This is a genomic window from Peribacillus huizhouensis (genome assembly GCF_014138605.1).
In the GTDB taxonomy this organism is placed as follows: domain Bacteria; phylum Bacillota; class Bacilli; order Bacillales; family DSM-1321; genus Peribacillus; species Peribacillus huizhouensis.
The window spans coordinates 101,899-159,569 of record NZ_JACJHX010000002.1; the positions used below are offsets into that span (position 1 = coordinate 101,899).

Annotated in this window: 54 protein-coding genes and 2 pseudogenes (1 of these 56 running past the window's edge); 14 read left to right on the forward strand and 42 right to left on the reverse strand. The window is 39.2% G+C overall.

Annotated elements, in window-relative coordinates; translation table 11 throughout:
- Positions 1 to 360: 360 nt before the first annotated feature.
- The 3 genes from HNP81_RS03750 to gpr all read right to left on the reverse strand — a co-directional run bounded on the left by HNP81_RS03750 (position 361) and on the right by gpr (position 3,296).
- Positions 361 to 693, reverse strand: coding sequence for a YqxA family protein (locus HNP81_RS03750; protein ID WP_182501603.1), 333 nt, complete (start codon positions 691 to 693; stop codon positions 361 to 363).
- An 18-nt stretch (positions 694 to 711) separates the two neighbouring features.
- Positions 712 to 1,905: a stage II sporulation protein P gene (spoIIP, locus tag HNP81_RS03755; protein ID WP_182501604.1), complete on the reverse strand. Its 1,194-nt coding sequence runs from the start codon at positions 1,903 to 1,905 to the stop codon at positions 712 to 714.
- A gap of 272 nt (positions 1,906 to 2,177) precedes the next feature.
- The gene (gene gpr / locus HNP81_RS03760; protein ID WP_182501605.1) at positions 2,178 to 3,296 is read right to left on the reverse strand and encodes a GPR endopeptidase; all 1,119 of its coding nucleotides are present in this window, start codon (positions 3,294 to 3,296) and stop codon (positions 2,178 to 2,180) included.
- A 316-nt stretch (positions 3,297 to 3,612) separates the two neighbouring features.
- Here gpr and rpsT point away from each other — a divergent pair, with 316 nt between their 5' ends.
- Complete coding sequence (rpsT, locus tag HNP81_RS03765) at positions 3,613 to 3,879, forward strand: 30S ribosomal protein S20 (RefSeq protein WP_028391869.1); 267 nt, start codon at positions 3,613 to 3,615, stop codon at positions 3,877 to 3,879.
- A 164-nt stretch (positions 3,880 to 4,043) separates the two neighbouring features.
- On the opposite strand, the gene holA is transcribed toward rpsT, so the two are convergent.
- Positions 4,044 to 5,057 (reverse strand): DNA polymerase III subunit delta, encoded by a 1,014-nt coding sequence (gene holA, locus HNP81_RS03770; RefSeq protein ID WP_182501606.1) that lies wholly within the window; start codon positions 5,055 to 5,057, stop codon positions 4,044 to 4,046.
- Between the two features lie 457 nt (positions 5,058 to 5,514).
- On the opposite strand from holA, the gene HNP81_RS03775 reads away from it, so the two are divergent.
- Complete coding sequence (locus tag HNP81_RS03775) at positions 5,515 to 5,649, forward strand: YqzM family protein (RefSeq protein WP_028391871.1); 135 nt, start codon at positions 5,515 to 5,517, stop codon at positions 5,647 to 5,649.
- A 223-nt stretch (positions 5,650 to 5,872) separates the two neighbouring features.
- On the opposite strand, the gene HNP81_RS03780 is transcribed toward HNP81_RS03775, so the two are convergent.
- The 3 genes from HNP81_RS03780 to HNP81_RS03790 form a co-directional block, all read right to left on the reverse strand.
- Positions 5,873 to 8,179: a DNA internalization-related competence protein ComEC/Rec2 gene (locus HNP81_RS03780; RefSeq protein ID WP_182501607.1), complete on the reverse strand. Its 2,307-nt coding sequence runs from the start codon at positions 8,177 to 8,179 to the stop codon at positions 5,873 to 5,875.
- A 278-nt stretch (positions 8,180 to 8,457) separates the two neighbouring features.
- A complete protein-coding gene (locus HNP81_RS03785) occupies positions 8,458 to 9,033 on the reverse strand; it encodes a ComE operon protein 2 (protein WP_028391873.1) in 576 nt (191 codons plus the stop codon).
- Positions 9,034 to 9,203: 170 nt separating this feature from the next.
- Positions 9,204 to 9,815, reverse strand: a complete 612-nt coding sequence (locus HNP81_RS03790; RefSeq protein ID WP_182501608.1) for a helix-hairpin-helix domain-containing protein — start codon at positions 9,813 to 9,815, stop codon at positions 9,204 to 9,206.
- A gap of 93 nt (positions 9,816 to 9,908) precedes the next feature.
- Between HNP81_RS03790 and comER the strand changes: the two genes are divergently transcribed.
- A complete protein-coding gene (gene comER, locus HNP81_RS03795; protein WP_182501609.1) occupies positions 9,909 to 10,736 on the forward strand; it encodes a late competence protein ComER in 828 nt (275 codons plus the stop codon).
- A 257-nt stretch (positions 10,737 to 10,993) separates the two neighbouring features.
- Here the strand turns inward: comER and HNP81_RS03800 are convergent, their stop codons facing one another.
- From HNP81_RS03800 to HNP81_RS03835, 8 genes are all read right to left on the reverse strand, one after another.
- On the reverse strand, positions 10,994 to 11,740 hold the full coding sequence (locus tag HNP81_RS03800) for a class I SAM-dependent DNA methyltransferase (protein ID WP_182501610.1): 747 nt from the start codon (positions 11,738 to 11,740) through the stop codon (positions 10,994 to 10,996).
- A complete protein-coding gene (gene rsfS / locus HNP81_RS03805; protein WP_028391877.1) occupies positions 11,737 to 12,093 on the reverse strand; it encodes a ribosome silencing factor in 357 nt (118 codons plus the stop codon). Before rsfS ends, HNP81_RS03800 begins: the two co-directional genes overlap by 4 nt.
- A gap of 42 nt (positions 12,094 to 12,135) precedes the next feature.
- Positions 12,136 to 12,699: a bis(5'-nucleosyl)-tetraphosphatase (symmetrical) YqeK gene (gene yqeK, locus HNP81_RS03810; protein WP_182501611.1), complete on the reverse strand. Its 564-nt coding sequence runs from the start codon at positions 12,697 to 12,699 to the stop codon at positions 12,136 to 12,138.
- Positions 12,689 to 13,258, reverse strand: a complete 570-nt coding sequence (locus HNP81_RS03815; RefSeq protein ID WP_182501612.1) for a nicotinate-nucleotide adenylyltransferase — start codon at positions 13,256 to 13,258, stop codon at positions 12,689 to 12,691. The genes yqeK and HNP81_RS03815 overlap by 11 nt, the downstream gene beginning before the upstream one ends.
- A gap of 2 nt (positions 13,259 to 13,260) precedes the next feature.
- Positions 13,261 to 13,551, reverse strand: a complete 291-nt coding sequence (gene yhbY, locus HNP81_RS03820; protein ID WP_028391880.1) for a ribosome assembly RNA-binding protein YhbY — start codon at positions 13,549 to 13,551, stop codon at positions 13,261 to 13,263.
- Positions 13,552 to 14,385 (reverse strand): shikimate dehydrogenase, encoded by an 834-nt coding sequence (aroE, locus tag HNP81_RS03825; RefSeq protein WP_182501613.1) that lies wholly within the window; start codon positions 14,383 to 14,385, stop codon positions 13,552 to 13,554.
- A gap of 297 nt (positions 14,386 to 14,682) precedes the next feature.
- The gene (yqeH, locus tag HNP81_RS03830) at positions 14,683 to 15,807 is read right to left on the reverse strand and encodes a ribosome biogenesis GTPase YqeH (protein WP_220478487.1); all 1,125 of its coding nucleotides are present in this window, start codon (positions 15,805 to 15,807) and stop codon (positions 14,683 to 14,685) included.
- Positions 15,789 to 16,310: a YqeG family HAD IIIA-type phosphatase gene (locus HNP81_RS03835; RefSeq protein WP_182501614.1), complete on the reverse strand. Its 522-nt coding sequence runs from the start codon at positions 16,308 to 16,310 to the stop codon at positions 15,789 to 15,791. The genes yqeH and HNP81_RS03835 overlap by 19 nt, the downstream gene beginning before the upstream one ends.
- 801 nt (positions 16,311 to 17,111) lie before the next feature.
- Between HNP81_RS03835 and HNP81_RS03840 the strand changes: the two genes are divergently transcribed.
- The gene (locus tag HNP81_RS03840; RefSeq protein ID WP_182501615.1) at positions 17,112 to 17,255 is read left to right on the forward strand and encodes a sporulation histidine kinase inhibitor Sda; all 144 of its coding nucleotides are present in this window, start codon (positions 17,112 to 17,114) and stop codon (positions 17,253 to 17,255) included.
- Positions 17,256 to 17,383: 128 nt separating this feature from the next.
- On the opposite strand, the gene HNP81_RS03845 is transcribed toward HNP81_RS03840, so the two are convergent.
- Entirely contained in the window at positions 17,384 to 18,166 is a 783-nt protein-coding gene (locus tag HNP81_RS03845) for a phosphatidylserine decarboxylase (protein WP_182501616.1), read from the reverse strand.
- Positions 18,167 to 18,276: 110 nt separating this feature from the next.
- Between HNP81_RS03845 and pssA the strand changes: the two genes are divergently transcribed.
- Positions 18,277 to 18,816: a CDP-diacylglycerol--serine O-phosphatidyltransferase gene (gene pssA, locus HNP81_RS03850; RefSeq protein WP_028391887.1), complete on the forward strand. Its 540-nt coding sequence runs from the start codon at positions 18,277 to 18,279 to the stop codon at positions 18,814 to 18,816.
- 78 nt (positions 18,817 to 18,894) lie between these two features.
- Here the strand turns inward: pssA and HNP81_RS03855 are convergent, their stop codons facing one another.
- On the reverse strand, positions 18,895 to 20,703 hold the full coding sequence (locus tag HNP81_RS03855; protein ID WP_182501617.1) for a M3 family oligoendopeptidase: 1,809 nt from the start codon (positions 20,701 to 20,703) through the stop codon (positions 18,895 to 18,897).
- 217 nt (positions 20,704 to 20,920) lie between these two features.
- On the opposite strand from HNP81_RS03855, the gene HNP81_RS03860 reads away from it, so the two are divergent.
- On the forward strand, positions 20,921 to 21,268 hold the full coding sequence (locus HNP81_RS03860; protein WP_182501618.1) for a hypothetical protein: 348 nt from the start codon (positions 20,921 to 20,923) through the stop codon (positions 21,266 to 21,268).
- 341 nt (positions 21,269 to 21,609) lie between these two features.
- Here the strand turns inward: HNP81_RS03860 and sigK are convergent, their stop codons facing one another.
- Positions 21,610 to 22,326: an RNA polymerase sporulation sigma factor SigK gene (sigK, locus tag HNP81_RS03865; RefSeq protein ID WP_028391890.1), complete on the reverse strand. Its 717-nt coding sequence runs from the start codon at positions 22,324 to 22,326 to the stop codon at positions 21,610 to 21,612.
- Positions 22,327 to 22,935: 609 nt separating this feature from the next.
- On the opposite strand from sigK, the pseudogene HNP81_RS03870 reads away from it, so the two are divergent.
- Positions 22,936 to 23,261 (forward strand): annotated as a pseudogene (locus HNP81_RS03870) (four-helix bundle copper-binding protein).
- A gap of 545 nt (positions 23,262 to 23,806) precedes the next feature.
- Positions 23,807 to 23,980 carry a sporulation protein YjcZ gene (locus tag HNP81_RS03875; RefSeq protein ID WP_182501619.1) on the forward strand — a complete coding sequence of 58 codons (174 nt, stop codon included), beginning with the start codon at positions 23,807 to 23,809 and terminating at the stop codon, positions 23,978 to 23,980.
- 346 nt (positions 23,981 to 24,326) lie between these two features.
- On the opposite strand, the gene HNP81_RS03880 is transcribed toward HNP81_RS03875, so the two are convergent.
- From HNP81_RS03880 to HNP81_RS03895, 4 genes are all read right to left on the reverse strand, one after another.
- Positions 24,327 to 25,463 carry a bifunctional cystathionine gamma-lyase/homocysteine desulfhydrase gene (locus HNP81_RS03880; RefSeq protein WP_028391891.1) on the reverse strand — a complete coding sequence of 379 codons (1,137 nt, stop codon included), beginning with the start codon at positions 25,461 to 25,463 and terminating at the stop codon, positions 24,327 to 24,329.
- Between the two features lies 1 nt (position 25,464).
- Positions 25,465 to 26,388, reverse strand: a complete 924-nt coding sequence (locus HNP81_RS03885) for a PLP-dependent cysteine synthase family protein (protein WP_182501620.1) — start codon at positions 26,386 to 26,388, stop codon at positions 25,465 to 25,467.
- A 121-nt stretch (positions 26,389 to 26,509) separates the two neighbouring features.
- A complete protein-coding gene (gene mtnN / locus HNP81_RS03890; protein WP_182501621.1) occupies positions 26,510 to 27,211 on the reverse strand; it encodes a 5'-methylthioadenosine/S-adenosylhomocysteine nucleosidase in 702 nt (233 codons plus the stop codon).
- 14 nt (positions 27,212 to 27,225) lie between these two features.
- Positions 27,226 to 27,864: a class I SAM-dependent DNA methyltransferase gene (locus tag HNP81_RS03895; RefSeq protein ID WP_182501622.1), complete on the reverse strand. Its 639-nt coding sequence runs from the start codon at positions 27,862 to 27,864 to the stop codon at positions 27,226 to 27,228.
- 171 nt (positions 27,865 to 28,035) lie between these two features.
- On the opposite strand from HNP81_RS03895, the gene HNP81_RS03900 reads away from it, so the two are divergent.
- The gene (locus HNP81_RS03900; RefSeq protein WP_182501623.1) at positions 28,036 to 28,239 is read left to right on the forward strand and encodes a DUF2536 family protein; all 204 of its coding nucleotides are present in this window, start codon (positions 28,036 to 28,038) and stop codon (positions 28,237 to 28,239) included.
- 104 nt (positions 28,240 to 28,343) lie between these two features.
- On the opposite strand, the gene HNP81_RS03905 is transcribed toward HNP81_RS03900, so the two are convergent.
- Together HNP81_RS03905 and HNP81_RS03910 are read right to left on the reverse strand one after the other, a co-directional pair.
- The gene (locus HNP81_RS03905; protein WP_182501624.1) at positions 28,344 to 29,012 is read right to left on the reverse strand and encodes a YrrS family protein; all 669 of its coding nucleotides are present in this window, start codon (positions 29,010 to 29,012) and stop codon (positions 28,344 to 28,346) included.
- A gap of 82 nt (positions 29,013 to 29,094) precedes the next feature.
- Complete coding sequence (locus HNP81_RS03910) at positions 29,095 to 30,858, reverse strand: peptidoglycan D,D-transpeptidase FtsI family protein (protein WP_182501625.1); 1,764 nt, start codon at positions 30,856 to 30,858, stop codon at positions 29,095 to 29,097.
- Positions 30,859 to 30,973: 115 nt separating this feature from the next.
- Here HNP81_RS03910 and HNP81_RS03915 point away from each other — a divergent pair.
- A pseudogene (locus HNP81_RS03915) lies at positions 30,974 to 31,479 on the forward strand (hypothetical protein).
- Between the two features lie 509 nt (positions 31,480 to 31,988).
- Here HNP81_RS03915 and greA read toward each other — a convergent pair.
- From greA to cymR, 15 genes are all read right to left on the reverse strand, one after another.
- The gene (gene greA, locus HNP81_RS03920) at positions 31,989 to 32,465 is read right to left on the reverse strand and encodes a transcription elongation factor GreA (protein ID WP_182501626.1); all 477 of its coding nucleotides are present in this window, start codon (positions 32,463 to 32,465) and stop codon (positions 31,989 to 31,991) included.
- Positions 32,466 to 32,755: 290 nt separating this feature from the next.
- Positions 32,756 to 33,391: a uridine kinase gene (gene udk / locus HNP81_RS03925; protein WP_182501627.1), complete on the reverse strand. Its 636-nt coding sequence runs from the start codon at positions 33,389 to 33,391 to the stop codon at positions 32,756 to 32,758.
- A 692-nt stretch (positions 33,392 to 34,083) separates the two neighbouring features.
- Complete coding sequence (locus tag HNP81_RS03930; protein ID WP_182501628.1) at positions 34,084 to 34,731, reverse strand: O-methyltransferase; 648 nt, start codon at positions 34,729 to 34,731, stop codon at positions 34,084 to 34,086.
- A 307-nt stretch (positions 34,732 to 35,038) separates the two neighbouring features.
- The gene (gene mltG / locus HNP81_RS03935) at positions 35,039 to 36,172 is read right to left on the reverse strand and encodes an endolytic transglycosylase MltG (RefSeq protein WP_182501629.1); all 1,134 of its coding nucleotides are present in this window, start codon (positions 36,170 to 36,172) and stop codon (positions 35,039 to 35,041) included.
- A 455-nt stretch (positions 36,173 to 36,627) separates the two neighbouring features.
- Complete coding sequence (locus tag HNP81_RS03940) at positions 36,628 to 36,918, reverse strand: DUF1292 domain-containing protein (RefSeq protein ID WP_028391904.1); 291 nt, start codon at positions 36,916 to 36,918, stop codon at positions 36,628 to 36,630.
- Between the two features lie 18 nt (positions 36,919 to 36,936).
- Positions 36,937 to 37,356, reverse strand: coding sequence for a Holliday junction resolvase RuvX (gene ruvX / locus HNP81_RS03945; protein WP_028391905.1), 420 nt, complete (start codon positions 37,354 to 37,356; stop codon positions 36,937 to 36,939).
- The gene (locus HNP81_RS03950) at positions 37,356 to 37,625 is read right to left on the reverse strand and encodes an IreB family regulatory phosphoprotein (protein ID WP_028391906.1); all 270 of its coding nucleotides are present in this window, start codon (positions 37,623 to 37,625) and stop codon (positions 37,356 to 37,358) included. The genes ruvX and HNP81_RS03950 overlap by 1 nt, the downstream gene beginning before the upstream one ends.
- 75 nt (positions 37,626 to 37,700) lie before the next feature.
- Complete coding sequence (alaS, locus tag HNP81_RS03955; RefSeq protein WP_182501630.1) at positions 37,701 to 40,340, reverse strand: alanine--tRNA ligase; 2,640 nt, start codon at positions 40,338 to 40,340, stop codon at positions 37,701 to 37,703.
- 387 nt (positions 40,341 to 40,727) lie between these two features.
- Positions 40,728 to 41,798, reverse strand: a complete 1,071-nt coding sequence (locus tag HNP81_RS03960) for an AI-2E family transporter (protein WP_028391908.1) — start codon at positions 41,796 to 41,798, stop codon at positions 40,728 to 40,730.
- 476 nt (positions 41,799 to 42,274) lie between these two features.
- Positions 42,275 to 42,463: a YrzR-like zinc ribbon domain gene (locus tag HNP81_RS03965; protein ID WP_028391909.1), complete on the reverse strand. Its 189-nt coding sequence runs from the start codon at positions 42,461 to 42,463 to the stop codon at positions 42,275 to 42,277.
- Positions 42,464 to 42,640: 177 nt separating this feature from the next.
- Complete coding sequence (recD2, locus tag HNP81_RS03970; protein ID WP_182501631.1) at positions 42,641 to 45,037, reverse strand: SF1B family DNA helicase RecD2; 2,397 nt, start codon at positions 45,035 to 45,037, stop codon at positions 42,641 to 42,643.
- Between the two features lie 25 nt (positions 45,038 to 45,062).
- Positions 45,063 to 45,725, reverse strand: a complete 663-nt coding sequence (locus tag HNP81_RS03975; RefSeq protein ID WP_182501632.1) for a tetratricopeptide repeat protein — start codon at positions 45,723 to 45,725, stop codon at positions 45,063 to 45,065.
- 349 nt (positions 45,726 to 46,074) lie between these two features.
- Positions 46,075 to 47,190 carry a tRNA 2-thiouridine(34) synthase MnmA gene (gene mnmA / locus HNP81_RS03980; protein WP_028391912.1) on the reverse strand — a complete coding sequence of 372 codons (1,116 nt, stop codon included), beginning with the start codon at positions 47,188 to 47,190 and terminating at the stop codon, positions 46,075 to 46,077.
- 25 nt (positions 47,191 to 47,215) lie between these two features.
- Entirely contained in the window at positions 47,216 to 48,358 is a 1,143-nt protein-coding gene (locus tag HNP81_RS03985) for a cysteine desulfurase family protein (RefSeq protein WP_182501633.1), read from the reverse strand.
- A 613-nt stretch (positions 48,359 to 48,971) separates the two neighbouring features.
- Positions 48,972 to 49,397: a cysteine metabolism transcriptional regulator CymR gene (gene cymR / locus HNP81_RS03990; RefSeq protein WP_028391914.1), complete on the reverse strand. Its 426-nt coding sequence runs from the start codon at positions 49,395 to 49,397 to the stop codon at positions 48,972 to 48,974.
- Between the two features lie 327 nt (positions 49,398 to 49,724).
- Between cymR and HNP81_RS03995 the strand changes: the two genes are divergently transcribed.
- Positions 49,725 to 51,017, forward strand: coding sequence for a replication-associated recombination protein A (locus HNP81_RS03995; RefSeq protein WP_182501634.1), 1,293 nt, complete (start codon positions 49,725 to 49,727; stop codon positions 51,015 to 51,017).
- A 365-nt stretch (positions 51,018 to 51,382) separates the two neighbouring features.
- Here HNP81_RS03995 and HNP81_RS04000 read toward each other — a convergent pair whose 3' ends face one another.
- The gene (locus HNP81_RS04000; protein ID WP_182501635.1) at positions 51,383 to 52,330 is read right to left on the reverse strand and encodes an ABC transporter permease; all 948 of its coding nucleotides are present in this window, start codon (positions 52,328 to 52,330) and stop codon (positions 51,383 to 51,385) included.
- Positions 52,330 to 53,247, reverse strand: coding sequence for an ABC transporter ATP-binding protein (locus tag HNP81_RS04005; RefSeq protein WP_182501636.1), 918 nt, complete (start codon positions 53,245 to 53,247; stop codon positions 52,330 to 52,332). The genes HNP81_RS04000 and HNP81_RS04005 overlap by 1 nt, the downstream gene beginning before the upstream one ends.
- Before the next feature lie 209 nt (positions 53,248 to 53,456).
- Between HNP81_RS04005 and tagU the strand changes: the two genes are divergently transcribed.
- Positions 53,457 to 54,392 carry a polyisoprenyl-teichoic acid--peptidoglycan teichoic acid transferase TagU gene (gene tagU, locus HNP81_RS04010; protein WP_182501637.1) on the forward strand — a complete coding sequence of 312 codons (936 nt, stop codon included), beginning with the start codon at positions 53,457 to 53,459 and terminating at the stop codon, positions 54,390 to 54,392.
- Between the two features lie 526 nt (positions 54,393 to 54,918).
- Here the strand turns inward: tagU and HNP81_RS04015 are convergent.
- On the reverse strand, positions 54,919 to 55,374 hold the full coding sequence (locus tag HNP81_RS04015; RefSeq protein ID WP_182501638.1) for a hypothetical protein: 456 nt from the start codon (positions 55,372 to 55,374) through the stop codon (positions 54,919 to 54,921).
- A 183-nt stretch (positions 55,375 to 55,557) separates the two neighbouring features.
- Here HNP81_RS04015 and HNP81_RS04020 point away from each other — a divergent pair, with 183 nt between their 5' ends.
- Both HNP81_RS04020 and HNP81_RS04025 read left to right on the forward strand, forming a co-directional pair.
- On the forward strand, positions 55,558 to 56,748 hold the full coding sequence (locus HNP81_RS04020) for an MFS transporter (RefSeq protein ID WP_182501639.1): 1,191 nt from the start codon (positions 55,558 to 55,560) through the stop codon (positions 56,746 to 56,748).
- 353 nt (positions 56,749 to 57,101) lie between these two features.
- Positions 57,102 to 57,671, forward strand: the 5' portion of a protein-coding gene (locus HNP81_RS04025) for a GNAT family N-acetyltransferase (RefSeq protein ID WP_182501640.1). 198 nt of this gene lie beyond the right edge of the window; 570 of the gene's 768 nt are visible here — the first part of the coding sequence; it begins with the start codon at positions 57,102 to 57,104; the stop codon falls past the right edge of the window.

Below are 57,671 nucleotides of genomic sequence, written 5' to 3' on the forward strand. Positions count from 1 at the left end.
ACAGCAAGCTAGGCACTGGAACTGGACAGTAAGAAAAGCGGAAGTGCCTTGGTCAGCTCCGGCACGCAAATCTCAATTCTCGCTCGCAAAGTGTACATTCTGGCACGAAAACCTTCCATTTTGGCGCGAAAATAAGCTATTTCCGCTCACAAATTTGATTTCAGCGCGTAAAGCTTGAAAAAGAAGTATTGATGTACGTAATCAGACCGCTGTTTCCACCATGATGCACAGCTTTTGTATCATTTGGTTACTTTTTTATAAAATTTGGATGGATTGTTTAATAAATATTAGCGTTACTTCCTATTCTCCATAAAAAAACCAAGTTCAGAAAAAATCTTCACTTGGTTTCTTAGCAATTTATTAGAGATCCGAAATGAATTGAAACGCTTTTTTAAAAACACTAGAAACAGCGTCACTTATTCCTTTTCCTACCGATGAGAAAAAATTATAGGCTTTCATTTCTTCAAGTTTTTCTTTTTTCTTGGCTAAATCATGGCTCGTGACTGTTTCTCCAAGAATAGATGCTTGAATGTCTCCTTTATCCGATTCCGTAACTGTGAAAGCATTATAGAGGGAGGAATCATCATACCCTTTCATTTTTTGCATACCTGTACTCGCTTGTTGCATGCCAAGCAACACGCCAAAAAATAAAACGAGGACTAGGACGAAGCATTTCAAAGAAAATCGAAGCACTTATGACACTCCTCTCTATTATTTTTTCTCCGTAACCGGTCCTTGAACTTCCTTCGCATCCCAGTAGAATTCACTAAAAACATTGGCAAATGCATCTATAGTTGAATACATTTCTTCAAATGTATTGTCAACGCCACCTACTTCAATTAACATCGCATTTGCAGAGAGGTCTTGATTATAGACACCATTGTTCCCTTTGCCACCTTGTTTCAAAACTCCCCTTGATAATCCGGGATACTTTTTCTCGATGGCATGATGAAGATTTGTAGCTAATGCTATATTTTTCTCAGGGTTTGGATTATTCGAACCTATGACAAAGGCAATTTTGGCGTATTGTTTCCCGTTAATCGTAATGGTTGTATTCTTTTTTCTTTTAGAATCACGATGAATATCGATTAAATAATCCAAATCTTGATTATTTTCCATCGCACTTACAGCAACTGACCGTGATTCCTGATAAGACTTAGTATATTTCAGTCCTTTTTTGTTTAAGTTAGCCTGTATATCTGTTGTTTCCAGGGAAGAGCCGATCCCGTTACTTTCCAAATCTTGAAGCAGTTTCTTTCCAAGCTTTGTTATGTTGATTTGTGAATGATAGGCTAAGTTCGGTGATGTAACACCTTTTAAGTAAGGTAAAAATGACTCCCTATTGTGCGAATGATAAATATACACAACCTTTTTTCCATCCGTCGTCACTGCTGGTGTTTGTACAGGATCTTTGGTCGGTTCTACGATCCCTTCTAAATTCTGTATGGCTGCTTCTCGTTCATCATTTAGAACATCATTTGGCGGCGAGGATTCATACGGCATATTCGTATAATTCGTTCCTTCTCCTGCCACTAGAATCTCACTATCAAAAATCGAAAATCCCGGAAGTTCTCGCCCTAGAAGACTTCGCGGATCATCTAATGATATGTTTGCTGATAGTTTTAATACTTGCTCCGTGATTTTTGGACTCGACTTCCCCTCAGGTAGTGCTGAAAAAAAATAATGATTTTCATTTGCTAGTAATGAATACAACATTTTCCCTGAAAACTGATCAGTCATTGCATTCACAGATTCTGAGGAAATTCGGTATTCAGGACGTAAAGACGTCATAACTCCAATAACTGAAAATAGCAAAACCATCATGACGAGAACGGACAAAAACGCTTTAATAATTGTAGCTCCGTGGACAACTGTGATTATTCCGCCTGATCGGTCTCTTTTCATTTTTCCACCCTCTCTATTGCTTGTCTCCTATAAATATGACTTTAATAGAAAGAGTAGAACTATCAGTTGAAAAGCATGTTTTGATGAAGGACATAGGATCGAGGCTTTGAGACTTATTAATATAGCCAATCTAATTAGCAGGTATTCTGATCTTCTCGAGAAAGCATCCAAAATCGGCTCCGCATCGCCGTCGTTGTGATTAGGTGAGTGTAGCGTGCTTCATGACCTATCCTTCATAGTAAATAGTGGCGTTTTAAAGCCATAATAGTTTTCTATCTAGTATAGTAACCAGTGTTTTCTTGATTAATTGATCCATGCAACGCCGCATTCAACCCATTTGCAATCAGGTTGGCCATATCCTCGATAAACACGTCTACTTCTTTTGGCGTCACCATAAGATTATGCCCAATTGGTGATAACACCTCATAAATCAACTTTTTTTTCTCGTCTTCCGGTAGTGTCCCAACGATGCCAAGAAAGGTTTGGCGCTGCGATTCGTCAGGTAAGTCCTCTTCTGTCAGCTTCTTCTTTTTCCCAAAACTGAAGCCCGCTGGTGCCAGCGCTCTCGATGGTTTCTCCCCTTCTCTCAACTCTTTCCCAAAATGCTTTAATATATAATCGATCGTGTCACTTGTAATCGAAACCGCATCTACAACAGTCGGAACGCCGATTGCAATTACAGGAATGCCAAGTGTATCCTGACTTAATTCTTTTCGCTTGTTGCCTACACCGGAACCTGGATGAATGCCGGTATCAGTAATTTGAATAGTAGAGTTTACTCTCTCAATTGAACTTGCGGCCAGCGCATCTATGACAATTAGAAAGTCCGGTTTACTTTTATCAATCACGCCTTGAATAATATCGCTCGTTTCAATCCCAGTAATCCCCATGACACCAGGAGCCACACCGCTTACAGGACGAAATCCTTCCTCAACAGATTCAGGCTGTAATTTGAACAGATGTCTCGTAATAACTAGATTCTCAACTACAGCAGGTCCTAGTGCATCAGGCGTTACATTCCAATTTCCAAGGCCAACTACGAGACAACTGCTATCTTTGGAAATTTTTTTTGCCTGTAAAAATTGTGCTAACTCTTCTGCAAACACCTTCTCTACCATTTGCTGTGTTTCAGTATTTTGTTGGCGAATCCCTTGCACTTCAATGGTTAAATAACTTCCTTTTTTCTTGCCTATTTGCTCGGCACCTTTTTCGGTCACCTCTACAAGAGAAATTTTTAAATCACTTTTATTTTTTTCCTTAATGATCACTCCTTCTATTTTTGAAATATTTTTCTCACTTGAAACACCTTTATGAGCCGCAGCTAATGCAGTAGCTTCCACTGCAAGATCCGTTCTTATCGAAAACTGGCTTAAATCCAAATTCTTTTCCATATTGACCTCCATATATGAAACGGTATTTTTCTTTGACGATTTGTCTAATTTTCAAGCTTTGTGGCTAGCTTCCTTTGAAATTCTTAGGGAAATTCCACTTTTCTTATTACCATTCTGCTGATATTTCTTTTTTCTTATTCATTTTTTTGGTACAATGTTTATAACGAGATAAAGTTTGCTTTTAAGCCAATTATTCCTTTTGAAGAGTATTGCATTATGGGATGCATTCTGATAAAATATCACTTGTGCTATTTAAGTATAGAACTGATAAGTCGAGTTCATATAATCTCGATTTCTTATGTAGGAGGTGAACGGAATGCCAAATATTAAATCTGCTATTAAACGCGTAAAAATTAACAACTCTAAACGTGTTCAAAACGCTACTGTAAAATCTACAATGCGTACAACAATTAAAAACGCTGAAGTTGCTCTTGCTGGTGACAATGTTGAAACTGCAAAAGAAACTCTTTTACTAGCTGCTAAAAAATTAGACAAAGCTGCATCTAAAGGATTAATCCATAAAAATGCGGCAGCCCGTAAAAAATCTCGTTTAGCGAAAAGACTTAATGCTCTAAACGCTTAATCGATTGTTTTACAGGGAAAAAGGTGTCCGTTTATACGGACACCTTTTTTAATTCCAATAAAGTGAAACTTCTATCAGTGGAGTTTTTTCCCCCACCTATTTTTTCTTGATTTTTCCCTCAATAATTGATGCGGGGGTGCTACAGTCTGTTTAATCGGGATAAATTACCCCATCTTTAGCATTAACAGTTCAAGCGTAATGGCTTTATCACTTTGCCCTGTCTTCATTTTATAATCCGCTTCAGCGAGTTCATGCATAATTGTCATCAATTCGCTTTCACCAAATTTCCCGGTTTTTTCAAGAGCCAGTTTCACTCGATACGGGTGTATCTTCATGGAAGCTGCGATTTTTTGCTGACTGTATCCTTGTCTTGCCAATTCCTTTACTTGATACAGAAGGCGTACTTGCCCGGCCATTACACTCAGGATTTTAATTGGCTCTTCATTTTGGCGCAGTAAATCATGAAAAATAGTAATCGCACTTTCAATTTTCCGCTGCAGTAAATGATCTACTAATGTGAAAATATTTTGTTCCAGTGATTTCGCTACTAATTTTTCAACGATCGCTGTATCAATCCTTGTTTCTTCCCCTACATACATGGCCATTTTATCTAGTTCATTCGTTAACATCATTAAATTAGTTCCAGCTAATTCAAGCAATAGGTCAATTGCTTGTTCGTCTATTTGAATGTGAGATGCCACTGCTCTATCTTTGATCCATACTTTTAGTTCATGCTCATTTAACTTCTTCGCTTCAACAACACAAGCCTTGCGCTTCAGTTCTTTCGTAATCTTCTTCCGTTCATCTAGTTTTTCATACGGTGCCGCAATAACTAATATGGAATAAGGAACAGGATCAGCTAAATATGCTTCCAATCGTTTCACATCGTGCTCTACTTTTTGCTTCTTATCACCCGCTGTCAAAAAGAAAGGGTTTTGAACAAAAACAAGGCGACGCTCACCGATAAACGGCAGTGTTTCCGCATCTTCTAACGCTGTTTCTATCGGTGTTTCTTCAAGATCATATTGCGAAAAATTGAAATCAATTTCATCGCCGTGAAGAGCATGCTGCATTAATAGCTGCTTCGTTTCGTTAATCAAATACGACTCTGTTCCGACCAATAAGTAAATTGGCGCAAATTGCTTTTTCTTAATATTTTTCCAAACATCTACTACCAAGGAATACCGCCTCTTTTTATGTAATCTCCCTCTTATCGTATAGATAACAAGACATTTTGACAAGCTATTAACAGTGTATTTTTCCCCGTACTTTAGGGAATTGGTCTCGTTGTGACCAATTCCCTATTTTATATAAACGCCGTCAAGGAAGTTCCCGGGTTTAACTTACTCGAAAGCGGTATTTTATTCTTGATAATAGTCAAGCGATTTGCTGTGCTTTGTACATTTATTTTAGCCCCGTAAGGCAAAACTATTTGTGACAACTCTTGTCAGTATAGGAAGTTGATTTTCGCAAATAACACGTATTACTCCATGGCTATTCTTACTAGCCGCTCACCTACATGACTAATGAAAATCGGCAGAAACTATTTCATGAATTAACAGATTATATAAAGTGGTGTCCTAGATTTTTTATTTGTAATCGCTTATACTATTAGAGAAATAGGAGGGGTATAAAATGAATGAATTTGAAAAAAATGTGCAGTCGAAACGAAACGACATAGGCGACTCCGCGGTGGGATTCATCGTTTCATTCGTATTTTTTGCCGTTATTTTCGGAATTGCTGTAACAGTTCAGGTTATCGGTTCTTAATCTGCTCTACCTACAGCTCTCCAAAAAGGGAACAAAGGGGACTGCGTTTAGCAGTTCTTTTTCTGTTGAAAAGGGGTGAGGCTTCGCAAGATCAGCTCCGAACCACCAGCTCCATAAGGTGATCCAGTTTATAGAACCTGAACCTATTTCATCGTTTTAGTTGGGCATAGGCGCTCATCAATATTTTATTGAAAATATATTCTTTTTTCTTAGTTACTCCATCCTATGGTAACGACGTGGAAAAGGTTCCATTTCCTTTTTTATCATACTGATATGATATAGCTCCTTTTAGATCTGTTCTGTAGACAGATACCCCTGCTTTACTCAATATTTCTAGCACTTGTTGATGCGGATGACCATATCGATTGTTCACTCCAGCAGAAATAATAGCGATTTTCGGCTGAAGGCTGTCAATGAACGCTTCACTTGATGAGGTTTTACTTCCATGATGACCGACTTTTAATATGTCTGCTGATAGATCAGGATATACCTGAATCAATTCTTGCTCCCCTTGCTCACCTAAGTCACCAGTAAACAACCAGCTTCCTCCGCCTATTTCCGCATATAACACAATCGATGATTCATTTGTGTCCTCCTCGTACTGGTATGGATTCAACACATAAAATCTCGCATCCCCTACCGACCAGTGATCTCCGCGTTTTACAGAGGAAATCTCTATCCCCAACTTAATAGCAGTTTGTATAAACCCCTGATCTTTATATATTTCCTCACTCCCACCACCAATAATAATTTTCTTCACATCGATATGTTTAACAATATCATCTGCACTGCCAATATGATCGGCATCTGGATGAGTCAAAATAAGCAAATCGAGCGTATGAAACCCTTTACTCTTTAAAAAAGGGATAACGATGTCTTCACCAGTTGAATATGTTTTTCGTCTCACTTTCCACACCTCTTGTTCAAAAGAAAGACTACCGCCTGTGTCAATCAAGAAATTCCCTTTATTAAACGGAAGCTTAATAAAAATAGAATCACCTTGTCCAATATCAATAAAGGTCACTTCACCGAACGGAGACAACTTTTGAATATTATATTGCAAGACAAGTAAGAGAATCAGTACGAGAGATAAAATCTTTGTTTTTCGGTGATCCCCTAAATCCCACGATGCCAACAGCAGAAAAATCACGACAACAAGTAACAAATGAATTGGGAATGTAGGCTTGCCAATGCTTATATATGCAAATGGCAGATCTGCTGTAAACCCTGCTACTGCATTACATAGAACAAAGCTTTTATTTAGAAAAAATAGCAACAAATCACCAATCTGATGTGTTAGCAGATGGATAAGCAGAACTAGTATCGCAAACGGCAAAAGGATGACAGAATAGATTGGAATAAAAATCACATTCAACAGCACACCGATTAACGAAAACTCAAAAAAGTGAAAGAGTAATATAGGAATAGCTGCTAGCTGACACAGAATACTTGTCACAAGTAGTGCTATGAATTGATTTGAAAATCGTCCCATGATGCTAAGCGACATAATAATAGCAAAGGCAACAGAAAAGGACAGTTGGAAGCCAATATTGTAGAGATGGTTCGGATTAAATAATAAGAGGAGCAAATAAATAATGGAAATCGTCTCAGTAGCAGAAATAGATTTTTTTAAAAAAGCGAGGAAAAAGAATAGCATCGCCATAAAGCATGAACGAAGGACGGAAGGACTTGCACCGGAGAGGATGATATAAATCGGCAAAAACAGCAACATGACAAGGGACATCTGTTCTCGTGTTACACCAGCCCGGATACCAATGAAAAAAATCATGCCTGTTAAAAAACTAACGTGCAACCCTGAAATGGCTAATAAGTGAACGATGCCTAAACGCTGATAGTCTTTTAGCTCTTCTTCATCAATCAGCTTCTGATCTCCAAAAATGAGAGCATTCACATACCCGCGTGATGATTCAGGAAAATGTATGTTCACATAGGAGATCCCCTTATTCCTAAAATCCTGAATCGCTTGCTTTATACTGTGCTTGTTAGACATACATTTCGCAAATTGAATCGAATCCGCTTTAAGAACCCAATGAATGCCTTGCCTTTTTAAATACAGTCGATAATCAAAGCTATTAAAATTACGCTTCCCACTTGGTATTTCAAGGACACCCATGGCAGGGCATGACATAGCTATTTTCAAATGATTTTGCAAGTTTATTTTCTCAGACTCAGAAGAAATCTTATACTTTAGCTGAAGTTTTTCGTTATTATCGGTTCTAACAAAACCTTTCAGCAGATCTCCATCAATGTCGATTGAATCCGTAAAAATAATCGTGAAATTTGTTTCCTTACCTGAAAGTTCCGTACGATTGTTTTTCTCAGAAATAGTCGTACTGAAGCCAAACAACAGCAGGACAACGAGATGAAGCACTAAGATTTTACTGGGGATTTTAAAAAAAAGGAAACCATAATAGAGGAGCGCGCAAATAAGCCATTCCCACCCGAAATAAGGGAATACGGTTACGCCAAATGTGGCAGACACGCAAGCAAATATGAGTTGTTTCGTCATAAGACCTCCTCCAACTTAGAAGGAGAGGACTAAAAAGGGGTCTACTTTCATTCAAAACTAAAATGAAGTTAAAACGCCACCATTTATTATGAAGGATATATCTTGTAGCACACTACACTCAGCTAATCTTAATGGTGGAGGTGCGGAGCTGAAATTTTGGATGCTTTCTCGAAAAATCAGTATACCTGATTAATAGATTGGCTATATTAGTAAGTCGCGAAGCCCCTTCCCCATAACTTCTTGATTCGTTATGAAATCTACCCCTTTTTAGTTTTAAGTCACACTCCATCTGTTTTTAATAGAAATAGTCGTTCTGCCTGTTGCTGAAGTTCATTCACCTGTTCAATCGAACCGCCTGCTTCTGACAATGCAGTTAATAAATCAGCAACAAGATTTTGTTTTTCCTGACCTTTTAGGTCAATAATTTCCTCTGTTAATACCTGTTCAACTCTCACACCCGCCTGCTCGAAAAGCTCAATTGCATAAGGATGGTTTTTATAATTTTCAGCATAATATACCGCTTTAATTCCCGCTTGGATTAATGATTTACAACATTGCAAACAAGGGAAATGGGTGACATAAATTTCAGCGCCTTCAGTCGGTACACCGAACTTCGCACATTGTAAAACCGCATTCATCTCCGCATGGATCGTCCTGACACAATGATTGTCAATTACATAACAGCCATCATCGATGCAATGCGTACCGCCTGCAATTGAACCATTATACCCACCGGCAATAATTCGTTTATCTCGAACGATCGTTGCACCAACCGCTAATCTTGTACATGTACTTCTTAATGCTAATAATTGACTTTGCGCCATAAAATATTGATTCCAACTTATTCGTTTCAAAATACATTCCCCTTTTTTTAGTAATGAGAAGTTCAAGATGTATAAGACACTATTCTTCCCGTAACCAGTAACACGTGCAGAATAGTGAACCAGCGCTTTCATATCATTTAAAAGGCTTTTTACTGAACTTGTCTACATTTTACCTTCTCTTCCCCAATTTGAATAGCTGATTATTTTACCTTTATTGAATCCTTTAATTTTTCAAACGTTTTGTCGCCGATGCCCGATATCTTTTTTAAATCTTCCACACTGTGAAATTTTCCGTTTTTTTCACGATAGTCGATGATACTAAGCGCTTTAGACGGACCAACGCCCGTTAATGTTTCCAACTCCGCTTGTGTAGCCGTATTCAGATTGATTTTTCCGTCGGACGAACTTCCTGATGAAGACACCGATCCTATTGTTTCTACACTTTCGTCACCCACTCTTGGTACCAGGATGACCATTTGATCTTCTACGACTTGCGCTAAGTTCACTTGATCTTTATCCGCTTCTTTCGCAAAGTCCCCTGCATCTGCAATAAGATCTATCACTCGATCACCAGCTTCAGCGATATAGACACCCGGACGGTTAACCGCACCCTTCACATCTACTTTTATGATTGCAACCTTCTCTGCTTCTTGTTGCTGCTCTAGCGGTTCATCAAATGCACTGCTCCCATCAGAAAAAATGTCTGTTACCTTCGGTTCCGGTGCTGAAATTTGAAAATAAGCAAAACCGAGTAATAAAGCAAGCCCCACTGCTATTCCTATGATTATTTTCTTTTTTCCTTGAACGTTCATTGAAATCACCCTTCATTTTAATTTTCGTCATAACCAAGCAACTAGCATCATAGAGTTTTTAGAGAAGTTCCTTTTAGTAGGAGGTGGCAAATTTTGAAAATAGGTGTAATCGGAACGGGAAATATGGGGACTGTTTTACTTGAATCATGGCTGGAAGCTAAAGCAATCAAAGAAGAAGATCTCATCATTACAAACCGCACTCTCAAAAAAGCACTCGCTATCCAGTTTCAATATAAAGGCGTAACCGTGGTGAATACCGCGGCTGATGTCGCAAAGCATGCTGATGCCATTTTTGTCTGTGTGAAGCCTTTGGAAGTTTTAGCGGTACTTCAAACCATCAAGCCTTATATAAACCAAGACAAGTGTGTGATTGCAATTACAAGTCCAATCTCAGTCGATCAGCTTGAATCTCAGTTGGATTGTTCTTGCGCCCGCTTCATCCCAAGCATTACAAATCGCGCTCTTTCTGGTGTATCATTACTCAGCTTCGGAAAGGAATGTCAAAGCATTTGGAAACAAGCTATTACTGAATTAGCAAAAAGTATGTCAGAGCCAGTGATTATTGAAAATGAAATAACACGGGCTGCTTCTGACATTGTGAGCTGTGGGCCGGCATTTTTCACGTATTTAGCAAGAAGATTTATTGATGGTGCTGTTCAAACAACAAAAATAGACGAAGAAACAGCAAGTATCTTAACAGAAAATATGTTAATCGGCTTAGGAGAATTACTGAAGAAAGGTACCTATACTTTACCTACACTGCAAGAGAAAGTCATTGTAAAAGGCGGAATTACTGGTGAAGGAATGAAAATACTTGAAGCAGAAACAGGGGATATGTTCGAGCATCTTTTTATAGCGACAAATGAGAAGTTTACAGAGGACATCGAAGAAGTGGAAAAACAATTTAGGACTCCTTATTAATATTCGTAATGAAATGCAAAAATCCTTTTCTTTTTTTAATTATTTTAAAGAAAGCTCTTTTCAACTTGCCTGTTGATTGCAACGAGAAGCGTACGCCTACCGCTCCATTCAACATTGTGCAAAATCAACAGTAAGCTTTAACATACCCCAAAAGAAAAATAGGGTCAGACTAAAAACATCTACTATTATCGTTTAAATGACATGTACTTGACATACTAAACGATTGATAGAGTGTTACGTCAGACCCTTTTCATTTCTTATTTTCTCTTTGCTACAAAGAGAATCCGCTCGGTTTTATTGTGAATGGGCTCATCTTCTAAGTCTGATAACAGCTCGAGCACTTCAAAACCGCACTCGACAAGCTTTTCTTGATAGAAAGACACCGGGTATGTGCGTTGATAATGGTATTCGTCAAAGCGATCATACAAGCCATTTTCGGGATCTCGGACAAAGAAGCTCAGATCGTGTTCAACACTATAAGGCTCCACTCCTGCATAACATTCCCAAATATATGAAACATCTTCATCGCTTATCGCAAACGTCTGATTTTGAAACACTTGCTCGATTTTATAGATGGAATGGATATCAAATAAAAACAAGCCATCCTGTTTCAGATGAGCATGAACTGAATCAAAAGTTTTTTGTACATCCGCTTCGTCTCGAAGATAATTTAAAGAGTCACAAAAAAGGGTTACACAATCATAAACGCCGAGCCCTTCTAGCTGAGCCATATCTTGTTGATAGAATGCAATAGAGCGTCCTAATAAGTCTGCTTTCTCATGGGCAATTGCAAGCATTTCCTCTGATAAATCTACGCCTGCAACTTGATAGCCTAGCTTTGCCAGTTCTATGGTAAATTCGCCCGTACCACATGCAAGATCAAGCACTTTTTGGCCATCACAGCCGTACTGGTTCATTTTTGCAAGAAGGAGTTCAAGCCATTTTTCATAAGGAGCATCTTTCATCAGTTCATCATACACATAGGCGAACCGTTCATAACTCATTGGCTTAATTCGCTTTGCAAGTTCTCGATTGGAGCATCTCCCCATAAACGTTCAAGATTGTAGTACCCTCTTTCATCACGATGGAATACGTGGGCAATTACATCCCCTAAATCAACAAGAATCCACTTTGCTTCATCAAAGCCCTCCATACGTCTTACTTGAATGCCGTTTTCTTCTGCTTTTTCTTTCATTTCACGAGCAATCGCTTGAACTTGCTTATCAGAATTACCATGGCAAATCAAGAAATAATCAGCAATTAAGGAAATTCCCTTCATATTTAAAGCAAGAATGTCCTCTGCACGTTTATCATCAGCAGCCTTTGCTGCCATTACTAATAGTTCTCTTTCAGTCATCGAATCTTCTCCTTATAGTGGGTGTTCCAAAAGACTGAACACTCACTTATGTTGTAAAATTAAATCATTATAAAAATGAAACGTATCCGGATACACCGCTTGATTATTTTTTATTAAAAATGCAAGAGTATTGGATACTGCTAAGATTAACGCTGAATCCAAGTTTTCTTTCGCCAACTGCCGTACTTCTTCAACACCAGGGAAAGAACGCCCCGGTTCAATATAATCCGCTAAAAAGACAACCTTGTCAAGTAGCGTCATGTTCACCCTGCCAGAAGTATGGTAGGCAATTGCAGCTAACACTTCCGGGTCGATAATTCCCACTTCTTTTCGAACAAGGTAGGCACCGACCGGAGCGTGAAGTAGCTCTTCTCCATATTCAAGTAAATCAGCAGGCATTTTCTCAGAGATGACGATATCCTTCATTTCTTCTATTGGGCGGAATTTCGCATAATCATGAAATATCGCAGCAAGTTCAGCTTTTTTCACATCTGCTCCGTACTGTTTAGCAAGATCAATTGCCGTTTCCGTCACACCGACTGTATGCACATATCTTCGTTCTGTCAGCTGTTTTTTTACGATTTCGAGCGCTTCTTCACGTTTCATAGGACCCATTTCCTTTCATATATTCCCATACTTGATCAGGAACTAAATAACGAATGGTTTTCCCTTGCTTGACCCGTTCTCTGATTAAAGAGGATGAAATAAGCATTTCAGGAATATCTACCATCGCAACAGGATAATGGGTAGAAACCTCATATCCCGGCCGCTTAACACCAACAAAAGTAATAAGTTCAATTAACTCATCAATTCGATGCCAGTTTGGTAAATATTCAATCATATCTGCGCCAATGATAAAGTAAAATTCTGTATTCGGCTCACGGTCTAAGAGGACTTGTATCGTATCAAATGTATAAGACGTACCCTTTCGTTCTAACTCGATCGTTTCCAGTAAAAATGACGGGTTAGAGTCAATCGCAAGCTTGAGCATTGCAACACGATCATCATCCGGGACATCTTCTGTTTTTATTTTATGCGGTGGTGTGTAATTGGGCATAAATCTAATTTCATCCAGTTGAAATGCATCTAGCACCTCATTCGCAATAATCAGGTGGGCAATATGCGGCGGGTTAAATGTCCCCCCAAGGATTCCGACCTTTTTCATATTCAAGGTAGCTTGATTTGTTTATTTTCTCTAGATTCTTTATACAATACAATCGTGTTTCCAATGATTTGTACAAGTTCTGCGCGTGCTCCCTTTGATAGCGCCAAACCTACGTCATCACGATCTTCTTCACAGTTTTGTAGAACGCTCACTTTAATTAGTTCCCGTACTTCTAACGCCTCTCCGATCTGTATAATCAGATTGTCATTGACGCCACCTTTCCCAACTTGAAAAATTGGATTAAGATGATGTGCCTTTGCACGTAAAAATCGTTTTTGTTTACCTGTAAGCATTTATTTGCCTCCTAATGTAGTTCGCATGATGTTTTTCATTCTTGATGTATCCGGAGTAATCCCTGTCCAGATTTGAAAAGCTAAAGCAGCCTGGTAGACCAACATGTCTAAGCCGTTTTGAATATCGCAACCTTTTTGCTTCGCTTCTTTTAAAAGCTTTGTTTCCAGTGGGTTATAAATAATGTCACTAACAAACGTACCTTCTGATAAATTGTGAATGCTAATTGGCATTGCATCCAGATCGGGACTCATCCCTTTCGATGTCGTTTGAATAATTACATCATAATCGGCTAACTTCTCTTCTGCCTGTATGAGCGTAAGAGCGACTGATTGTTTCTCAAAAGGACAATCCGCTATTAAGCTTTCCGCCTTTTCTATCGTTCGATTCGCTATATCAACAGAGACGGTACCGGCAGAAAGCAATGTAAAGTAAATCGCACGCGCTGCGCCACCAGCTCCTACAACCAAAATTTTCTTTTCTGTTAGATTCGAGATTTGATCAGATAACGCCTTATAAAAACCCATTGCATCTGTATTATACCCTATATACTTGCCATCCTGATAAGAAACGGTATTAACTGCACCAATTGTAGCAGCAAGTTCATCAACTTCATCAAGATAAGGTATTATGGTCGTTTTATGTGGAATGGTGACATTAAAACCTGCAATACCGATTGCTTTCATTCCTTTTACCGCATCGCTCAAGTTTTCTGGCGTTATATGAAATGGATGATAGATACAATCTAGTTTTTGATGCGTAAATGCATCGTTTTGAATCGCTGGTGATATCGAATGCGCAATCGGGTCCCCTATAACTCCATAGACTTTTTTCATCCTTTTCCCCTCGTTCTCTCTAGTTTATCTAACTAAAATAAAGTGAAACTTTAATCAGTGGAGGTTTTCTTCATCCCCACTGATTGTTAGTCCCGTTCTAGTGTCGCAAATACCTTCGCACATTGAACGTAAAGCTAAGTACCTTCCTGTGGCAACGTCTCGGTAAGCTTCACTGTATCTTACGATTCGGGCTTTTAAGGGCTGTTATCCCTCACCTACGCTTCTTTGATTTCTCTATGCTTTGAGGTGGGGGGTTTACTTTTTTGTAATTCGGGATAATTTCTTATAATGCCCCTGTTATATTAACGATTTTCGTAAAATCACATTTACGCCCTTCGGTACATGCGCCACGACTCTTGCACCTGGCTCATTCACCGTTACCCAGCCAAGACCTGAGAAGACAATGTCTATTTTCTCTTCTTTGATTGAAAATTCATGCGCGACTAACTCAGGAAAATCAGCCATACCTTCTCTGCGAGGCGGTGTTAAAAGTTCACCTGCATGATTTTTATATAATTCATCCGCTTTTTCAAGCTTTGTCCGATGAATATTTAATTCATTGGACAAATGGCATGTGAAAGAACGACGACCGCCTGATACATAATCCAGTCGAGCTAACCCACCAAAAAATAATGTTTGCTCTTCATTAAGCTGATAAATTTTCGGTTTGATTTCTTTTTTTGGTGTAATGTATTTTAAATCACGTTTATCGACATAATGTGCCATTTGATGATGATTAATGATGCCTGGTGTATCAATCAATGCTTTTTCATCATCAAGCGGAATTTCTATAATATCAAGCGTCGTTCCAGGGAAATGTGAAGTCGTAATCACATCATCTTCCCCGCTCACTTGTTTGATTAACCGATTGATAAAGGTAGATTTACCAACGTTTGTACAGCCAACAACATATACATCTTTACCATTCCGATAATGTTCGATCGCGGATGCTGCTTCTTGGATCTGCTTACCTTTCTCAGCACTCACCAATAAAACGTCTACCGGATTTAAACCAAGCTCTCTACTAGATTCCTTCATCCAGTGAATCAATCGATTATGCTTCACTGATTTTGGTAGCAAATCGACTTTATTGCCAATCAATAGGACATCATTAGACCCAACGAAACGGTGCAATCCTGGTAGCCAACTGCCATTAAAATCAAAAATATCCACGATCTTCACGATTAATGAATCGGTTTGACCTACTTGATTCAAGATTTTTAAGAAGTCATCATCTGTCAAAGAAACATCCTGAACTTCATTATAATGTTTTAATTTAAAGCAGCGCTGACAAATGATTGATTCTTTTTCCAATGCTGACTTAGGTGTGTATCCCAAAGCTTTAGGGTCTTCGGTTTGTACTTTCACTCCACAACCGATACAAGCTATTTCTTCATCGTGTATTAATTCTGATCGTCCCATTCTATCAATCCTTTTCTTCTAAAAAATGCTAAAATCCGTCTTTCAATTTTACGATTAAATTTCGTCCAGAATCCATCTGTCTGTACAACCGGCACGACTAGAATCGTATGAAAGCCGCCTCTATTACCGCCCAATACATCTGTCATCAACTGATCGCCGATTACAACGGCCTCTTCTCGTTTAATGCCCATTTGCTTAACAGCTCTGTTAAAAGCTCTTCTCATCGGCTTACGTGCAAGAGAAATAAACGGAATCTGAAGTGGTTCGGAAAATGACTTTACTCTCGTTTCATTATTATTTGAAACAATAGTAACTAAAATCCCATGATTTCGCATGGATTCAAACCACTCAATTAATTTAGGGGTTGCAGAAGGTCTATCCCATTCTACAAGGGTATTATCTAGATCTGTAATAATTCCCTTCACGCCCTTTTTATTCAAGTCTTCAGGCTTTATCTCAAAAATGCTTTTCACATGTTCATTTGGTAAAAATAAATTAAGCATGATTCACCTCAATAATCTCTCTTGAATTACTATTCAACCCTTTTACTACAAATAAAACATACATCTTCACTTCTATAGTCTTGCCGTAAAGTTCCATCATAATATAAAAAAGCAGCTCTGGAAAGCAGCAAAGCTAATGAATTTCTTAATTGCATAACCATTTGTTGCCGTTTGTCTCCTAATATTTTAATGAATATTCCCAAAAACATTTCGACAAAATCTTCATTGACTTTAATTGTGGATAAAGTTATACACATTATCCCCTAAGATTAGCAGACCAAACAACCATTTATAAACAAAGTGCCCACAACTTATCCACGTACATTGTGGATAACCAGAACGATTGTTCTCGATTACTATTTCTGGTAAGGTATGAATATACCAACGCTAACTTACCACTATATGCCAATGAAATAATTTTATGCAGAAATTACTCCCATTACAGTGAAGCTTACCGATGCATATAAAGGCTGAGTGGGTTAACGCTGACGAAGTCAGGAAACAGAGGTATTGTACCTTGGCTTATGTGCATTTGTATCGGGGGGCGTAGCGTCGCTTTCGAATCGTTAAAAAACAACCATGAGCATCTGATCCCAACTAAAATGATAAACAAGGTTCAAGTTTTCACATTGTATCACCTGATGATGGTGGAGGTGCTAAGCTAATTTTGCAAAGCCTCGTCCCTTTTCTACAAAAGATTTAGTGATACTAGAACGGGACTAGCCCAGTGGGGAAGATAGCCCCCACTAATAGACGTTCCACTAGCAAAAAATTGGAGGTGACCTGCCTTAAGGCATGCCAATGAATAAACTATCAGATGATTTATTAATCGAAGCTTATTTCAAAGCCATAAAATTGAAGTTAAGTTCAGACTTCATCAACTTAATCGAAACAGAAATTCAACGAAGGTCATTAACCGACAAAATTAGAGGGTCGTTAGCATAATAGATACAGAGGATGTCCCTAAAGGGTTTGATCTCACACTCTATACTCCGTTATAGTGTCATATACACTTTATTAACGATCTATAGTAGATGTAGAATCCTTCCCTTTTGTTATGGAGCATCCTCTTCTTAGCCCTTTAAAGTCCCAATTCGTTCTCCGACTTTTACTTCTTTTGGTACATTCAAATCTTCCCGTTTTCTAAAGCTTCCTTTTTCAAACAGCAGCACGACTGTTGATCCAAAACTGAAATATGCAAATTCCTGGCCTTTTTCTAATTGATTAGCTTCATCAGTTATGACGATTGAGTTCACAAACATCGCACCAACCTTGACGATGGCTACATGTGCTGATTGATGCTGAATTTCAGTGATGTTACGATAATTTTTAGATAAAGGAGCACGGCCATATTTCATACCTAGCTGATTCACTGGATATGACTTCTCCCCTTTCACCCACCGTTTCGTCACTTTTCCTGAGATAGGCATATGTATACGATGATAATGACTGGGACTTAAATAAAGAACGGCAAAGCTGCCACCCACATATTTTTCGAAAACAGCCGTGTCATCCAGCATTTCCTCGATTGAATATGTCTTTCCTTTGACCACAATTTCTTTATTCTCCGTAATTAAACCATACTCACTAAAGACGCCATCGACAGGACTTACGACTGAATCGGGATCAGAATCAATTACTCTTACGCCTTCTTTCAGTCTTCGCGTAAATAAATCATGTAAAGTTGGATAAGATGTAACATTCTTTTCACTTTCCTGTTGGTTAATTTGAAAGATTTTCACATAGGAAGGGATCACAGCGCGGCTCTTTTTAGATTGACTAAACTTTCGCAAAGCACTTGAAGTTAATCTTCCATTTGTTAACTCAATAAAAAGACGATATAAAGATTGATACAAACAAAACACACCACCATTTGTTAGTAAATAGAAACTTTTCTTGCATAAATTGTATCCGCAGTCATATGATTATATAATCAATTTATAAATCCAGGAAGGGAGTGTAACAATTGTTTTTCCTACACGCTTTGGATCTTACTTTAAAAAAATTAAAAGCACAAACGGCCAATATTATTACCCTTCTAAATTTATCACTTGGCGGATATGCAATTATAGCTGTTTTAACAAATCAATTGAATCTTAGTCTTCTATTAATCTTTCTCGCCGCACTCGCTGATCGTTTCGATGGAATGATTGCAAGAAAATTTAATATTGAATCGGCGTTAGGAAAGCAGCTCGACTCGATGTGTGATATTATCTCATTTGGCGTCGCCCCAGCCTTACTTCTATATCAAGGAATTATCTTTGAATTTGGCGCACCAGGCAGTTTCTTCACCGTTTTTTATATTGGCTGCGGGGCATTTAGGTTAGCCCGTTTTAATATTAGTGAAAACAATGGCTTTTTTACCGGATTGCCGATTACCGTAGCTGGATGTTTCTTGACATTAAGCTTCCTCGCCATACCATTCGCTCCGTCTGTATTTTTCTTATTCTTCATGATTATATTATCTTTACTCATGATCAGTCCATTTAAACTTAAAAAAGTGTGAACAAAAGCGCAAGCGCCTTGACGAAATTGGCGGCTTGCGCTAGACATCAAAATGTAAGGTTTGGAGTCAGACTCTTCATTATGCTTGTTTCACCAACGGATCCGTCAATTCAAAAAATTCCTCAATATCTTTCAAACATGTGCCAACGGCATCCTCCCAGAATTCACGCCTCGCTATGTCTACGCCTAAATGTTTGCTTGCCAATTCTTCAACTCGCATTGAACCCGTATCTTTTAGCAGAGCGATATACTTCGCTTCAAACCCTTTTCCTTCTTTTTGCGCTTTCGCATAAATACCTAGCGAGAATAAATATCCGAATGTGTAAGGGAAATTATAAAACGGAACACCCGTAATATAAAAATGAAGCTTAGATGCCCAGAATGTCGGATGGTATTCACTTAATGCCTCTCCATACGCTTCTTTTTGAGCTTCCATCATCAATTCATTCAATTTACCACTGCTGACCATTCCTTGTTTTCGTTCTTCATAAAACCGTGTTTCAAATAAAAAACGAGCATGAATATTCATTAACAACGCAATCGTCCGCTGAATTTTGTCTTCCAAAAGGGAGATTCGTTCGCTTTCTGACGATGCTTCTTTAACAGAAGCGTCTGCGACAATCATTTCAGCAAATGTAGAAGCGGTTTCCGCAACATTCATCGCATAAGCCCGGTTTAAGGTATGGGTATCTTTAAGTGCATAAGAATGAAAGGCATGCCCTAATTCATGTGCTAAAGTGGATACATTAGATGGTGTTCCCGAATACGTCATGAAGATCCGGGATTGGCCTGACACTGGAAAACCTGTACAGAATCCACCTGGACGCTTATTCGGACGATCTTGTGCTTCAATCCATCCATCTTCAAATGCCTTTTTCGTAAAGCTCTCTAACTCACTGCCAAATTTACTAAAATGCTTCAGGATAAATTCAGCACCTTCCTGATAACTCATGACACTCGTTTTTGTAGAAGTTGTAATCGGGGCTTCCAAGTCAGACCAGCTTAATTTTTCGACCCCTAGTAATTCTGCTTTTCGATTAAGAAATCGGACAAGCGGCTCTTTATGTTCGGCAATTACGGACCACATACTGTCCAATGTTTCCTCAGACATCCGATTGATTTCCAAAGGTTCTTTAATTACGTCCTTCCATCCTCGCTTTTCATACACACTTAAGCGGAATCCAGCTAGGTGATTTAATGTTTTAGCCAACACATCACTATGCTCTTCCCAAGCATGTTCCCAGGCAGTAAAAATCCGATTGCGTACATCTTGATCAGGATCGGAAAATTTATTAGCTGCTTGCCCTACAGATAATTGCTTCACTTCTCCATTTTCTTCAAATGGGATGTGAATTGTAGCGACAATCGTATCATACAGCTGACTCCAGCCATGGTATCCGTCCACCGATAGTGCATTAATTAATGATTCCTCATCAACCGAAAGCTTCTCCATCGCACGCTCTCTGCGTTCATTCAATATGTATTTTAATTCTTTTAACGGTTCTTTTTTTAATACGTTTTGGAAAAACTCTTCATCCAATGCTACAAGTTTCTGATCAAACTTCGTTAATGCATTTTGGAAAGTAGCGCTTTGTTTCGTTATTTGGCCTCGTAATTCATTCGCTTTCTTATCTTTGACATCTTGTGCTTCTAAACAACTAACAAACGCTCCGGCTTGGCGAATTTTTTTACCAGATTGTTCAAATAACTCCATAGCACTTTCTAATAAATGCTGATCCTGTTCTACTGATTTCACTTTCCAACCACTTACTAGCGTATCAAATTCACCAATCTCTATTCGTAATTGATCTAAAAAAGCAGCAAATTCCTGTGATGCACTTCCCCCTTTAAAAAACACATCTAAATCCCAAGTTATCGGATATGCCATCGATTATTAGCCTCCTTCTTTTGCTCCTTTTATTATAGTTAATTTTTCAGAATTTTTCTAACCAAATGTGCAATTATGTCATTTTATTACATAATTATATAAGTAGTACCAATATTAACTCGTACTTTTTTAAAGAAAAATGTCTAACTTTTTTTCTAGCATTCATGAAAAATCGTGGTATGATAGGTATAATTAAAGGAAAAGGGGGTGGGTTACAGTGAAAAGATTATCCGTACTCATACTCGCCTTGATTTTACTCGGAAGCATTCAACATTCTGCCGTTAGTAAAATCCACGGAGGACTCACAGGACCCAGCCTTTTCACACACAAGCATTTCAAAATGGTTGAAGAAGATACAACCATAATAGCCGAACTTCAGATTGAAGCAATGCAGTTTATACCTGATTTCAGCTTAATGGATTTTGCTGCAGTCGTACTACTCATACTAGCAATGTTTCTCTATAGCATATCCTTTATTAAGCTCGTACGACGGTACATCCTACACGGCCCCGTCTTTTACAAATCGAATTATCTCATTTTAACTCCTTCATTTTTTATTAAATAAAATAAAAAAAGAGGGAGTGGCCAAAATGGTATTTCGTTTCATTATGATAGCTCTATTTTCATTGACAGCATCTAGATTATTCCTTTATCAAGGTACTGAAATCTACCATGCCATCGTTGAAATGTTTAAAACTAAAGCATAAAGTGGCGATTATACTAAAAAACAGAGCGTGAAGCATTTGCTTTACGCTCTGTTTTTTTGTACGAAGACATACGGGGCTTCGTACCGGAACCATTGTGTTTAGGTGAGTGTGGCATGCTACAGGATAAATCCTTCATTGTAGATGGTGGCGTTTTAATGCCATATTAGTTTTATACGAAATCTTAGTTAAATATTTATCCTTACCCGCCTCGTCGTTTTTCCTTTTCTGCCCGGTAAAACTCATGAAACATTTTCATCAATGCCCGCTTTTCAATTCGTGATACATAACTTCTTGAAATATTCAGTTCTTTGGCAATTTCCCGCTGAGTTTTTTCCTTTTTCAAATCCAAACCAAATCGACCGACAATTACTTCTTTTTCACGTTCATCCAGAATATCGATATACTTTTTCACCTTTTCAATTTCCATATTCAACTGAATCGTGTCGATCACATCTTCTGACTCAGACTTCAGTACATCTATTAAACTAATTTCATTTCCTTCTTTATCCTGGCCGATTGGATCATGAAGAGATACATCTTTTTTCGTCTTCTTAGTAGCTCGTAAATGCATGAGTATCTCATTCTCAATACACCGAGCTGCATACGTCGCAAGCTTCGTTCCTTTTCCATCAGAATAGCTTTCGATAGCTTTGATTAAACCAATCGTGCCTATCGAAATTAGGTCTTCCGTATCTTCGCCCGTATTTTCAAATTTTTTGACAATATGAGCAACGAGTCGTAGGTTATGCTCAATTAGCTTATTACGAGCCTCAGCATCCCCTGTTGCCATAAGCTTTAAGTATTTGCGCTCATCACCCGCTGATAACGGTTGAGGAAATGCATTATTCTTTACGTATGATACGAGCAAATAAAACTCTTTAACCATATAACCTAATGCAGTTAAGATATCCGGCATTTTTCACACCTCCAGAGTTTCTACTCATTCGCCTATATTTAATGCTTATGCAAGAAGGGACGTCTTTGTGTCTGTACACCTTAATTTCACTTGTTACAGCATTCAACCTACTTTCATTTCTATCGGATGAACTAGAAGAAAAAGGAATTCGTGAAACACTTAATCCTTTGCTCTAAATGCATCTTTGGATATAATATTGCCCGCTTCATTATCTAACTTCTAGGATGAAATATTAATGTTGTGATTTTTAAGTCGGTGATTATGACCTTTGTTTCAGTACTCACTTCCATGACAAGGTCGATTCATCGTAGGAATTATCAAGCACATCCCTATGGCTATCGCCTTAATCCTCCATCCACTCTAGGCCTCTACGATACTTGAATAGAGGAAAAATAACAAAAATATTTCAAAAATCATCATAGTACTCAAAAAACAAAGCCCAAATTTCAGGATATTTTATTCAAGGTCATCACCACTTTTTTATTAAAACTTCATAATGAAAAAATATCAGAAACTTGAGTTTTTAAAGAGTTTTTGAAAATTTGTTAATTAAAAAATGAACAGGGTAGAGTATAAGGGTTGTTCAAAAAATACTTTGGAGGTTTTATTATGAATACCACTTACGAAGAATGTATCAAAGCTTGTCTGGAATGCATGGACGCTTGCAACACTTGTTTTGATGCGTGTCTAAATGAGGAGACCTAATAATGATGGCCTCTTGTATTAGGTTAGACAAAGAGTGTGCAGATATTTGCGCTTTCGCAGTTAAAACCATGCAATCCAACAGTCCATTCGCTCAACAAATTTGTCAGCTTTGCGCTGACATTTGTGAATCGTGCGGGATTGAATGCAAAAAGCACAATCATGAACATTGCCAAAATTGCGCAGAGGCATGCTTTAGATGTGCTGAAGTATGTCGTAAAATGAGAGCCTAATAATTTAAATAACTCATACAAAATGGACAAACCCATCTTTGGTTGATGGGTTTTATTTATTATTCTCATTATATTAGCTGCAAACTTCATTCTCCAAAATCTACATGCTTCCTTATGGCCAGGAGAACCGTGCAATAAGTGGGTTTTCCTTCATCCTCCACTGTGGTTAGTCCCGTTCTAGCGTCGCTAATATCATCGTTCTACTTCGATAAAGCGACCTAACCAACCAAGGTTCAATGAATCACAGACTAATTACGCCGCTTCCTATAGTCTTTCGTCTGTGTGACCCACATCCTGTGGGCGCAATCTTACTTTTGAAAAGCACAAAGGTAAAGGATCACTGTATCCCACCATTCGGGCTTTTTACGGAAAGTTTGACCCCCACCTAAGCTTGAGATAGGGTCTTGACTTTCCGTTAATGCGGGATAAATAGTAGGATTCGCCTCAGATTTCTCAATTTGTGATAATGGGCAAAATCCCATACATCTTGGCCTTACTATGCATACAGTATAGGGGAAAATTCTATCCTACTTGGAGGTGATCTTATGGGTTATGGATTTCCAGGTGGCGGGTACGGTTATGGTCCATATCCTCCGTACGGACCTGGGTTTGGATGCGGAAGCTTTGGTCCAGTCTATGCGCTATTCATCGTTCTTTTTATTCTGTTGTTAATCTTCGGATTTTGGTGGTTTATTAGCTGTGGACCTATTGTGTGTTAAGATAATAAAGGGGCTGTCCCATAACGAAAAGGGGCACCCCCACATCTACAATTCACGCTTATGTAACTAACACATTAGTCGGTGAATAGAATGTGAGCACGCCCTCTTTTTCTTTATCTATCATTTTAAGAAATTCAATCAGAGTCCACTGTTCCTTCTGTTGCGATGACAACCCCAATAATAGTAATGACAACAAGCACCATTACAATTGAAAACATGACTTACACTCCTTTTAACTGCCTCATTTAAAGGTACCATGTTTCCCATAATCATAACGTTGAATAATTTGAACAAATTTCATCAAAACGATGGCAATTTTGTGAATGTTTCTACAGGCAATTGAATCTTAGTTTTGCAATGCTTGTTTTAAGTCGTCTATTAAATCTTCAGCATCTTCAATGCCAACAGAGATACGAATTAGTCCGTCTGTAATTTTTAATTCTGCCCGTCGATCAGCTGGAATGGAGGCATGAGTCATAAGGGCTGGTATGGATATTAAACTTTCCACGGCACCTAGACTTTCAGCGAGAGTAAAGTACTTCACTTTACTTAATACATCTGCCGCTTTCTCGGCACTTCCAACATCAAAGGATACCATGCCGCCAAAACCGCGTGCTTGCTTCTTCGCAATTTCATGGTTCGGGTGGCTTTCGATACCTGGGTAATACACTTTTGATACCATTTCATGTTCAAGCAAGAAGTTGACGATTTGTTTTGTATTCTTTTCCGTTTCTTCCATGCGGAGACCTAGTGTTTTAATGCCGCGAATTAATAACCATGAGTCTTGCGGGCCTAGGACGCCCCCAGTTGAGTTTTGTACAAAGTGAAGTTCATCACCAAGCTTCTCATCATTCACAACGGCAAGACCTGCTACAACGTCACTATGCCCTCCAATATATTTCGTCGCACTATGAAGCACAATATCTGCCCCAAGTGTAATTGGATTTTGCCAATATGGTGTGCTAAAGGTATTGTCTACAATCGTAAGCAAGCCATGTTTCTTGGCGATGTTTGCTGCCCCTTCAATATCAGTAATCTTCAAAGTAGGGTTAGTTGGCGTTTCTAAAAATAAAGCTTTTGTATTCTCTTTGATATTTTTTTCAATAGACTGTAAATCACTTGTATTGATGAATGTTGCCTCTAATCCAAAACGATTTAATACCTTTGTGATGACACGGTAGCTGCCACCATACACATCATCGGTAATCAGCACATGATCCCCTTGTTTAAACAGCATCATAACTGCTGTCATTGCTGCCATCCCTGAACCGAATGCAAATCCTCGTTTTCCTTCCTCTAAGTCACTTATTAATTCTTCTAGGGCATGTCTAGTTGGATTGCCTGTACGGGAATATTCATAACCGCGATGATTTCCTGGGCCATCTTGTTTGTATGTGCTCACTTGATAGATGGGAACAGAAACCGCTCCTGTTACTTCATCACCAAAAATTCCGCCGTGAATTAACTGTGTCTTTTTTTTCATCTTACTCTCCCCCTTGGTAGATTTGTTTACTTAAGTAACGTTCACTCGAATCTGGAAATATAACGACAATATTTGTTCCCGGTACTGCCTTTCTCGCTTCTTGCAATGCCGCATAAAAAGCAGAGCCAGATGAGCTGCCGACTAAAAGGCCTTCTTTAAGGGCTAACTCTTTCACTAGTGCGAAAGCGTCTTCATCAGGTACTGTGTAAATTTCATGAAAATAGCTTTCATCCATGTAAGACGGCAAAAACTCCATCCCAATTCCTTCTGTTTTATGCGGACCAGATACACCGCCATTCAAGATCGAGCCTTCCGGTTCAACAATGACTGTTTTAACATGTGGATTTTGCTCTCTTAAATAACGGGCTGTTCCCATGAATGTTCCACCTGTTCCTGCACCTGCAACAAAGATGTCCGCATTTCCATCAAGCTGTTCCCAGATTTCTGGGCCTAGTGTTTTATAGTAAGCAGCTGGATTGGATGGATTTGCAAATTGCTGTGGACAATAAGAATTTGGAATCTCTTTTAGCAGTTCTTGCGCTTTCTTGATAGCTCCCAGCATACCTTCTTCCGTAGGTGTATTTACAACCTTAGCGCCTAAAGCACGCATCAATTCCTGCTTCTCTGCGCTGAATTTTTCCGGCACACAAAAAATGACCTCAATACCTTTGTTGATTGCGGCTAACGCCAGTCCAATCCCTGTATTTCCAGCCGTCGGTTCAATCAAGGTACCGCCTAAAACTAATTCGCCGCTCTTTAGGGCAGCATCTAGTAATTCGCGACCAAGACGATCCTTTACACTTCCACCTGGATTAAAAAACTCAAGCTTTGCAAAAATTCGGACACCTTTTGGTAATGAAAATTGAGTAATCTCTAATATCGGTGTTTGACCGATTAATTCATGAATCCCACGATAGACTTTCATTATTTCTCCCCCTCCTATTATCTCTCATGTTTTAGGAGTATTTTAAAATGTGAAGAGTGCGTTGAACGAAACCATTCTTTCGTCCAACGAATCTCCACCTAGCTAACTTAGGCTTTTTTCCTTAACTCACTTTCAAGCGATCAATCATTTTGATAATCAGTTGGCTTGAGTTTAGTGCTGCTGTTTCCAAAAATTGTTCAAATGAAAGGTTCGATTCTTTTCCAGCAATATCAGAAAGAGAACGGATAATCACAAATGGGGTGCCAAATTGGTGAGCAACCTGTGCGATCGCAGCAGCTTCCATTTCTACTGCATAAAGATTGTCAAACTTTGTGCGAACAAAGTCAACACGAACAGGGTCGTTCATAAACGAGTCACCCGTTACGATTAAACCACTTGCAACTTGGATATCCGTGATTTCTTTCGCCGCCGCTTCGGCAATCGCAAACAGCTTCTCATTCGGGATGAAGGCTGCTGGCAATTGTGGAACCTGACCATATTCATAGCCAAAAATCGTTACGTCAACGTCATGATGGCGTACTTCTGTGGAAATGACAACATCCCCAACATTTAATGTTGGTTCATACCCACCTGCAGAACCTGTATTAATAACCGCATCCGGTTTAAATTTTTCTAATAATATAGTTGTTGACATGGCTGCATTTACTTTTCCAATTCCTGATTTTAGTAAAATGACTTGAACGCCGTTTAATGTGCCCGTATTAAATTCACTGCCGGCAATCGTCATTTGTTCAAGGTTTTCCATTTTATCTCTTAAGATCGTTACTTCTTCTTCCATTGCTCCAATTATTGCTACTTTCATTACTGTACCTCTTTCTATAATTTTTCAGCCTCCATAATCCAGACAAACGAGTTGCACTTATCGAATGATACAGTAAAGCCATTTTCTTTTAATAAATCTTCTAAAAACGGGATCGTTGTATAAAATTCAGTGGATAGATCGTTTGCTAAACTATGAAACCCAGACGCTTTTGCATCAAGAATCGCCTGTTCGTGGTGTTCCTTTGTGAGATACATCGTATCTGCAAACACTATTTTACCACCACTTTTTAATAATTGGCTATAGATTGCGATCGCTTTCGCCTTCTCATCGTCATTTAAGTGGTGAAACGCATAAGTACTAACAATTGAATCCACTTGCTCTGGCTTGGGAAATTCAAAAAAATCTCCATCTACTATTGCCGTGCGATTTTGCAATTTGAAAGCTGCCTTCTCTCTCATTGCAGGTGAAGGCTCCACAGCTGTTACCGTTAAGCCCGCATTCAACAATCTTTCTGTCAAATTACCCGTACCGACCCCGAATTCAATCGTGTGACCATGCACTCTACTAACTACACTATCTAAAATCCGCTCGTAGTTCGCAAACACTTCACGGTATTCCAAATTATGACCATCTACAGTATCATCATAGGATTTCGACCATTCTTCAAACAGCTCGATAAATTCTCTTCCCATTTTTATCACCTTTTTATTTTAATTATTCCTATGAGCATAGTATGTTTTTATTTTAAAACTGTTCTTAATCTACCACATCTTCCCCTTTCCTTCAAGTAGTAGATTTCCCTGCGATTCATAGTTTAAACGTGATAAAATAGCTCTATAACCTAAATATATGGAGGCATAACCATGAATTTTCAACTAGATTTAATACAGGATAAAGTCGAGTTTTTTGAAGCGGATACGATTAAAAATCTTGAAAAGCAAATCCAAACACAAATTGAAGTAAATAAAGCCATTCTCCTAGAAGTACACTCCGTTTCTCACCAAATGCATATCGAAGATGGCCATCGTTTTTACAGTGCTGTCGTGCATTTTAAAGTGAAAAAATAAGAAATATAAAAAAAGAAAGGATCTGCCCTCGCAACTACATGTAAAAATTACTGTAGTATACGAGGTCAGACCCATTTACGGCAGCCTCTTCGCTAGCTGTTAAATCATTTTTTTTCCACATTCACCGGTTTCCAGCCAGAGCCTTCAACCCACTCAATGTTGACACGGTAAACTTGCTTCGTATCCTTCGCAGAAACTGTTCCAACCGCTTTACCAGGCGCACCACCATTTCCGAGCCACAAGACAGTCATATTATCTTTAGAGATACCAGCTCCTTGTGCAACGGCTTGTTCCATCTCCGCCCAGTTCGTGGATCCTTTATCAAAATTTGTGATTTCGGCTTTCGAAGTTTGCGGAGTTCCTACCGAATCCGCTAAATCACTCGTTTCGGTATTCTTGTCATTTTCGTCTTCAGATCCCAAAATGACCGTGGAATCATCTTGACCAGGATCCTCAGTTCCCTGCTCTGCATCAGTCTCGTCTTGATCTTCGGAAGTTGAAGAATCATCAGTCTTAGATGCAGTATCCTGATCCTTATCCTTCACTTCGCTAGTCTTAGTATCACTTTCCTCCGTTTGTTTTGGCGTATCTTCTTTAATCGTCGTAGACGCTTGTTTCGTTTCGTCTTTACTAAATAAAATTGATGCTCCGACTATTAGGATTAACACGATAACAACGGTTATGGAAATATTATATATACGATTCGTTTTTCTTTGTTTGTCTTTAGTTGATGAACGCCCACCCGTATGAATAGGTCCAGAATTTCTTTTCAATGTACTTCCTCCTCATTATTCAATACAAGGTCTATTTTAACACGTTCCTGAATCAGTTTGAAGTGAATACTATCCCAAACATTTACCCTTCTTTCGAACTATTTTCATGATTCATTGTATAAATTGCTTTGACCATCTCTGCAAAAACAGCGACCATACCTCTCGTATTTTCTGTTGTATCCAAGTTTACCGCGACTAATGCATATTTCGGATTTTCATAAGGAAAGTAGCCCGCAAACCATTTGTTCAGCTTACCTTCTGTAATATTTATTTGCGCGGTTCCCGATTTTCCGGCAACGGTATAAGGCAAATCCTTCAATGAAGCACCCGTTCCCTTTGGTTCATTTACGACACTTCTTAATAATTCTTGAAGCTTCATTGCGGTGTATGGCGAGATGGTATTTTGATCGATTTCTTTTTTGGGGAAATCAATCGCCGAGGTCCCATTATTGAACTCGACCTTTTTTACTGCTTTCACCATTTGTTTTTCACCACCTCTAGCAATTGTCGCCATCATATTTGCGACAGCAAGTGGCGTCACTTGAACATTTAGTTGGCCGATCGCTGTTTTGGCGATCATTTTCGGATCTTTCTTCAATTCCGCCTGATCTTTCCAGATAGTTCCTGATTGCTCACCATACAGTTGTTTAAAAGCTGAATGATATAAATTCCCTTGCCAACCAGAATACTGAGTGATTGCAAGTTTATCAGCATAGGTTTCAAAGAAATTAGCATCCTTTTTGGCTATTTCTTGAGACACTTCCGCAAATGCTCGGTTACAACTTTGCGAAAAGCTGTTTTGAAAATTCAACATGCCGAGCGGTCTTTGTTTTTCTTCCTTGCCATCTATTGTTTGATTACAGTCGAACATCCGCTGCGGTGGTGCTGACTCATAATCAATTGCTGCTGCTGCTATAATGGTTTTGAAGACAGAACCCGGAACATGTTGGGTGAACATATGATTGATGGCTCCTGATCCATTAGGCTGCATCTTATCTAAGACAGGACGAGAAACACTTGCTAAGATTTCACTTTTCTCAATATCGAGTAAAATGAGCCCTCCCTTTTTAATTTGATAATTATCGACGATTTTTTCCGCCGTTTCTTGTAGTTCTTTATCTAATGTTGTGATGACTTTTACAGGGTATAGCGGGTTTGCAGGTTCGACATATTTCACATCAACCCCAAACATCGGCCCGCCATTCGCATCGACATGGAACACAAGTTTCGACTCACCACTTGATAAGAGAAACTCATCAAATGTTCGCTGTAACCCTTTGTCCCCCACTCTTGTGTCAGGCAAAAGCTCTAAGTCAGGATATCTTTCTTTTGGCAATGAAGAGTATTGTACGGTCAAACCAAGCAGTTGACCAGCTAGCATCGTTTGCGAATTGAATTTCTGTTTTACAGCGAATACACCTGGTATTTTTAGATTATTGATTGCTTTTGATTGATACTCATTTAATTCAAGCGGCTGATTACCACCAAAAGCAAATGGTTTCTTCTGATTCAAAATTTCCTGGCGTAGCTGATCTTCTCGAATGCCGAGGATTGACGCAACTTCATCTGCAGGCCATTCCATCTTTTTTAAAAAAGGAAATAAAACAAGCACTTGCTTTTCCTCATGGGTTAAAGGTTCTCCATCACGATCATAAAACTTGCCGCGGCCATCATCAACGGTTAATACTTGTGACCTCTGCTTCACACTCGCTTCAATTAAATTTACTTGATGTTTCGAAAACGACTCCGTGTTCCACAGCTGAATATCAACTAATCTCCCTATCAGAACGAATAACAACATCATCATAAACACACCCAGCCATTTTAATCGTCGTATTTTCATCATAAACACCTCATCTATATTTTGGACGAGGTCCCCATTTTTCAAACAATTATACATGCATTTTTTAAAAGAGTTATGATACAGTAGGAAAAGAAGTTTTCTTAAGGGGGGCGGATAGATGAGAAAATTGACATTGGCCGATGCGGTTAAACTGAAAAGCGTCCTATCCAAGCGTATTCAGGAATTAGAAGTAGAAATGGATCTCACTGCATTTGTCGAAATTGAAAAAGGGACAGCAATGCCCTATCAAGTACGTACTTGGAAAAAGAACTTGAGGAAGTCCGCGGTGATTTTCGTTTACTTGATAAATTAATGTACAAAGCAAACTATGAAAATGAGATTTCCTTTGGCGAGCAATCTTTGACAATTGTAGAAGCGATAGAGCTTGCCACCCAATTGCGAGCTCAAGCACGTAAATATAAACAATACGGCACCTCTTCTAAAGAGGAGCTGATCCATTTATATAGTGATGCCATCACTTTAGTCAAAGTGGCAACATTCGATCCGGAACATTACCGTGTAAAGGGGATTGAAACGGAGAGACAAGCAAATCGCCTATCAAATGCAATTAACGCAAAGAATTATCAAGTAGAGCTTGATTTTGACAGTGATAAATATTTTTAAACCTTGAAGTGGTGAGACTCCGCTTCAAGGTGCAGGAGGGGCCTCTTTATTTGTGGTGACAGATGTCACGTTTGAAAATGGCTAAACCAATTACCAATTTCTCATTCCATCTTTACTGTTAACCAATCACCACCTATTGCAATGGATCTAAGAATTTTAGTTTTATATCCTGCTCCTTCTGTATTCCCCCAGTTGATCTATTCAACTGGGGGATTTTAAAATAGAGGATACATTCGGAGATTGACGCATATTTCCACCGGTGGTTACTACCCTAGTCGCAAAATCCATACAAAACTAATAAAAACTAATATGGCATTACAACGCCACTATTTACTATGATGGCGGTGCGGAGCCAGATTTTGAAGTATTTTCCTAACAAAGGAAGTATATCCACAAAGTAGATTGTCTATATTAGTAAGTCGCGAAGCCTCGTCCCCATGTCCTTCATACAAAAGGGGTCTGACCTAAAAGCCACTACTGGTGCAGTGTACAAGGTCAGACCCTTTCAATTACTTAACGCTAATAATTTTCACAGTGATGTCGCCGCCCGGTGTGTTAACGGTTACCGTTTCACCAAGTTTTTTACCCATTAAGCTTTTGGCGATTGGAGAATCATTTGAGATTTTGCCTTCAAACGGGTCTGCTTCTGCACTACCTACGATTGAATATGTTTCTTCATCGCCGTCTGGAAGCTCAACGAATGTAACCGTCTTACCTAAACCTACAGTGTCAGAACTTGTACCATCTTCTACGATGATTTTCGCGTTGCGAATCATATTTTCAATTGTAGTAATTTTCCCCTCAACAAATGCTTGTTCTTCTTTCGCAGAATCATACTCAGAGTTCTCAGAAAGATCACCGAAGCTACGAGCGATTTTGATTCTTTCTACCACTTCTTTGCGCTTTACCGCTTTTAAATATTCAAGTTCTTGCTCTAATTTCTCTTTACCTTCTTTTGTCATTGGAAATACTTTTTCAACTGCCAAAACCTTCACTCCTTCAAAATTCTTCACGATGCACATAGCATGGTGACTGCTTATGTAGTACAATCTACACTTTTCTAGCTGTTTCAAACATCTGGCAAAAATAAATAAAAAACAAGCAACAATATATAAGCGCGCGTCCTTTTATAAAAAGGGCGCGCTTTGTACGTATTTTATTTTTTATCTAATTTAGCCAGTTGTATAAACGTTTAGACTTTGTTTAGTACCTATTTTTACGTAAGTCTAAACTAGGTAAGAAATAATTGTTTCTTTTCTTTATCTATGCCATGTTATTACAAAAATGACTTTTGTTCAAGGATTGTTTGTATTTTTGTTACCATTAAATCGATTGCGACGTGATTATGGCCGCCTTCTGGAATGATAATATCAGCATATCGCTTCGTTGGTTCAATGAATTGATTGTGCATCGGACGGACTACATTAATGTATTGGTCCATTACCGAATCAATGGAACGGCCTCGCTCTTTGATATCGCGGGACATTCTGCGAAGAATTCGTAAATCGGCATCCGTATCTACAAATAGTTTCATATCCATTAAATTTCGTAAGCGCTCATCTTCAAGAATCAGAATGCCTTCCAAAATAATGACATCTCTAGGCTCGACATGGATAATCTCTTCCGAACGAGTATGATTACTATAATCATAAATTGGTTTCTCGATCGATTCATATCCTAAGAGCTTGTAGATATGATCAATTAATAAATCATTATCAAATGCAAGCGGATGATCATAATTCGTTTTCAGCCGTTCCTCAAACGGGAGATCCGTTTGATCCTTATAATAATAATCTTGTTCTAGCAAAAGAATCGAATGCCCTTTAAAACTTTCATATATCGCTCGGGTTACGCTCGTTTTTCCTGATCCAGAGCCACCGGCTACCCCGATTACAACTGGTTTCTTTTCCATGTTCGTTAGTTCCCCTTTCGCATCATGTTGTTGGCAAATCAGGTTTACCCTTATTTCTTCGGATAATTCTTAGAAAGATGTTTGCTAGCACCAACGTTTATTTCTGGCCGTCTCACACAGACCAAACGGGTATCTTTGAATTTCCATTAGTCACCTAATTCCACTGATGCTAGTCGTCATTTCCATTTCCTGTATGCTGTATCATCTGAGAACTAACCCGGCGAACTCAGAAAGCTCGTCTTTTCGCTATAGTGCCCGAACAATCACTGTTTATACCTTTATCTACTTCCATTTTCCGTAATAAAGTAAAACTTCAGTCAGTGGGAGGTTCTTCATCCCCTCTGATTGTTAGTCGGTTCTAGCGTAAATATCTCCGCGCAGCGTAGGTAAATCGACTCTACGAACTAAGGTTCAATCAATCACAGATTAAGTACGCAACGTCCTTTAGTCTTTCTTCTGTGTGACCCACATCCTGTGATAGTCCGATAATCCGAAACTAGATTAGGCAGTCATCTCCCATCTACGCTTCTTCGATTTCTCTAAGCCTTGAGGTAGGGGTTTTGACCTTTCCGTTAATGCGGAATAAAGTTCTTAATTATCCGAGTTCACCGAGCTATTCTTATTGACTGTTAAAGAATTAGCTAGTTCATTTACCCATACAAACTTGAATGATCATTGATATTCTGAGTAATTTATTTTCGTGTACCTTTATGTTTACTAATAGCGACGCCATCACCAATCGGTAAAATGACTGTATCGTAATTAAGGTGTTCGTGGAGCCAGACGTTATACTCTTTGATTTTCCGTACGAGACTTCGAATTCGCCGCAGCTCAATGTCTTCTTCAGGCACTGCTACTAAACCTTTAAACAGCACATTGTCTGTTACAATAATGCCGCCATCATTCAAATATGGCTCATATAACTCGAAGAATTTCCTATATTGCCCTTTTGCCGCATCAATAAAAATCACATCAAAAGTCCCGTATGCGCTAATCGATTCTGCAACTTCAAGTGCATCGCCTTCGATTAACATTACCCGATCTTGTGCGCAAGCTTTACTAATGTTTTCCTTAGCCACACTAATCCGCTCTTCATCACGTTCTATTGTGACAATTTTCACATCCGGTAATGCTTCAGCCATGCGCAGCGCTGAGTATCCGATTGCTGCACCCACTTCCAAAATGGTCTGCGGGTTTTTTAGCCTTAAAATTTGCAGCAATGTTTCCATACCTTCCGGCTCCATAATCGGCACATTATGTAACCTTGCATACTCTTCCATTTCCGCAACCAATCCATCTCGTTTCGGAATCAGTGACTGAAGATATTCATCTATGCTCATGTTTTTTCCTCCTACGAAAAGCGCAAGCACCTTGTCACGAAAGAAGGCGTCATGCGCTACCACTTACATTCATTAAAGAGTTTCACTCTATAGAAAAGCATAAGTACCATACTTAATTAAGAATTTGAACGATTTAAACAACAAAACGCCTCTTGATCACTTATACTTCTTTACTCAAGAAAAACCCGGCACCTAGCCGAGGCTCATACGATTTAGAACAAAATTAGTCTTGCCTAAAATTGCACTTTGACTATTTTACCACAAAAAGAGGGAGAATGTGAATATCTCTCCCTCTTTTGATGTGATATTATTTTTTATTTGTAATAAATTTAGCTTTATTTTGATTATGTTGATCCAAAGTCTTAGCATAAACTACTTCTCCTGTACTTGTTGCCAAGAAATACAAATAGTCGGATGTTGCTGGATTCAAAGCAGCTTCAATCGACGTAGTCCCCGCATTGGCGATTGGTCCAGGCGTTAAACCTTTATTTTTATACGTATTATAAGGGGAATTCACTTCTAAATCTTTATAAAAGACTTTGTCTTGATGCTGACCCTTTGCATAAAGGACAGTTGGATCCGTCTGCAGTGGCATATCAATTTTCATTCTGTTAAAGAAAACAGAAGAAATCATATCACGATCCACTTTCGCTGTCGCTTCTTCCTCGATTAAAGAGGCAAGTGTCAACAGTTTATGATTGCTAAATTGTTTTTCATTCATTTCATCTTTGTACTCGGCAAGAACTCCGTCTGTCTTTTTCAACATTTCTGTGACAATTAACTCAAGGCTTGGCTTTTCTTCATAAAAATCATAAGTAGCTGGAAATAAATACCCTTCCAATGGATATAGGATGTTTTTTCCATAAATTTCATCAGTTAACAAATCTGGATACTTTGCTCGCAATTTATTAATAAAATTTTTATCATTCAACTGTTTGAACACGTCTTCGGGATCCTTATCGGTCTTTTCTGCAATAATATGGGCAATTTGGATAAGTTGCTTTCCTTCTGGAATCGTTATTTTCAATTGGGCTTCCATTACAACTTTCCCCGTTTTCAAACTTTTTATGATTTCTGGTAAAGTCATAGAAGGCGCGAGCTTATAGCTACCAGCTTGAAAACCAGATTCATTTTTAAATTTAATATAATATTTGAAGATTTTGGCATTTTTAATAATTCCTTGATCTGCAAGAATTGTCGATATATTGCCAACAGAAGAACCAATTGGAATTTCTACCTCTTGTATTTTTTGATTATCCGGGTCAGCAGGTTTTAGGGCAGATTGCACATACAAATAGCCACCTATGCCCACACAAGCGGCCACTACCACAATCACCAACATGACAATCATAATAATTTTTCGCACGATTCTCGCTTCACCTTGCTGTTCGAGCATTCTCTCTCGAATATACTGTATTTTTGTTTTATCTTTCTGATCCATTTATATTCCCCCTCTAAGCAAACTGCTTATACGGTTTTGCCGTCATTCTTTGTAAAACGCATACTCCGACTTATTATACTAAAATTCGCTAATAAATACAGAATTTTATCTTAAAATATTATACAAAACAAGTACGACACCATTTTCTCTGGAGGTCCATCCTGTAGCATCCTACACTCACCTAATCACAATGGTGGCGGTGCGGAGCCAGGATTTAGCGTACTTCCTTAATAAAGGAAGTACATCTGCATAGTAGATTATCCTTATTAGTTAGTCGCGTAGCGTAGCCCCATGTCCTTAAAGAAAAAAAGGCTGTCCCATAACGAAAGGGTCCGACCTCAATCTCTATAGATCGTTTATATGTCAATTACACGTCATATAAACGATCTATAGGAGATGTGTGGTTGGACCCTTTTAGGACACCCTTTTTAGCTACGTATTAACGTTCAACTAAATCAGTCTTCGTCGCCTTCTTCATCAAGGAATGTAGAAAGCATTTCTTCGATTAAATCCCACTCTTCTTCTGTTTCAACAGGGGATAATTCGCCGTCTTTATTATCTTCGCTTGGTACGAAAGAAGAAGCATGAATTTCAATTTCTTCATCTTCATCATCTTCAGCTGAGATTGGGTAGTAAAGGACATATGATTTGTTAAATTGCTCAGAATCAAATGTGAATAATACCTCGCAAAGCTGTTCGTTTCCGTTTTCATCTACAATTGTAATGTTGTTTTCACCGTGTTCCATTAGTTTTGCACCTCTTTATTAATTTGTTTGACTATCTAAAAAGCCTTGAAGAATCATAACGGCAGCCATTTTGTCAATGACCTGCTTTCGTTTACTTCTGCTCACATCTGCTTCAAGCAAAACACGCTCCGCAGCCATTGTACTAAGCCGTTCGTCCCAAAGGCGAGTTGGCAGCTTGAACTTATCTTCGAGGCGCTTGGCGAATGCTTGACTCGCTTCTCCTCTTGGTCCTATCGTTCCATTCATGTTTTTCGGAAATCCGATAACAATTGCAGAAACCTCGTACTCTTCAATAAGTTGTCCAAGTCGTTTTAAGCCAAAGTCCTTTTGGGCTTCATTAATCTTAATTGTTTCTATACCTTGTGCGGTCCAACCCATTGCGTCGCTAATTGCAACGCCAAGCGTTTTTGAACCTAAATCGAGCCCCATTGTCCGCATTAACGACCCTCACGATGTTGTTTTAAATATGATTTTACCAATTCCTCAATAATCTCGTCACGCTCAAGCTTCCGAATGATATTCCTCGCATCCTGATGGCGCGGAATATAGGCTGGATCACCAGAAAGCAAGTAGCCTACGATTTGGTTAATTGGGTTATAGCCTTTTTCCTGAAGTGCACCGTAGACTTGGAATAATACCTCTTGCACATCTCTCTCAAAGGGCTCTTCCGGAAAGTTGAATTTCATGGTTTTATCAAACGAACTCATGTCCTGCACTCCTCTTCAACGTTCCATATTTCCGAACGGGTTTCCATGGATACATTCATTGTACACTAGTAAGATTTATATTGAAATGGATTTTACCCATTCTTCCACAAAACTTAGCGCTTCATTCAATTTTGCTGGATTTTTTCCTCCAGCTTGTGCCATATCCGGACGACCACCGCCGCCGCCACCACAAATTGCTGCTACTTCTTTTAACAATTTACCAGCATGGTAGCCTTGATCAATATAATCCTTCGTCACAGCTGCAATCAAGTTAACCTTATCACCTTGAGCTGAACCTAACACGATAATAACGGATTCTAGCTTCTGTTTCAATTCATCTGCCATTGTTCTAAGATTATTCATATCTGTCGCTTGAACATTTGCCGTAAGAATTTTAACGCCATTAACTTCTTTTACTTGTGAAACAAGGTTTCCTGCTTCAATATTGCCAAGTTTAGTAGCTAAGCTCTCGTTTTCACGTTGCAGCTCTTTTACTTCTGCTAAAACAGTTTCGATTCGAGCTGGAACTTCTTTCAAATTCGTTTTTAATTTAGCAGCAGCTTCTTTTAAAACACCAATTTGATCAGCCATTAGTTTATAAGCGCCCGCTCCAGTGACCGCTTCAATACGACGTGTTCCTGCGCCAATTCCACTTTCAGAAATGATTTTAAACAAGCCGATAACAGCTGTGTTTGGTACATGGCATCCTCCGCAAAGCTCTAAGCTGTAATCGCCAACTTGTACGACACGAACAATTTTTCCGTATTTCTCGCCGAACAATGCCATTGCACCCATCTCTTTTGCTTCATCGATGTTTTTGTAGTCAATGTTTACAGCGATGCTTTTCCAAATCTTTTCATTTACAATTGCCTCTATTTGTTCTAGCTCTTCCGCTGTGATTTGCCCAAAATGAGAGAAGTCAAAACGAAGACGGTCCGGTTCTACTAGTGACCCTGCTTGGTTTACATGAGTTCCTAGTACATCTTTTAGCGCTTGATGCAATAAGTGAGTCGCAGTGTGATTTTTAATAATTTGGCTGCGATTATCGGCATCTACGACGGTAACCACACTTGCATCTTGTGTTAACATTCCAGCTTCTACCGTCACTCTGTGTAGATTTTGACCATTCGGTGCTTTTTGAACGTCTAACACATTCAATTTTACGTCTTCGTTAACGATAATCCCTTTATCAGCAATTTGTCCGCCGCTTTCCGCATAGAAGCTCGTTTGACTTAAGATGACTTGAACTTCTTCACCTTCATGCGCTTCAGTGATGAGGTTACCTTCTTTAACAATCGCAAGCACACGACCTTCAGTTTCTAGCTCATCATAACCGACAAATTTGCTCTCTGCTTTAATGTCGCCAAGTGCTCCACCTTGGATTTGCATGGAATCGACATCTTGGCGTGCAGAGCGCGCACGTTCGCGTTGAGCTTCCATTTCTGTATCAAAGCCAGCTTGATCGACCGTCATTCCTTGTTCCTCTGCATATTCTTCTGTTAATTCAACTGGGAATCCATATGTATCATAAAGACGGAATACGTCAGCACCTGGGATGACTGTGCTGCCAGAATTCTTCGCTTTCTCAATCACATCAGCAAGAATAGATAAGCCATCATGCAATGTCTCATGGAAACGTTCTTCTTCATTTTTCACGACTTTCGCAATGAATTCCGCTTTATCTTTCACTTCCGGATAAAAATCATACATAATTTCACCGACAACTGGCACTAGTTCAAACATGAATGGACGGTTAATATTAATTTGTTTCGCATAACGTACAGCACGGCGCAGTAAGCGGCGTAATACATATCCACGTCCCTCGTTCGAAGGAAGCGCTCCATCACCAACAGCAAATGCTACAGTACGAATATGGTCGGCAATGACTTTGAATGCAACATCTTTTTCTACATCTGTACGGTATTTCACATCAGAAATTTCTTCAACAGCACGGATAATCGGCATAAACAAATCTGTATCATAATTCGTTGGAACGTCTTGTACAACTGAAGCCATACGTTCAAGGCCCATACCGGTATCAATATTTTTCTTTGGAAGCGGTGTGTAACTTCCATCTGGATTATGATTAAATTGAGAGAACACTAAGTTCCATACTTCAAGATGGCGTTCGTTTTCTCCACCCGGATAAAGTTCAGGATCATTCGGATCGTCTCCATATTCAGGTCCACGGTCATAGAAAATCTCTGTATTCGGGCCACTTGGACCTTCGCCGATATCCCAGAAATTTTCTTTAAGACGGATAATTCGGTCAGCTGGAATGCCGATTTTTTTATTCCAAAGTTCAAACGCCTCTTCATCTTCAGGATGGATCGTCACGGCTAATTTTTCTGGATCAAAACCAATCCATTTCTCATCGGTCAAGAATTCCCATGCCCATGTAATCGCTTCTTCTTTGAAATATTCACCGATAGAGAAGTTCCCGAGCATTTCAAAAAAAGTATGGTGACGTGCAGTTTTTCCTACGTTTTCAATATCATTCGTCCGAATTGCTTTTTGTGCATTTGTAATCCGTGGATTTTCTGGAATCACACGACCATCAAAATACTTTTTCAAAGTAGCTACACCTGAATTAATCCAAAGCAATGTTGGATCTTCATGCGGCACAAGGGATGCACTTGGTTCAACCGAATGGCCTTTTTCTTTAAAGAAATCTAAATACAATTGACGGATTTGTGCTCCAGTTAAGTTCTTCATAGCTATTTCCTCCTTATTTTTCAAAAGTATCTTAGTAGTACTTTGTACTATAAAAACACCTTATTCTCCCAATTTTTAAACACAAAAAAACCCTAATCCCTGACAGGGACGAGAGTTTGCTCGCGGTACCACCCTGATTATGAGTGCAATATTTGCCACTCATCACCTCAATCAATGCCTTAACGCGGCAGACGGCAGGAATTAACTGCACTCCGGACTAGCTTTCCACTGTTCTTTATTCTGACGTCCCTTCCAGCCATGGGGACTGCCTCTCTGTAAGAAGAGCTACAGTGTACTTGTTCCTTCAACGAGTTCTTGTGTAAATATAAAGCATATGTAATGGATTATATTCACAAGAATTTCATTTGTCAATGGACACCGCCATTTTTAATCCGTTGATGGGATATTTTTAAAGTGACTCCGCGCATGAATGAACGACACTTTCACGACTGCGAGAATGGGAACAGCAATAATTAACCCAATCACACCTCCGACTTCTCCACCAACCAATAGTGCAAACATAATAAAGATTGGGTGCATATGCAAGCTTTTTCCGATAATAAGCGGTGAAAGAATATTGCCCTCTAAAAATTGTAGCACCAAGACAATCACAACGACGATAATAATCATTTTCACAGATATGGCAGCCGCAATCAATGCCGCCGGAATCGCACCAAAAACCGGACCAAAGTACGGGATAATATTAGTAATCCCAATAAGCGCACCTAATAGCAATGGATATTTCATCCCGACAATCCAAAACAGCAGTGAAGAGATCCCTCCAATTGCAGCACAGACAATAATTTGGCCACGAATATAGCCTCCTAAAGAAACATCGACATCTTTTAAAAATGCAATCCCTTGACTGCGCCATTTTCGCGGTGTTAGATATCGCGTCATTTTTTTCAATGCATCATAATCTTTCACAATATAAAAGGCAATAAAAGGGATTAGCGCAATCAACAAGAAAAAATCAAACAGCTTCATCATATAATTCATGATCGTATCCATCAACGACTCTAGCCTGCCTTCGATCTTTAGAATTGTAGCATCTAAACGCTCATGAATACCAAACGGCCAATTCTCTGTCTTACGGCCAATCCAGTCTGTCCAATTTCGATATTGCTCTGCAGCTGCCGGCGCATTTTCAGTCAGCTCCCGGATTTGTTCAGTCATAATTGGTATCCCTTTGTAGACAGCAAAACCAATCCCACCAAAGAACAATAAATAGATAATGACAACAGAAAGCCCTCGCTTCATCCCCTTTTTATGCAAAAGCTCTACAACCGGATGCAACAGATAACTAATAAACGCAGCAATTAAAAAGGGAATAAGCACCTTTATCAAAACACTTATAATCGGTGCCCACATTGGCTTTAGCTTCATAAAAATATATAAAACAATAAATAATAGCAACAAAAATCCTAGTCGATAAAACCACTTCATTCTAATGTCCATACACCTCACCTCACAATTAGTAGTTTTCGTGAGGTGAGCAGGAAATATGTATGGGGGATTTTTTTTCGGTTTAACGTGTACGCACTAAGCGGTTATTTAAATGATTCATATATTTCTATACCGTTTAATGGAACGCTACTTTTTTTCAATGTAAACCGCGTTCGATCCAGATCCATTTGAAAATATCCCCCCTTGACAATAAGATGAGTGATTTTACCTTGTACGTGAAGACTTCGAACTTTAGGACCATTTGTAACAATTCTATCCCCACTATTGGCCATTTACTTCTAATTCACATAAAAAAAACACACAGTTTCAAAAAAAACTGTGTGTTTTTTTTATCCACGGTGCTTCCCTATTAAAGCATCGATTTTAATTTCTTTCGCATCTTTTTCGTGTATTTTTTCATCATACCGGTACTATTACCAAGGAAGTTTCTAGAACGTCTCCTCATTGTTGCACCTCAATTCTTTAGTTTACATACTCAAACGGCGATCATCTTCTTCAAACAAGTCGTCTAACGAACTTAAACTTCCGTCCTCCTCGACTTGATGGGTATTAATGATCCCTTTCATTACACTCATTTCAATGAAACAATTCCAACAATAGAACTGATTTACACCGATTTTACCTACATCTTTACTGTTACAATTCGGGCATTTAATTTCCAAAATGGACACCTACCTCTTCATAGACCGAAATGATATTTCAACATTTCATTCGCTACGATTATGCCCATTTTTTCCATAAAATATACCCTTGAACAAAGAAAACCTTTCCGAACATCTTTAGTATTTGTCTTAAGACATACAAAGATGAGCTGAAAGGTTTTCCATGTTTGGTTACATAAAATCATAAGGTGTAACGTGTTCCATGCCGATCATTGGGTCGACGTTCATGAGGATTTCGAAAGGCTCGGCTACCACTTCAGTCTCCATTTCTATTTCAGAATCTTCCGTTTCAGATGCTTGTAATTTTTGCATCAAGGTCGTTTTACGCTTCATTTCATTATTTCGTTCAATTCCTTGACGAAAGGCGTCTTCTTCCCCACACAAAATTAAGAAATTTTTACTTCTAGTAATCGCCGTGTATAATAGATTTCGCCGCAGCATTCGGTAATAGCTTTTAACAACCGGTAATATCACGATTGGAAATTCGCTTCCTTGTGATTTATGGATCGAGCAGCAATAAGCATGGGTAATTTGATTCAAATCTTGCCGCGTATAGACTACTTCTATTCCATCAAAAGAAATGACTAACTTATCAACATTATCCGTATTTTCCTTAGCAAAAAGGACTGAGACAATTTCGCCCATATCGCCGTTATAGACGCCTTCTTCAGGTTGATTGACAAGTTGCAATACTTTGTCACCACTTCGGTAAGCGACATCGCCAAATTTCAACTCCCGTTTTTTCGCATCAGCATTTCCATTGAACACTTCTTGAAGCATTTTGTTTAGATTATCAATCCCAGCCGGCCCGCGGTACATCGGGGCAAGCACTTGAATATCTCTTGATGTGAAGCCTTTTTTACGAGCATTCGCTACGACTTTTTCAACAACTTGGGCGATTTGACCCGTGCCACAGCGAATGAAGGAACGGTCGCTTTGCTGCTCACTGAAACTCTCCGGCAATTTTCCCCGTTTAATTTCATGTGCAAGTTCAATAATCGAAGAACCATCTGCCTGGCGGTATATTTGCTCAAGACCAACCATTGGGACCGACTGTGATGCCAGTAAATCCTTTAACACTTGACCTGGACCAACCGATGGGAGTTGGTCTTCATCACCAACGAGAATAAGCTGTATATGTTCAGGCAATGCCTTTAACAGCTGATGGGCAAGCCATGTATCTACCATAGACATTTCATCAATGATCACAATTCGCCCTTCGATCGGGTTCTCTTCATCATGAGAAAATCCTTCACTCCCATTCCAACCGAGAAGTCGGTGTATGGTTACTGCCGGCAGACCGGTGGATTCTGCCATACGCTTTGCCGCTCGCCCAGTCGGTGCTGCCAAGACAAACGGAAAAGGATCGGTTTCTTTTTTATAGTCGTTAATATCCATAGACACACCATGAAGCTCTGCATAAAGCTCAACAATTCCTTTAATAACCGTCGTTTTCCCCGTTCCTGGTCCACCTGTCAAAATCAACATCGGAGACTGAAGCGCCGTCTGAATCGCTTCCTTCTGAGCAGGGGCATAATCGACGCCAATCCGCTCCTCTAATTCCCCAAGCGCAAGTAAAAATTCAGATTCAGGAAATTGGTCTTCATACTCGGTTTGCGATAAAATTCGCTTTATATTCGTAACAATTCCTTTTTCTGAGAAATATAAAGAAGGAGGATAAATCCGACGCTCTTCGACTTTGATTTTCCCTTCTTCTTCAAGCTTTACAATTTCCGAGGAAATGGCAGTAAACTCAATTTCATCCCGTTTATTTTCTTCAAGCATAAGCTTAACTGCTTCTAGTAACTCTTCAGCCTCCATATACACATGACCATCTTGAAGACACTGGGCATCTAGCGTATACAAGCAAGCTGCTTTAATTCGATCAGGATGCCCCCCTGAAATCCCGAGCTGAAACCCAAGTTCATCTGCTCGTCCGAAACCGATTCCTTCAATATCCTCGACAAGCTGATAAGGATTTTTTTGTAAAATCGATAGCGTATCATGTTGGTACGTTTGATAAATTTTCATCGAAAGTTGTGGTCCAAATCCATATTGATTCAAACCAATCATGACTTGTTCCAACCCTTGATGTTCAATCAAGGTATCGTAGAAGCTTTTTGCTTTTTCAGAAGATAATTTCGGAACGGTATCCAAGAGGGACGGGTTAGCAAGTATTTTCGAAATGGCATTCTCACCAAGTGAATCGACTATGCTTTCCGCTGTTCTTTTCCCAATCCCTTTAAATAAATCACTAGATAAATAAGCTACGATTCCTTCTTTCGACTGTGGCATATCTTTTCTGAAATGCTCGACATGAAACTGCATGCCAAACCGTGGATGATCTTTCATCGTGCCATAAAAAACATACGTTTCCTGCTCATGAATTCGTGGGAAATACCCTGTTACAACAGCTTCATTTTCATCGTAATCCAAATTCGTTTCATCGAGGCGAATCCGCACAACAGAATACAAATTTGACTCGTTATGAAAAATTGTCACTAAATGCCGACCTTTCATAAATTTCTTTTCTTCTGAAAAAAGATCCAACGCATCCTGCTGGCTCATACGGTTCCCCCTTCCCAAAACGATGTTATTCTTCGTTCAGCGTTTCCATCAGTTTTTTTCCATGAGCTGCTAGCATATGGTCAGGCTGCACTTCCAATGCTTTCTCGAAATATTCCATTGCCTTGGCAGCATCTTCTTTATAGCCACCAAATGCAACGCCAAGATTATAGTAGGCATCAGCATGCTCTGGATTCTGTTCAATCACAATGGTTAATTCTTTTATCAGCTCATCGTACAATTCCGCATTAGCCAGGCAAAGCGCATATTGAAAACGTGCATCGACATCATCGGGATTCAATTCAACGGCACGCTGTAAGTACGGCATTGCAAGCTTCCCTTGTTCAAGCTGCATCAACGTCATGCCTAGCATAAAATACGCATCACTTGTATCCAGCCCGGTACGAAGCGCCTTTTCAAACATATCCTTTGCTTCGATTAACTTGTCCATTTCAAAATACAGATTTCCTAGCGAATAATAAGCAGCTCCAGCTTCTTCATCCAGTTCAAGTGCTTTTTTATAAAAATTCTCTGCTTTCGCTGTTTCGCCAACCGCTGTTAAAACATTGCCAAAATTTATGTATGCTACAGGCTCATTCGGGTTTTCCTCAATCGCCTCAGAAAAAATCTTCACCGCTTCTTCATATTTACCTTCTTGCATATATTGGATTCCTTGTTGGTTTTTATCCACCTTGTTCACTCTCCATTTAATCGATAGAAAAAAGAGATTGTCCAAAAGAGTCTAACCCTTTACATTTGGGACAACCATTTAAGTTTCATTCTTTAGAAGTATACCATAAAGACATTGGCTCATCATTAGTTGTGCGCAGGATTGCTTTATTCGTTTCATCCTGCATTTTTCGAATCGGATTTGTGATTTGCGCGCCGGAAATCAATTTTGCGAGCGGGATTTACGATTTGCTTGCCGGAGCCAAGTTTGTCTTCCCTAGACTAAAAAACTAATTCATCAACCTGCATAGTTCTTGCAGATCGCTGAAACCGCAAAAAATCCCCAGCCAAATTACGGCTAGGGATTATCATTATCCGACATAAGTCAGTTTTTTATTATTTTTAAACACTTCATCAATTGTACCGCCACCAAGGCACACTTCGCCATCATAAAAAACAACAGCTTGTCCAGGTGTGATCGCGCGGACTGGCTCAGCAAAGATGACTTCAACATCGCCATTTTCAAGCACTTTCACATTCACTTTACTGTCGGTTTGACGGTAACGGAATTTAGCTGTACAGCTAAATTCGGCAGCAGGTGCATGTTCTGCAACCCAGCTCATATTGACCGCTTTAAGTGAGTCCGAATATAGTACATCATTTTCGAAGCCTTGTTCGACGTACAAAATATTTCGTTTCAAATCTTTTCCAACCGCAAACCAAGGCTCACCACTGCCGCCAATGCCAAGTCCGTGGCGTTGACCAATTGTATGATACATGAGACCTTCATGCTTGCCCATCACTTTTCCATCTAACGTTTCCATATTACCAGGCTGTGCTGGTAAATAGTTGCTTAAGAAGTCTTTGAAATTACGCTCACCGATAAAACAAATTCCAGTTGAATCCTTCTTCGTCGCTGTAGCAAGTCCAGCTTCTTTGGCAATTTCCCGTACTTCTTTTTTATCAATGTGACCGAGTGGGAACATGACCTTTTCCAACTGACTTTGCGTTAACTGGTTCAAGAAATATGTTTGATCTTTATTCTCATCTATTCCGCGAAGCATTTTGTATTCGCCGTCACGGTAAGCAACCTGTGCATAATGACCGGTTGCTAAATAATCGGCACCTAGGCTGACTGCATGTTCAAGAAATGCTTTGAACTTAATTTCCTTGTTACACATAACGTCCGGATTCGGTGTCCGACCTGCTCGATATTCATCTAAAAAGTACGTAAACACTTTGTCCCAATATTGCTTTTCAAAGTTTACAGCATAATAAGGAATGCCAATTTGATTACATACTGCAATTACATCATTATAATCATCTGTTGCGGTACAAACGCCATTTTCATCTGTATCATCCCAGTTCTTCATGAAAATCCCGACTACATCATAGCCTTGCCTTTTCAATAGTAGGGCAGCAACAGATGAATCAACGCCACCCGACATACCGACTACGACACGCGTGTCTTTAGGTGCTTTATTCATTATGTTTCACCTCTTACTTAATCCTTTATTTTAACAATCTGTTGATTATCTTAACCGTTTCCTGTGCCGCTTGTCTCACATCTTGCTCAGAATTGTTTAAGCCAAAACTAAAGCGAATCGAGTTCTTCGTCCGTTCAGAACCTTTGCCAAACATGGAAACGAGGACATGAGAAGGATCGATGGACCCTGCAGTACAAGCAGATCCACTTGAAACGGCAATTCCTGCCAAATCCAAATTCACAAGCATGGACTCCACATTTGTTCCAGGAAAACTAATATTTAACACATGTGGCAATGATGATTCACGAGACCCATTCACGATATAGTCCACACCAGCATCGTTAAAAATATCTAAAATCACTTTTTTATAACTTGCATACAACTCACTTTTCTCCACCAATGTGCTTTGAGTAATTTGAACAGCTTCCGCAAAGCCGGCAATCGCTGGGACACTTTCCGTTCCAGCACGACGCTTCCGCTCTTGCTCGCCACCGTACAAATATGGCTGATGCTTAATGCCGTCTCGGATGTAGAGAAAACCGATACCTTTAGGACCATTAATTTTATGAGCGCTAACAGAAAGTAAATCAACATGAAGTTCATTCACATCGATTTTTACCAAACCGTACACTTGTACTGCATCTGTATGGAAAAATGCTTGATGGTGTTGAAGGAGTTCACCGATTTGCTGAATCGGTTGTATCGTCCCGACCTCATTATTACCAAACATGACGGAAACGAGGATTGTATCATCACGAAGTGCAGATCGCACATCATCAACAGAAACAAGCCCTTCTTCATTAACAGGTAAATAGGTTACATCAAAACCAGATTTCTCTAAAAAATGGCATGTATGCAAGACTGCATGATGTTCAATTTCTGTCGTAATAATATGCTTGCCTTGATTTTGATACGCGTTCGCAATTCCAATTAACGCCGTGTTATCACTTTCCGTACCACCACTTGTAAAAATGATTTCATTCGGCAACGCACCTATACTCCGGGCCATTATTGCACGGGATTCATCCAACACTTGTCGTGACGCGCGGCCGTACGAGTGAATACTTGATGGGTTCCCGTACTCATCCTTCATGACAGCTAACATCCGATCAATCACACGCGGATGCATCGGTGACGTAGCTGCATGATCTAAATACACATTCTTCACGTTAGTTCCTCCGTTATATTAACAGAATAAATTTGCTGGGCGATTTATTCTAAAATTTTCACACCTGGGCATATTCTATAATTTTATTTAGTTCTAAGCAAAACTAATATGGCGTTAAAACGCCACCATTTACTATGAAGGATCCTGTAGCACGCTACACACACCTAATCTCAATGGTGGTTGTGCGGAGCTAGAATTTTGGATGCTGTCTCGATAAATCAGTATACCTGATAAATTGATTGGCTATATTTGTAAGTCGCGAAAACCTAAGTTCCTATGTCCTTCATACAAAAAAAGAAAAAAGGCGTCAAACTCCACAACTACAATTTTAGAAGATTGTGCTTAAACACCTTCTAGGTAGTATAATCTAAGGAGTTAGACCCTTGTTTATTCTTCACCGTTTTATCCCGCATTAACGATCAGTAAGACTCCGACCTCAAGGATTCAAGTATAAATGGGTAAATCTAGGTGGGGGACAACTGCCCATTAAAGCCCAATCGGGTTCGTACTGTCGATTGATCGAAGCTAGAGCGAAGATCTTAGCGACAGTAGAAAGGGACTAACAATCAGTGGGGAAGAAGCCCGTCACTGATTGAAGTTTCACTTGATAGGATTAAATATAAAACATATACGAATCATGTTCACTATCATCTTTATAATTCGCTAGATCCTCAAGTGTCGTACTATCTAGGACATCCTTTACTGCATCACGAATCCGAACCCATAGTTGGCGTTTAATTGGCTCTTCGTCCTCAATTCCTTCAACAGGGGTAATCGGACCTTCCAATACGCGGATGATGTCACCAGACGTAATTTCTTTCGGTTCTTTCGTTAGAATATACCCGCCATATGCTCCACGAATACTGCGCACTAAGCCAGCATTTCTAAGCGGGGCGATCAGTTGTTCTAAATAATGCTCTGATAAATTATGCGTCTGTGCAATCGACTTAAGCGATGTCGGGCTCTTCCCCTCGCCATACTGCTTTGCCAATTCAATCATAATGGTTAAGCCATAGCGGCCTTTTGTCGAGATTCTCATCGTTTACCCACCTTCATATTTTCCTTCAAACTATATCGTATCGAATTAATTCCGATTTAACTGTTTTAATATTGCTAACTGATGGAAATTCTTTTTTACGCTTTAAAAATTATAGCATAATCCTAAGTGAAATGCATAATAGTGCACGTTTAAAAAGGAGGATAAAAAGAGCCGAGAAGTTCTTAACAGCGATCTTCATTAACCTTTCGCATATGCACTAACGTTAAGGACCTAACTTTTTGAACAACCTCAAATAGCCTATTTACGTTCTTTTTCATGAAAAATATGATACCTTTATCTTACACAATAGCTATAGGAGCGATGACGATGTCCATAAAACCACTTGCATTTAGGATGCGCCCCCGTTCTATCGAGGAAGTGATGGGGCAGGAGCATCTCGTAAATGAAGGAAAAATTATCAATCGAATGGTCAAAGCAAAACAGCTTTCTTCGATGATCTTATACGGCCCGCCCGGGGTTGGAAAAACATCGATTGCTAGTGCGATTGCTGGCAGTACCCAATTCGCCTTTCGTACGTTGAACGCGGTAACAAATAATAAAAAAGATATGGAAATTGTCGCTGCCGAAGCAAAAATGTCAGGGAAAGTCATTCTTCTATTAGATGAAGTGCATCGACTCGACAAAGCGAAACAAGATTTCCTGTTACCGTATCTTGAAAATGGCATGATCACGTTAATTGGAGCGACGACAAGTAACCCGTATCATGCAATCAACCCAGCCATTCGGAGTCGTTGTCAAATCTTCGAACTAAAAGCACTTGAACCCGATGATATTGTTACGGCTTTGAAACGTGCGATCGAGGACGATGAGCGAGGACTTGGGAAATTTACGACAGATGTAAGTGAGGAAGCACTCCTTCATTTGGCAACCGCCTCAAATGGCGACGTAAGAAGCGCATTGAACGCTCTGGAGCTAGCGGTCATCTCAACAGAGCCTGATATGGATGGGACGATTACAATCACAGTGGAAATCGCAGAGGAATGTATCCAAAAAAAACACTTTTCCCACGACAAAGATGGCGATGCTCATTATGACGTAATTTCAGCCTTTCAAAAATCTATTCGTGGTAGTGACGTGAATGCCGCCCTTCATTATTTAGGTCGTTTAATTGAAGCAGGTGATTTAGTAAGCATTGCCCGCAGACTTGTCGTCATTGCCTATGAAGATGTCGGTCTCGCTAATCCACAAGCTGGACCACGTGCATTAGCAGCAGTTGAAGCTGCCGAACGCCTCGGCTTTCCTGAAGCCCGCATTCCGCTAGCTAATTCTGTCATCGAGCTTTGCTTATCACCTAAATCAAACACAGCCATGACAGCGATTGACGCAGCGCTGGCTGATATTCGTGCCGGAAGCACTGGTGATATACCTGATCATGTGAAGGACGCCCATTACAAAGGGGCTAAGGAACTCGGACGCGGCGTTGAATACCTCTATCCACATAATTATGAAAGCGGATGGGTAAAACAGCAATATTTGCCGAATAAACTCGCTAACAAAAAATATTATCAGCCTAAAACGAGCGGCAAATTCGAACAAGCTCTTGCAGCTGTCTATGATAAAATTGAAAAAAACTCCAAGCCTAGTCCTACACGGAAATAAAGGCTTGGCGTTTTTTAACATTATGCACCTAGAATAAATAGAATTAGAGTGACAGAGCCCATTTCACATGATCTAACCCATTTATTACGCTTTCCCCCGAAACTTCATCTTGCTTAACGGAATAAATAAACGGAATCTCAGACTTATCGAGCCGGAAAGCAAATTTGCGTGCCGGATTGGTTTCATAACGTGCCAGCCTGAAGCTTTTGCGTGCCGGATTGGAGGTTTGCGTGCCGGAGCACAGCTAAACAGGACAAGAGATGAATCTTGAAACTAAGACGCCGACTCCATACACCAATCTTTTACCGCCAGAAAGATTTTCGTAGCAAAAACCCCCGAATTATACTCATTAGGGGGTACACAAATTAAGCTGCTACATCTCGTTTTACAAAAGCCCAGAATGCAACGACAAGGAAGATGATGTAATACACGAGCAATACAATGAGCGAAAACGATAAGGTCATGCCTTCAACCATCAGTGTCCCAGAGCCAAAGTACGGGAGCAAATTCGTGTTGGCGAACAGTAAATATTTTGCCCAATCAAAGAATCCCGCAATGATGGATGTTACGATACTACCCATTAATAAAAGGAAGATGGAAAGTCCGATAGCAAGAGAACTGTTACGGAAAGCTGCCGAAATCATGAACGCCATCGTCGTAAAAATTAGTAACCCAACCGAACTCAATGCGTATTGCGACAGTAAAAACGGAATTTGCGCACGTGCTACAATTTGACCATCTAAATAAGCTAAATGCGGCTGGTTCTGTTCAAATCCAAAGAATGCTGCACCTAAAATAAAGCTTAGAACAAATAAAATGGCTAGCATAAATAGAGCATATAAAAGGACCGTTATGTATTTGCTCAACAAAATCTTCGCTCTACTAATCGGGCGAATAAGCAATAGTTTGATTGTTCCCCAGCTGAATTCACTCGCCACAATTCCCGCCGCGATAATGATTGTAAACAAGGCGACAATATCGACTAATCCCATCATCCCATTCATAAACGTCCAAACATTATAAGACGTCACTTTTGGCATATCATGCGAAATGCGGTACTCATTCTCAGCGATTATTCTTTCAATCTCCTTTTTATAAGGACCTGGTGTTGATTTGAGCTCTTCCTTTAAGTCTTTATTTTCTTCTTCCAGCGCTGCCTGCCAATTTCCATTATCGTTAATCACATTGTCCTGGCTATTTACAAACGTGATTCCAATCGCCGCAACCACTACTATGATCGCAAGGATGCCAATCATGATGAAACTTGATTTTCGTTTAAAAATCTTGACCCATTCGTTTGCGAGCAATCCCATTAAGCAATCCCTCCTTTTTCACTTGTGATTTCAAGGAATTTCTCTTCAAGAGACTGATTGATTTGTTTTACTTCATAAATATCACAATTGTTTTCAACGAGTCGTTTTACTAGTTTAGGAACATCAATAGACGCGCCTTCCACATGGAGTAGTTGCTTCGTCACTTTCACTTCTACACCCTCAAAAGCATTTTGTAACAGATTGAACGCTTGATCAACCGGCTTTGCCGAAATAAGATAGGAAATATTTCCATCATTCACCATATCATTTACAAGTTGTACGTCGACCATACGGCCATTTTGAATAATGCCAATCCGATCACACATCATTTCCATTTCAGATAACAAGTGACTCGATACTACCACGGCCATGTCTTCCACACGAGCTAGTCGTTTCAAGTAATCACGAATTTCCCTGATACCAGCTGGATCAAGTCCATTCGTTGGTTCATCCAAAATCAATACTTTCGGTCGATGAAGCAAGGCTTGGGCGATACCCAGTCGCTGCCGCATCCCTAATGAGTACGTTTTCACTTTCTCTTTCATTCGATTTTGCAACCCAACAAGCTCAGCAACCTCATCAATCCGCTCCATTGTTACCCCTTTTGTCATCCTTGCATAATGCTTTAAATTATCATAACCAGACATAAATTTATACATTTCAGGATTCTCAACAATGGCACCCACTTTAGCGATCGCTTCTTCATAATTACTTTTTACACTATGTCCATCTATGAAAATATCACCAGACGTTATTTTCATTAACCCAACAAGCATCCGAATTGTCGTTGTTTTTCCAGCGCCATTTGGCCCAAGAAAACCGAATATCTCTCCTGCGTGCACATCAAAACTAAGATTATCAATAATCGTCTTACTGCCTATTTTCTTCGAGACGTTATTTAACGAGACTACTATCAAATTAAACCCTCTCCTTTTCTTCAGACATCTTCTAACAACTTATCATCCGAGGAAATACTTTTAAATTTTAACATTATTTTACTAATATGTCACTTCAAGTTCGTTTAACATTTACGATTCTACCACTTTGAAATACTATCAAAATCTAGTAAATTTCTATATAATTACTTTTAGGCCCCATTATAAAAAAAACAGGAAGGAAGTACTAGATGAAACGTCAAAAGAAAACGAAGAAGAAAAAGAGCTGGCTGAAGATTATCAGTATTACCCTTCTCATTTTTCTAGCAGCAGGGGGTGCTTATGCATACTCGGTATATCATTCCCTTACAAAAGCTGTTAATACGATGCATACGCCGATAGAAGATCGTCCTATTTCTGAAAAACGACAAAAAGAAATCGCCTATGCTCAAAAAGAACCATTTTCCGTCCTCATACTAGGTGTTGATGAACGTGATGGAGACAGTGGACGGTCTGATACGATGATCGTTTTAACCGTGAATCCAGATACAAATTCCGTGAAAATGTTAAGTATTCCACGGGATACTCGAACGGATATTATCGGCAAAAATAAAGTGGACAAGATTAACCATGCCTACGCATTTGGCGGCGTGAAAATGTCAATGGATACAGTCGAGAACTTCCTTGATATCCCATTAGATTATTACGTAAAAATCAATATGGAAGGTTTTCAGGATATCGTAGATTCAGTGGGCGGCGTTGAAGTAAACAATGACTTAGACTTTAGCTATGGAGGAGATCACTTCCCAATCGGCAAGATCAAACTAGATGGAGCAGAAGCTTTAAACTTCTCTCGAATGAGATATGAAGATCCACGCGGTGACTTCGGACGTCAATACAGACAACGTGAAATCATTCAAGGAGTCATTAATAAAGGGGCAAGCTTTGCTACTTTAACAAACTACTCAACTATTTTTGATGCATTGAGCAAAAACATCGAAACAAACCTAACATTCTCTCAAATGAATGACATCCAGAAACACTATCGCACTGCAGCGAAAAAGGTGGAACAAATGGAGATGAAGAGCACAGGTAAACGAATCGATGGAATCTATTATGGAATTGTAAGTAACGAAGAAAAACAAAGAATCCATGATGAACTAAAAGCACATTTAGAGTTAAAATAATGAATGTTGTCAGACCAAGCACTCTCAACACAGTTTTTAGATGTTGCTGGGTCTGACCCCCTTTTAAGATTGTTTGACAAAATACGAGTCGATGCAAAAAATTTGTAGGAATTTATCTTGTTTATGTGCGCGTAATTCGCGGTATACTTTTACTAAAGGAGAAAGTTTTTTTCTTTCTAAAAATAAAAATAGGAGTCGATCGTAATGAAAATAAAAGCTGGCAGTTGGACTATGCTTTCCTCACAAGACAAAATGTTCATCCTAAAAGCAATTAGCAATCGCACAAAGAAAGCGATGTAATCCTCTTACGGTCTTTAAAGGACATGGGGCGGGGCTTTGCGACTTATTAATAAGCCTTCTTCTTTTCAATAATACTTATTTTATTAAAGTACCTAAATCCGGCTTCGCACCGCCATCATTGTGATTAGGTAAGTATAGCGTACTAAATATTGATCCTTCATGATAAATGGTTTTAACGCCATGTAGATTTTGAATGAAAAAGGAGAAATTATGATATTTTATTTAGCTAAAATCGATAATCCCACAGTATAAGCCACTCTCCTTTTTCCTTCACGACATAACAGTTTTGCTGCATCGTAAAAATACCAAACTGAGAATGAAATGTTACGTCAACAGGTACCTCATAAGCCTCAGCAAACACTTCACCGTCTTTATTCATTCTCCAGCCTTTCTTTTTCTTCCCTTTACCAATTTCAAAAGAAAAAGTTTCAACGTTCATATGCTGCATAAAAACATGGGAACGAGTTTGAATATAAGTAGCTTTTGGAAACCGAATCTTCATATCAGGGTGAAACAATGTCCATGACTGATCAAAGCTCCCCTCTGCTTCATACGTATAAAAATCACGAACCACTTTTTCAGGACCACTAGGAATGTTAAGTATTACCAAAAGGACGATGCCAATAATAATAACTGTGATAACCAGTGGTAAAAACAGTTTTTTATTCCTTCTTTTTCTCATAACGCCCACCTACCATTTCCTAAAACAAGCTCTTCTTCATATGTATGTCAGGCCATGAAATAGTTATGTCATATTCGGTTGGGATTATAAATATACTTAGTACATCCCCCAACCTTAACATTCGCTTAATTATCCAAATTCTAGTAACATATCAATATGTAGAAAAAGAAGGAGGACTTATAGATGGACAAAGCTTTAGTAATACCATGTCCTCAAGGTAAGGATAAAATATGGACACGTGATTTCATTATACTTTGTATCGCTAACTTCTTTATTTTTCTCGGCTTTCAAATGACATTACCGACCATTCCGCTCTTTGTTGAATACTTAGGGGGAAATGATCAAATAATTGGCATTGTGGTTGGGATTTTTACCTTTTCCGCATTGATTGTCCGCCCATATGCAGGACAAATTCTTGAAACAAAAGGAAGAAAATTTGTTTTTTTATTCGGCCTTTCTATATTCGTTGTAACAGTTGGAGCATTTGGATACATGGCTAGCATCTTCATGCTATTCGCTTTAAGGGTTGCCCAAGGAATAGGTTGGGGGTTCTCTTCTACTGCTTCTGGAACGATTGCATCAGACATCATTCCTGCAAGCAGACGTGGTGAAGGCATGGGCTTTTACGGCTTGTCTGGAAATCTAGCTCTAGCAATTGGACCATCTCTCGGTCTAGTATTAGCAGGTAAACTATCATTTCAAACACTTTTCCTTTTATGTGGAGCATTAGGCCTAGGATCCGTTGCACTAGCTACTGCAATCCGTTACAAAAAAGGCGACAAACCCGCTGTCAAAACAACATCCCGTACTTTTGATATTTATGAAAAAACAGCCTTGCAGCCATCGACTTTATTATTTTTCATCACCGTCACATTCGGTGGGATTGCCACGTTTCTCCCACTCTATTCAATGAAACAAGGAGTCACAGGGATTCAATGGTATTTCCTTATCTATGCGATTGCCCTTTTATTCACACGTCTTTACGCAGGAAAACTATACGATACAAGAGGTCACAAATTCATTTATATTCCATCGGCTCTGTGTATTTTCATCGCTATGCTGCTGCTCGCATGGCTGCCAAATAACATCGTGCTCTACACAGCAGCCATATTCTACGGTCTCGGCTTTGGAACGGTCCAACCAGCACTCCAAGCATGGTCCATTGAAAAGGCGGCACAACATCGAAAAGGAATGGCCAACGCAACCTTCTTCTCCTTCTTCGATCTTGGCGTTGGAATTGGCGCCATCACATTCGGACAAATCGGCTACCTATTCGGCTATCGAAGCATCTATTTAACATCTGCTCTTTCTATTTTTATCTCGATGATTATATATTTATACTTTTTGAAGAAAAATGAACGATCGCTCGTGTAGGCAACAATGAATCTAGGAGAATGTGAAAAGACATTGCTAGAATATCTTGATGAAGGTATATCTTGTTTGCCTAGTTTGCAACCAAGAGTTGTACAGTGACAAAAAAGTTGTTTAATTTACAATAAAGTCGTTTAAAAAATAATAAAGTCGTTTAAAAAATAATAAAGTTGTTGAAAGAATGCGAGTCATTCTTTCAACAATCGGCCAGATTGTGGAGTAAATAAACAAGTGCGCTTTAAACTTTCTGAAAATTATGGGAGGAGATAAAAACGGTGAACAATGTTTTATGATAATTGAATTGCTCCTATAATAAAAAAGAGCGCGCGCTGTATTTAATTGGAAGGATCGAAGAAATGATTGCAAATCAACAATTAGTTATAAACAATCTTGCAGAAAAAATAAGAATATTTACTCATGCGGTTAATGGAAAGCTTATCAACGAAGAAGATTTCGTTTTGGCGAATACAGAAATACCCACTGATACATTCAATGTACTTTTGCCGAAATCTTCACATATAAAAAATGCATTTAATATTAGAAGTAGCATCGAAAATATGTCTCTTAAAGAATATCCCTTTAGTACGTGGATTGACTCCCGGTATTTGAACGCTGGCTGGCAAGACCTGATGCAAGAATACGACCTAAAAGAAGCAGAACGTAATGTAATGATGAAACTTGAAAATACTCTTAATGTCGGTCAAAGAAAGTCCCATCAGCTTATGATTACTCATGTGAGAAATTTTGAAGAACTTAAGGAATATAAAGAGGTTTTTATAAGCCTATTTGAAGGTACACCCGAAAAAGATGCGTTAGAAAATTATTTTAATAAGTTTTCTGAAGTAAATTTAGGTACTGAAATTCAAATGTTTATTGGACGCGTCGGTGAAATAACTGTATCTACTGGTTTACTAATAGATAGCAAA

Bases quoted from the DNA above. Each gene is read 5' to 3' on its own strand.
- spoIIP (WP_182501604.1), bottom strand. From the start codon at position 1,905: ATGAAAAGAGACCGATCAGGCGGAATAATCACAGTTGTCCACGGAGCT.
- gpr (WP_182501605.1), bottom strand. From the start codon at position 3,296: ATGGAAAAGAATTTGGATTTAAGCCAGTTTTCGATAAGAACGGATCTT.
- rpsT (WP_028391869.1), top strand. From the start codon at position 3,613: ATGCCAAATATTAAATCTGCTATTAAACGCGTAAAAATTAACAACTCT.
- HNP81_RS03775 (WP_028391871.1), top strand. From the start codon at position 5,515: ATGAATGAATTTGAAAAAAATGTGCAGTCGAAACGAAACGACATAGGC.
- HNP81_RS03780 (WP_182501607.1), bottom strand. From the start codon at position 8,179: ATGACGAAACAACTCATATTTGCTTGCGTGTCTGCCACATTTGGCGTA.
- HNP81_RS03790 (WP_182501608.1), bottom strand. From the start codon at position 9,815: ATGAACGTTCAAGGAAAAAAGAAAATAATCATAGGAATAGCAGTGGGG.
- HNP81_RS03800 (WP_182501610.1), bottom strand. From the start codon at position 11,740: ATGAGTTATGAACGGTTCGCCTATGTGTATGATGAACTGATGAAAGAT.
- rsfS (WP_028391877.1), bottom strand. From the start codon at position 12,093: ATGACTGAAAGAGAACTATTAGTAATGGCAGCAAAGGCTGCTGATGAT.
- yqeK (WP_182501611.1), bottom strand. From the start codon at position 12,699: ATGAAACGTGAAGAAGCGCTCGAAATCGTAAAAAAACAGCTGACAGAA.
- HNP81_RS03815 (WP_182501612.1), bottom strand. From the start codon at position 13,258: ATGAAAAAGGTCGGAATCCTTGGGGGGACATTTAACCCGCCGCATATT.
- yhbY (WP_028391880.1), bottom strand. From the start codon at position 13,551: ATGCTTACAGGTAAACAAAAACGATTTTTACGTGCAAAGGCACATCAT.
- aroE (WP_182501613.1), bottom strand. From the start codon at position 14,385: ATGAAAAAAGTCTATGGAGTTATAGGGGACCCGATTGCGCATTCGATA.
- yqeH (WP_220478487.1), bottom strand. From the start codon at position 15,807: ATGGGACGATCAGAATTAATACACGATGAAGAAATAGCTTGTATCGGT.
- HNP81_RS03835 (WP_182501614.1), bottom strand. From the start codon at position 16,310: ATGCTTAATTTATTTTTACCAAATGAACATGTGAAAAGCATTTTTGAG.
- HNP81_RS03840 (WP_182501615.1), top strand. From the start codon at position 17,112: ATGAATAAACTATCAGATGATTTATTAATCGAAGCTTATTTCAAAGCC.
- HNP81_RS03855 (WP_182501617.1), bottom strand. From the start codon at position 20,703: ATGGCATATCCGATAACTTGGGATTTAGATGTGTTTTTTAAAGGGGGA.
- sigK (WP_028391890.1), bottom strand. From the start codon at position 22,326: ATGCCGGATATCTTAACTGCATTAGGTTATATGGTTAAAGAGTTTTAT.
- HNP81_RS03875 (WP_182501619.1), top strand. From the start codon at position 23,807: ATGGGTTATGGATTTCCAGGTGGCGGGTACGGTTATGGTCCATATCCT.
- HNP81_RS03880 (WP_028391891.1), bottom strand. From the start codon at position 25,463: ATGAAAAAAAAGACACAGTTAATTCACGGCGGAATTTTTGGTGATGAA.
- HNP81_RS03885 (WP_182501620.1), bottom strand. From the start codon at position 26,388: ATGAAAGTCTATCGTGGGATTCATGAATTAATCGGTCAAACACCGATA.
- mtnN (WP_182501621.1), bottom strand. From the start codon at position 27,211: ATGAAAGTAGCAATAATTGGAGCAATGGAAGAAGAAGTAACGATCTTA.
- HNP81_RS03895 (WP_182501622.1), bottom strand. From the start codon at position 27,864: ATGGGAAGAGAATTTATCGAGCTGTTTGAAGAATGGTCGAAATCCTAT.
- HNP81_RS03900 (WP_182501623.1), top strand. From the start codon at position 28,036: ATGAATTTTCAACTAGATTTAATACAGGATAAAGTCGAGTTTTTTGAA.
- HNP81_RS03910 (WP_182501625.1), bottom strand. From the start codon at position 30,858: ATGATGAAAATACGACGATTAAAATGGCTGGGTGTGTTTATGATGATG.
- udk (WP_182501627.1), bottom strand. From the start codon at position 33,391: ATGGAAAAGAAACCAGTTGTAATCGGGGTAGCCGGTGGCTCTGGATCA.
- HNP81_RS03930 (WP_182501628.1), bottom strand. From the start codon at position 34,731: ATGAGCATAGATGAATATCTTCAGTCACTGATTCCGAAACGAGATGGA.
- mltG (WP_182501629.1), bottom strand. From the start codon at position 36,172: ATGGATCAGAAAGATAAAACAAAAATACAGTATATTCGAGAGAGAATG.
- HNP81_RS03940 (WP_028391904.1), bottom strand. From the start codon at position 36,918: ATGGAACACGGTGAAAACAACATTACAATTGTAGATGAAAACGGAAAC.
- ruvX (WP_028391905.1), bottom strand. From the start codon at position 37,356: ATGCGGACAATGGGGCTCGATTTAGGTTCAAAAACGCTTGGCGTTGCA.
- HNP81_RS03950 (WP_028391906.1), bottom strand. From the start codon at position 37,625: ATGAGTTCGTTTGATAAAACCATGAAATTCAACTTTCCGGAAGAGCCC.
- alaS (WP_182501630.1), bottom strand. From the start codon at position 40,340: ATGAAGAACTTAACTGGAGCACAAATCCGTCAATTGTATTTAGATTTC.
- HNP81_RS03960 (WP_028391908.1), bottom strand. From the start codon at position 41,798: ATGGACATTAGAATGAAGTGGTTTTATCGACTAGGATTTTTGTTGCTA.
- recD2 (WP_182501631.1), bottom strand. From the start codon at position 45,037: ATGAGCCAGCAGGATGCGTTGGATCTTTTTTCAGAAGAAAAGAAATTT.
- mnmA (WP_028391912.1), bottom strand. From the start codon at position 47,190: ATGAATAAAGCACCTAAAGACACGCGTGTCGTAGTCGGTATGTCGGGT.
- cymR (WP_028391914.1), bottom strand. From the start codon at position 49,397: ATGAGAATCTCGACAAAAGGCCGCTATGGCTTAACCATTATGATTGAA.
- HNP81_RS03995 (WP_182501634.1), top strand. From the start codon at position 49,725: ATGTCCATAAAACCACTTGCATTTAGGATGCGCCCCCGTTCTATCGAG.
- HNP81_RS04000 (WP_182501635.1), bottom strand. From the start codon at position 52,330: ATGGGATTGCTCGCAAACGAATGGGTCAAGATTTTTAAACGAAAATCA.
- tagU (WP_182501637.1), top strand. From the start codon at position 53,457: ATGAAACGTCAAAAGAAAACGAAGAAGAAAAAGAGCTGGCTGAAGATT.
- HNP81_RS04015 (WP_182501638.1), bottom strand. From the start codon at position 55,374: ATGAGAAAAAGAAGGAATAAAAAACTGTTTTTACCACTGGTTATCACA.
- HNP81_RS04020 (WP_182501639.1), top strand. From the start codon at position 55,558: ATGGACAAAGCTTTAGTAATACCATGTCCTCAAGGTAAGGATAAAATA.